At 58.7% G+C, this 54,979-nt stretch carries 58 protein-coding genes (1 of these 58 running past the window's edge); 33 read left to right on the plus strand and 25 right to left on the minus strand.

Annotated elements, in window-relative coordinates; translation table 11 throughout:
* From ACO0LO_RS15840 to cysM, 4 genes are all read left to right on the plus strand, one after another.
* Window positions 1-904 carry the 3' portion of a UDP-glucose dehydrogenase family protein gene (locus ACO0LO_RS15840; protein ID WP_422965211.1) on the plus strand. Its footprint begins 470 nt before the window's first position, so the window shows 904 of its 1,374 coding nt (coding positions 471-1,374); its start codon lies beyond the left edge, outside the window; it ends in the stop codon at window positions 902-904.
* Between the two features lie 44 nt (window positions 905-948).
* Entirely contained in the window at window positions 949-1,881 is a 933-nt protein-coding gene (rfaE1, locus tag ACO0LO_RS15845; protein ID WP_422965212.1) for a D-glycero-beta-D-manno-heptose-7-phosphate kinase, read from the plus strand.
* 285 nt (window positions 1,882-2,166) lie between these two features.
* Window positions 2,167-2,622: a ComEA family DNA-binding protein gene (locus tag ACO0LO_RS15850; RefSeq protein ID WP_422965213.1), complete on the plus strand. Its 456-nt coding sequence runs from the start codon at window positions 2,167-2,169 to the stop codon at window positions 2,620-2,622.
* A 178-nt stretch (window positions 2,623-2,800) separates the two neighbouring features.
* Window positions 2,801-3,703, plus strand: coding sequence for a cysteine synthase CysM (gene cysM / locus ACO0LO_RS15855; RefSeq protein ID WP_422965214.1), 903 nt, complete (start codon window positions 2,801-2,803; stop codon window positions 3,701-3,703).
* 179 nt (window positions 3,704-3,882) lie between these two features.
* Here the strand turns inward: cysM and ACO0LO_RS15860 are convergent, their stop codons facing one another.
* From ACO0LO_RS15860 to ACO0LO_RS15880, 5 genes are all read right to left on the minus strand, one after another.
* The gene (locus ACO0LO_RS15860; RefSeq protein WP_422965215.1) at window positions 3,883-4,200 is read right to left on the minus strand and encodes a hypothetical protein; all 318 of its coding nucleotides are present in this window, start codon (window positions 4,198-4,200) and stop codon (window positions 3,883-3,885) included.
* A gap of 401 nt (window positions 4,201-4,601) precedes the next feature.
* A complete protein-coding gene (gene mltB / locus ACO0LO_RS15865; RefSeq protein WP_422965876.1) occupies window positions 4,602-5,717 on the minus strand; it encodes a lytic murein transglycosylase B in 1,116 nt (371 codons plus the stop codon).
* A gap of 49 nt (window positions 5,718-5,766) precedes the next feature.
* The gene (locus tag ACO0LO_RS15870) at window positions 5,767-7,821 is read right to left on the minus strand and encodes a transglutaminase TgpA family protein (protein WP_422965216.1); all 2,055 of its coding nucleotides are present in this window, start codon (window positions 7,819-7,821) and stop codon (window positions 5,767-5,769) included.
* On the minus strand, window positions 7,818-8,789 hold the full coding sequence (locus ACO0LO_RS15875) for a DUF58 domain-containing protein (RefSeq protein ID WP_422965217.1): 972 nt from the start codon (window positions 8,787-8,789) through the stop codon (window positions 7,818-7,820). The genes ACO0LO_RS15870 and ACO0LO_RS15875 overlap by 4 nt, the downstream gene beginning before the upstream one ends.
* A gap of 17 nt (window positions 8,790-8,806) precedes the next feature.
* Window positions 8,807-9,727, minus strand: coding sequence for an AAA family ATPase (locus ACO0LO_RS15880; protein ID WP_422965218.1), 921 nt, complete (start codon window positions 9,725-9,727; stop codon window positions 8,807-8,809).
* Between the two features lie 202 nt (window positions 9,728-9,929).
* Here ACO0LO_RS15880 and ACO0LO_RS15885 point away from each other — a divergent pair, with 202 nt between their 5' ends.
* The 3 genes from ACO0LO_RS15885 to ACO0LO_RS15895 all read left to right on the plus strand — a co-directional run bounded on the left by ACO0LO_RS15885 (window position 9,930) and on the right by ACO0LO_RS15895 (window position 13,115).
* Window positions 9,930-10,868, plus strand: a complete 939-nt coding sequence (locus ACO0LO_RS15885) for a histone deacetylase family protein (protein ID WP_422965219.1) — start codon at window positions 9,930-9,932, stop codon at window positions 10,866-10,868.
* Between the two features lie 151 nt (window positions 10,869-11,019).
* Window positions 11,020-11,964, plus strand: a complete 945-nt coding sequence (gene ylqF / locus ACO0LO_RS15890; protein ID WP_422965220.1) for a ribosome biogenesis GTPase YlqF — start codon at window positions 11,020-11,022, stop codon at window positions 11,962-11,964.
* A gap of 371 nt (window positions 11,965-12,335) precedes the next feature.
* On the plus strand, window positions 12,336-13,115 hold the full coding sequence (locus ACO0LO_RS15895) for an enoyl-CoA hydratase (protein ID WP_422965221.1): 780 nt from the start codon (window positions 12,336-12,338) through the stop codon (window positions 13,113-13,115).
* A 79-nt stretch (window positions 13,116-13,194) separates the two neighbouring features.
* Here the strand turns inward: ACO0LO_RS15895 and ACO0LO_RS15900 are convergent, their stop codons facing one another.
* On the minus strand, window positions 13,195-13,860 hold the full coding sequence (locus ACO0LO_RS15900) for a GntR family transcriptional regulator (RefSeq protein ID WP_422965222.1): 666 nt from the start codon (window positions 13,858-13,860) through the stop codon (window positions 13,195-13,197).
* A 351-nt stretch (window positions 13,861-14,211) separates the two neighbouring features.
* Between ACO0LO_RS15900 and ACO0LO_RS15905 the strand changes: the two genes are divergently transcribed.
* The 8 genes from ACO0LO_RS15905 to ACO0LO_RS15940 all read left to right on the plus strand — a co-directional run bounded on the left by ACO0LO_RS15905 (window position 14,212) and on the right by ACO0LO_RS15940 (window position 21,938).
* Window positions 14,212-14,991: a PAS domain-containing protein gene (locus tag ACO0LO_RS15905; RefSeq protein ID WP_422965223.1), complete on the plus strand. Its 780-nt coding sequence runs from the start codon at window positions 14,212-14,214 to the stop codon at window positions 14,989-14,991.
* Between the two features lie 186 nt (window positions 14,992-15,177).
* Entirely contained in the window at window positions 15,178-15,966 is a 789-nt protein-coding gene (locus ACO0LO_RS15910; protein WP_422965224.1) for a DUF4184 family protein, read from the plus strand.
* 115 nt (window positions 15,967-16,081) lie between these two features.
* A complete protein-coding gene (locus tag ACO0LO_RS15915; protein WP_422965225.1) occupies window positions 16,082-16,456 on the plus strand; it encodes a VOC family protein in 375 nt (124 codons plus the stop codon).
* A 127-nt stretch (window positions 16,457-16,583) separates the two neighbouring features.
* Entirely contained in the window at window positions 16,584-17,054 is a 471-nt protein-coding gene (locus ACO0LO_RS15920; protein ID WP_422965226.1) for a VOC family protein, read from the plus strand.
* A 61-nt stretch (window positions 17,055-17,115) separates the two neighbouring features.
* Entirely contained in the window at window positions 17,116-17,559 is a 444-nt protein-coding gene (locus ACO0LO_RS15925) for a TIGR02594 family protein (RefSeq protein WP_422965878.1), read from the plus strand.
* Window positions 17,560-17,759: 200 nt separating this feature from the next.
* Entirely contained in the window at window positions 17,760-19,076 is a 1,317-nt protein-coding gene (locus tag ACO0LO_RS15930) for an Nramp family divalent metal transporter (RefSeq protein ID WP_422965227.1), read from the plus strand.
* A 365-nt stretch (window positions 19,077-19,441) separates the two neighbouring features.
* On the plus strand, window positions 19,442-21,004 hold the full coding sequence (locus tag ACO0LO_RS15935; RefSeq protein WP_422965228.1) for a methyl-accepting chemotaxis protein: 1,563 nt from the start codon (window positions 19,442-19,444) through the stop codon (window positions 21,002-21,004).
* A 229-nt stretch (window positions 21,005-21,233) separates the two neighbouring features.
* Window positions 21,234-21,938 carry a hypothetical protein gene (locus ACO0LO_RS15940; RefSeq protein ID WP_422965229.1) on the plus strand — a complete coding sequence of 235 codons (705 nt, stop codon included), beginning with the start codon at window positions 21,234-21,236 and terminating at the stop codon, window positions 21,936-21,938.
* A gap of 20 nt (window positions 21,939-21,958) precedes the next feature.
* Here the strand turns inward: ACO0LO_RS15940 and ACO0LO_RS15945 are convergent, their stop codons facing one another.
* From ACO0LO_RS15945 to ACO0LO_RS15965, 5 genes are all read right to left on the minus strand, one after another.
* Window positions 21,959-22,483, minus strand: coding sequence for a hypothetical protein (locus ACO0LO_RS15945; protein ID WP_422965230.1), 525 nt, complete (start codon window positions 22,481-22,483; stop codon window positions 21,959-21,961).
* 109 nt (window positions 22,484-22,592) lie between these two features.
* Entirely contained in the window at window positions 22,593-23,318 is a 726-nt protein-coding gene (locus ACO0LO_RS15950; RefSeq protein WP_422965231.1) for a haloacid dehalogenase type II, read from the minus strand.
* Between the two features lie 49 nt (window positions 23,319-23,367).
* A complete protein-coding gene (locus tag ACO0LO_RS15955) occupies window positions 23,368-23,967 on the minus strand; it encodes a DUF924 family protein (protein ID WP_422965232.1) in 600 nt (199 codons plus the stop codon).
* 23 nt (window positions 23,968-23,990) lie between these two features.
* Window positions 23,991-24,305 carry a DUF1294 domain-containing protein gene (locus ACO0LO_RS15960; RefSeq protein ID WP_422965233.1) on the minus strand — a complete coding sequence of 105 codons (315 nt, stop codon included), beginning with the start codon at window positions 24,303-24,305 and terminating at the stop codon, window positions 23,991-23,993.
* A gap of 33 nt (window positions 24,306-24,338) precedes the next feature.
* Complete coding sequence (locus ACO0LO_RS15965) at window positions 24,339-24,815, minus strand: YdeI/OmpD-associated family protein (protein WP_422965234.1); 477 nt, start codon at window positions 24,813-24,815, stop codon at window positions 24,339-24,341.
* Window positions 24,816-25,065: 250 nt separating this feature from the next.
* On the opposite strand from ACO0LO_RS15965, the gene ACO0LO_RS15970 reads away from it, so the two are divergent.
* A complete protein-coding gene (locus ACO0LO_RS15970) occupies window positions 25,066-26,922 on the plus strand; it encodes a TonB family protein (protein WP_422965235.1) in 1,857 nt (618 codons plus the stop codon).
* 81 nt (window positions 26,923-27,003) lie between these two features.
* Window positions 27,004-28,137, plus strand: a complete 1,134-nt coding sequence (locus tag ACO0LO_RS15975; protein ID WP_422965236.1) for a DNA alkylation repair protein — start codon at window positions 27,004-27,006, stop codon at window positions 28,135-28,137.
* Between the two features lie 93 nt (window positions 28,138-28,230).
* Here ACO0LO_RS15975 and ACO0LO_RS15980 read toward each other — a convergent pair whose 3' ends face one another.
* The 5 genes from ACO0LO_RS15980 to ACO0LO_RS16000 all read right to left on the minus strand — a co-directional run bounded on the left by ACO0LO_RS15980 (window position 28,231) and on the right by ACO0LO_RS16000 (window position 31,451).
* Window positions 28,231-28,575: a YbjQ family protein gene (locus ACO0LO_RS15980; protein ID WP_422965237.1), complete on the minus strand. Its 345-nt coding sequence runs from the start codon at window positions 28,573-28,575 to the stop codon at window positions 28,231-28,233.
* 28 nt (window positions 28,576-28,603) lie between these two features.
* Window positions 28,604-29,575 carry a hypothetical protein gene (locus ACO0LO_RS15985; protein WP_422965238.1) on the minus strand — a complete coding sequence of 324 codons (972 nt, stop codon included), beginning with the start codon at window positions 29,573-29,575 and terminating at the stop codon, window positions 28,604-28,606.
* 76 nt (window positions 29,576-29,651) lie between these two features.
* Window positions 29,652-30,467, minus strand: coding sequence for an NUDIX domain-containing protein (locus ACO0LO_RS15990; protein WP_422965239.1), 816 nt, complete (start codon window positions 30,465-30,467; stop codon window positions 29,652-29,654).
* 129 nt (window positions 30,468-30,596) lie between these two features.
* Entirely contained in the window at window positions 30,597-30,869 is a 273-nt protein-coding gene (locus ACO0LO_RS15995; protein ID WP_422965240.1) for a hypothetical protein, read from the minus strand.
* Between the two features lie 114 nt (window positions 30,870-30,983).
* Entirely contained in the window at window positions 30,984-31,451 is a 468-nt protein-coding gene (locus ACO0LO_RS16000) for a hypothetical protein (RefSeq protein ID WP_422965241.1), read from the minus strand.
* Between the two features lie 64 nt (window positions 31,452-31,515).
* Between ACO0LO_RS16000 and ACO0LO_RS16005 the strand changes: the two genes are divergently transcribed.
* Window positions 31,516-32,157: a tRNA-uridine aminocarboxypropyltransferase gene (locus ACO0LO_RS16005; protein WP_422965242.1), complete on the plus strand. Its 642-nt coding sequence runs from the start codon at window positions 31,516-31,518 to the stop codon at window positions 32,155-32,157.
* Between the two features lie 123 nt (window positions 32,158-32,280).
* On the opposite strand, the gene groL is transcribed toward ACO0LO_RS16005, so the two are convergent.
* The 4 genes from groL to ACO0LO_RS16025 form a co-directional block, all read right to left on the minus strand.
* Window positions 32,281-33,933: a chaperonin GroEL gene (gene groL, locus ACO0LO_RS16010; RefSeq protein ID WP_422965243.1), complete on the minus strand. Its 1,653-nt coding sequence runs from the start codon at window positions 33,931-33,933 to the stop codon at window positions 32,281-32,283.
* A gap of 75 nt (window positions 33,934-34,008) precedes the next feature.
* Window positions 34,009-34,299, minus strand: a complete 291-nt coding sequence (gene groES, locus ACO0LO_RS16015; RefSeq protein ID WP_188566425.1) for a co-chaperone GroES — start codon at window positions 34,297-34,299, stop codon at window positions 34,009-34,011.
* A 419-nt stretch (window positions 34,300-34,718) separates the two neighbouring features.
* Window positions 34,719-35,105, minus strand: coding sequence for a hypothetical protein (locus tag ACO0LO_RS16020; RefSeq protein WP_422965244.1), 387 nt, complete (start codon window positions 35,103-35,105; stop codon window positions 34,719-34,721).
* A gap of 196 nt (window positions 35,106-35,301) precedes the next feature.
* A complete protein-coding gene (locus tag ACO0LO_RS16025; RefSeq protein WP_422965245.1) occupies window positions 35,302-35,445 on the minus strand; it encodes a hypothetical protein in 144 nt (47 codons plus the stop codon).
* Between the two features lie 15 nt (window positions 35,446-35,460).
* Here ACO0LO_RS16025 and ACO0LO_RS16030 point away from each other — a divergent pair, with 15 nt between their 5' ends.
* From ACO0LO_RS16030 to ACO0LO_RS16055, 6 genes are all read left to right on the plus strand, one after another.
* Window positions 35,461-36,570 (plus strand): sensor histidine kinase, encoded by a 1,110-nt coding sequence (locus ACO0LO_RS16030; protein ID WP_422965246.1) that lies wholly within the window; start codon window positions 35,461-35,463, stop codon window positions 36,568-36,570.
* Window positions 36,571-36,573: 3 nt separating this feature from the next.
* A complete protein-coding gene (locus ACO0LO_RS16035; protein ID WP_422965247.1) occupies window positions 36,574-37,329 on the plus strand; it encodes a LytR/AlgR family response regulator transcription factor in 756 nt (251 codons plus the stop codon).
* An 86-nt stretch (window positions 37,330-37,415) separates the two neighbouring features.
* On the plus strand, window positions 37,416-38,645 hold the full coding sequence (gene ampC / locus ACO0LO_RS16040) for a class C beta-lactamase (RefSeq protein ID WP_422965248.1): 1,230 nt from the start codon (window positions 37,416-37,418) through the stop codon (window positions 38,643-38,645).
* Window positions 38,642-39,613: an acyltransferase family protein gene (locus ACO0LO_RS16045; protein WP_422965249.1), complete on the plus strand. Its 972-nt coding sequence runs from the start codon at window positions 38,642-38,644 to the stop codon at window positions 39,611-39,613. Before ampC ends, ACO0LO_RS16045 begins: the two co-directional genes overlap by 4 nt.
* The gene (locus ACO0LO_RS16050) at window positions 39,610-39,831 is read left to right on the plus strand and encodes a hypothetical protein (RefSeq protein ID WP_422965250.1); all 222 of its coding nucleotides are present in this window, start codon (window positions 39,610-39,612) and stop codon (window positions 39,829-39,831) included. The genes ACO0LO_RS16045 and ACO0LO_RS16050 overlap by 4 nt, the downstream gene beginning before the upstream one ends.
* A gap of 66 nt (window positions 39,832-39,897) precedes the next feature.
* Window positions 39,898-40,860 (plus strand): alpha/beta hydrolase, encoded by a 963-nt coding sequence (locus ACO0LO_RS16055; RefSeq protein ID WP_422965251.1) that lies wholly within the window; start codon window positions 39,898-39,900, stop codon window positions 40,858-40,860.
* A 53-nt stretch (window positions 40,861-40,913) separates the two neighbouring features.
* On the opposite strand, the gene ACO0LO_RS16060 is transcribed toward ACO0LO_RS16055, so the two are convergent.
* The gene (locus tag ACO0LO_RS16060; RefSeq protein ID WP_422965252.1) at window positions 40,914-41,813 is read right to left on the minus strand and encodes a LysR family transcriptional regulator; all 900 of its coding nucleotides are present in this window, start codon (window positions 41,811-41,813) and stop codon (window positions 40,914-40,916) included.
* Between the two features lie 192 nt (window positions 41,814-42,005).
* Here ACO0LO_RS16060 and ACO0LO_RS16065 point away from each other — a divergent pair, with 192 nt between their 5' ends.
* From ACO0LO_RS16065 to ACO0LO_RS16090, 6 genes are all read left to right on the plus strand, one after another.
* On the plus strand, window positions 42,006-43,346 hold the full coding sequence (locus tag ACO0LO_RS16065; protein WP_422965253.1) for a serine hydrolase domain-containing protein: 1,341 nt from the start codon (window positions 42,006-42,008) through the stop codon (window positions 43,344-43,346).
* 74 nt (window positions 43,347-43,420) lie between these two features.
* Window positions 43,421-44,287 carry an NmrA family NAD(P)-binding protein gene (locus tag ACO0LO_RS16070; protein ID WP_422965254.1) on the plus strand — a complete coding sequence of 289 codons (867 nt, stop codon included), beginning with the start codon at window positions 43,421-43,423 and terminating at the stop codon, window positions 44,285-44,287.
* Window positions 44,288-44,408: 121 nt separating this feature from the next.
* Window positions 44,409-44,846, plus strand: a complete 438-nt coding sequence (locus ACO0LO_RS16075; RefSeq protein WP_422965255.1) for a MarR family winged helix-turn-helix transcriptional regulator — start codon at window positions 44,409-44,411, stop codon at window positions 44,844-44,846.
* Between the two features lie 188 nt (window positions 44,847-45,034).
* Window positions 45,035-45,814 (plus strand): alpha/beta fold hydrolase, encoded by a 780-nt coding sequence (locus ACO0LO_RS16080; RefSeq protein ID WP_422965256.1) that lies wholly within the window; start codon window positions 45,035-45,037, stop codon window positions 45,812-45,814.
* A gap of 91 nt (window positions 45,815-45,905) precedes the next feature.
* Window positions 45,906-46,331 carry an organic hydroperoxide resistance protein gene (locus ACO0LO_RS16085; protein WP_422965257.1) on the plus strand — a complete coding sequence of 142 codons (426 nt, stop codon included), beginning with the start codon at window positions 45,906-45,908 and terminating at the stop codon, window positions 46,329-46,331.
* 330 nt (window positions 46,332-46,661) lie between these two features.
* On the plus strand, window positions 46,662-47,771 hold the full coding sequence (locus ACO0LO_RS16090; RefSeq protein ID WP_422965258.1) for an alkene reductase: 1,110 nt from the start codon (window positions 46,662-46,664) through the stop codon (window positions 47,769-47,771).
* A gap of 60 nt (window positions 47,772-47,831) precedes the next feature.
* Here ACO0LO_RS16090 and ACO0LO_RS16095 read toward each other — a convergent pair whose 3' ends face one another.
* A complete protein-coding gene (locus ACO0LO_RS16095; protein ID WP_422965259.1) occupies window positions 47,832-48,467 on the minus strand; it encodes a PEP-CTERM sorting domain-containing protein in 636 nt (211 codons plus the stop codon).
* A gap of 719 nt (window positions 48,468-49,186) precedes the next feature.
* On the opposite strand from ACO0LO_RS16095, the gene fusA reads away from it, so the two are divergent.
* Window positions 49,187-51,298, plus strand: a complete 2,112-nt coding sequence (fusA, locus tag ACO0LO_RS16100) for an elongation factor G (protein WP_422965260.1) — start codon at window positions 49,187-49,189, stop codon at window positions 51,296-51,298.
* Window positions 51,299-51,425: 127 nt separating this feature from the next.
* Entirely contained in the window at window positions 51,426-51,932 is a 507-nt protein-coding gene (locus ACO0LO_RS16105) for a hypothetical protein (protein ID WP_422965261.1), read from the plus strand.
* A gap of 148 nt (window positions 51,933-52,080) precedes the next feature.
* Here the strand turns inward: ACO0LO_RS16105 and ACO0LO_RS16110 are convergent, their stop codons facing one another.
* On the minus strand, window positions 52,081-52,734 hold the full coding sequence (locus ACO0LO_RS16110) for a class I SAM-dependent methyltransferase (protein ID WP_422965880.1): 654 nt from the start codon (window positions 52,732-52,734) through the stop codon (window positions 52,081-52,083).
* Window positions 52,735-52,739: 5 nt separating this feature from the next.
* Window positions 52,740-53,666, minus strand: coding sequence for a LysR family transcriptional regulator ArgP (locus ACO0LO_RS16115; RefSeq protein WP_422965262.1), 927 nt, complete (start codon window positions 53,664-53,666; stop codon window positions 52,740-52,742).
* Window positions 53,667-53,788: 122 nt separating this feature from the next.
* Here ACO0LO_RS16115 and ACO0LO_RS16120 point away from each other — a divergent pair, with 122 nt between their 5' ends.
* Entirely contained in the window at window positions 53,789-54,394 is a 606-nt protein-coding gene (locus ACO0LO_RS16120; RefSeq protein ID WP_422965263.1) for a LysE/ArgO family amino acid transporter, read from the plus strand.
* A gap of 55 nt (window positions 54,395-54,449) precedes the next feature.
* Here ACO0LO_RS16120 and ACO0LO_RS16125 read toward each other — a convergent pair whose 3' ends face one another.
* Window positions 54,450-54,941 carry a DUF4124 domain-containing protein gene (locus ACO0LO_RS16125; RefSeq protein ID WP_422965264.1) on the minus strand — a complete coding sequence of 164 codons (492 nt, stop codon included), beginning with the start codon at window positions 54,939-54,941 and terminating at the stop codon, window positions 54,450-54,452.
* Window positions 54,942-54,979: the final 38 nt, after the last annotated feature.

Here is a 54,979-nt window from a genome sequence, read left to right on the forward strand (position 1 = left end):
AGAAGGTGCCGCGGTAGAAGATTTCATGCGCCCTGACCGTATCGTGATCGGCTGCGACGATAGCGCGGACGGCAGCACCGCCCGTGCGCAGATGAAAGCGCTGTACATGCCTTTCAACCGCAACCATGAGCGTATCCACTGGATGGACGTGCGCTCCGCCGAGTTCACCAAGTACGCAGCGAATGCGATGCTGGCAACCCGTATCTCGTTCATGAACGAACTGGCCAACCTGGCCGACCATGTCGGCGTCGACATCGAAGCGGTGCGCCACGGCATCGGTTCCGATCCGCGCATTGGCCACAGCTTCCTGTACGCAGGCTGCGGCTACGGCGGTTCCTGCTTCCCTAAAGACGTGCAGGCGCTGGAACGCACCGCGCAGGAATACGGCCAGCAGCTGATGATCCTGAACTCGGTCGAAGCCGTCAACGAGAAACAAAAGCAGGTGCTGGGCAACAAGATCTTCAAGCGCTTTGGAAAAGACCTGGCAGGCAAGCATTTTGCGGTCTGGGGCCTGGCATTCAAGCCGAACACCGACGACATGCGTGCTGCGTCGTCCCGCGTGCTGCTGAGCGAACTGCTGCGCGCCGGTGCGACCGTCGCCGTGCATGATCCGGTGGCGATGGAAGAAGCCAAGCGCGTGCTGGAACTGGATTTTGCCGATGCGCCGCAACTGCTGAAAAACATCCGCTACGCCGACAACCCCATGGATGCGCTGGACAAGGCAGATGCACTGGCTATCGTCACCGAATGGAAAGCCTTCCGCAGCCCGAACTTCGACCAGGTCAAATCGCGTCTGAAAAATCCGGTGATCTTCGATGGCCGCAACCTGTTTGAACCATCGGTGATGTCGGGCCTGAATATTGAATACCATGGTATCGGACGTTCGGTATTGACCCGCGCATAGGCAGGTAGTGGCGGAAAATGAAGCAGATAAGGCAGATACAATAGATGGCGGATATTTTTTTAAAGCGGCCTGAACCGCTGCGCATGCTGGTGGCGGGCGACGTGATGCTGGACCGTTACTGGTTCGGTGAAGTCAACCGCATCTCGCCGGAAGCGCCGGTGCCCATCGTGCGCGTGGAACGGCGCGAGGAAAGGCTGGGCGGCGCCGCCAACGTGGCGCGCAATGCAGCAGCGCTGGGCCTGGAAGCAGGTTTGCTTGGCGTGATCGGCGAGGACGAGGCGGGCAGCAGTGTTGAAGACCTGCTTGGCCGCTCAGGCATTGCCAGCTACCTGAGCCGCGACCCCAGTATTTCCACCATCATCAAGTTGCGCGTCATCGGCCGCCAGCAGCAACTGCTGCGCATCGACTTTGAAGAACGGCCGACCGAACACGTGCTGAGGGACAAGCTGACCCGCTTCAATGCACTGCTGTCCGGCTATGACGTGATCGTACTGTCCGATTATGCCAAAGGCAGCCTGGTGAACGTGGCGACAATGATTGCCGCCGCCCGCCAGGCCGGCAAGCTGGTGCTGGTGGATCCGAAGGGAAGCGACTTCAGCCGCTATGCCGGTGCGTCGCTGCTGACGCCGAACAAATCCGAGTTGCGCCAGGTCGTTGGCGACTGGCACAGCGAGGCCGAGCTGACCGAGAAGGCGCAGAACCTGCGCCGTTCGTTGCAGATGGAAGCACTGCTGCTGACCCGCTCTGAAGAAGGGATGACCCTGTATACCGAAGCCGAAGTCAGCAATGTGCCGGCAATGGCCAGGGAAGTGTTCGACGTGTCCGGCGCCGGCGATACCGTCATCGCGACGATGGCTGCCATGCTGGCAGCCGGCATGCCCATGCGCGACGCAGTGATGGTTGCCAACCGCGCCGGCGGCATCGTGGTCGGCAAACTGGGTACCGCAACGGTATCTAGGGAAGAATTGTTCCCCTGAGTTCACACGCGCCGTCAGCGGCGCGTTGTTCTGCCGCGCTTCCATTCCTGTTCTGATCGCCGATTGCAGCCATTCCACGCTGTGATTGGCGCAGGGTGTTTACAAAAAACCGCTTTTTTGTGAACTTGTATGAATTTCCATCTTTGGCCGCTTGGCTTGTCAACCGCAATCTTGTAGAGTCGTTTATGTGGTCAGGACGCTAATGAATCGCGTCTTGCAAGGCCGCATGCGCTGCCGCTGCCAACCATAACATCACCCGCTCAGCCCCTCAATTAGGAGTCTCACATGTTCAAGAAATTACTGTTGGTAGTTGCCACACTGATCGCCACCATGGGTTTTGCATTTGCCCAGGTTGATGTCAACAAAGCAGATCAGGCCGCACTGGATGCGGTAAAAGGCCTGGGCCCTGCCAAATCCAAAGCAATTGTCGATGAGCGCGCCAAAGGCGGCAATTTCAAGGACTGGGCTGATTTTGAAACTCGCGTCAAAGGCATAGGCGACAAGAGCGGCACCAAACTGTCCGCCGCCGGCCTGACAGTCAACGGCCAGGCTAAATCCGGCGCGCCGGCTGCACCAGCCAAAGCCGCCAAGACAGCACCGGCCGCTGCCGCTGCGCCTGCTGCTGCACCTGCCGCCGCTTCGGCATCGGCCGTTGATGCAAAACCGGCCAAGCCAACCAAGGCTTCCAAAAAAGCCGCCAAGGAAGCCGCTGCAGCAGCCGCAGCATCCGCATCCAAATAAGCTGGCGCCAAGCCTGGCTGTTGCCGGGCTCGATGGCAAACAGCCAGGCAAACAAGCAATCCCTCCGCAAGCGGAGGGATTTTTTTATGTGCGGCCGCCGTTGCCGCGGCGAAGGGCCACAAGCGGCATTATCCAACAGCGTTTAGAATGGTGGTTTGAAATATTTCTGCAGATCGCCATGCCATATTTGACCATAGAAGACACGATAGGGAATACGCCGCTGGTCATGCTCCGGCGCCTGCCGGGAGAAGAAATCAGGCGGCGCAATAATGTCATCCTGGGTAAGCTGGAAGGAAATAATCCTGCCGGGTCGGTCAAGGACAGGCCGGCATTGTCGATGATCAAACGCGCGGAAGAGCGAGGCGAGATCAAGCCCGGCGATACGTTGATAGAAGCCACCAGCGGCAATACCGGCATTGCGCTGGCAATGGCGGCGGCGATGCGCGGCTACAAGATGCTGCTGCTGATGCCGGAAAACCTTAGCATAGAGCGGCGTCAGAGCATGGCGGCCTATGGCGCGCAGATCCTGCTGACGCCGAAAACCGGCGGCATGGAATACGCGCGCGACCTGGCTGAGCAGATGCAGAAAGAAGGCAAGGGCACGATACTGGACCAGTTCGCCAACCCGGACAATCCGCTGGCGCATTATGAAACCACGGGACCGGAAATCTGGCGCGACACAGAGGGACGAATCACGCATTTTGTCAGCGCGATGGGCACCACCGGCACCATCATGGGCGTATCCAGCTACCTGAAAGAAAAGAATCCCGATATACAGATCATCGGCGCGCAGCCGGAAGAGGGTTCGCAGATCCCCGGCATCCGCAAATGGCCGGAAGCCTACATGCCGAAGATTTTCGACCGCGCCAGGGTAGACCAGGTGGAATCGGTCAGCCAGTCCGACGCTGAGCACATGGCGAGAAGGCTGGCGGTGGAAGAGGGTATTTTCGGCGGCATATCGGCGGCAGGCGCCTGCGAAGTGGCGTTGCGCATTGCACACACGGTTGAAAACGCTACCATTGTCTTCATCGTGTGCGACCGCGGCGACCGTTATTTGTCCACCGGCGTATTCCCTGCCTGAGGCAGAATCAGGAAGCGCGCCTGCGTTCAGGTGCAGCACCCGATGTATCCGGTCGCCTGTAAAGCAGTCTATATGGCGAGCATAAAAAAATAACGAAGATGTGCTGCGTGCACATTTTCGTTATTCTCGTCTTCCCTACCCCAGTTGCGGCTGCATCTGCTCAGCCGCCTGCAGTGTAATTATTGCGGTGTAGCGGAAGTATCGGTTTCTTTTGGTTTGAACTGTTTGTCGCTGATGCGGAATTTTGCGCGACGGTCACCCATCAGTTCACGCAAATCCTTGATGCTGACGTCAGAAATTTCATGCATGCGTATCAACAGGGATGCGCCTACAGGCAGGCGACGATGCCTGATTTTACTGATGACAGGGGGTGCTACTTCCAATGCCCTGGACAGCGCCGCATCATTTTTTAAATGCAATTGCTTGATCAACGTATCCAACAGGTTGTTGGGATCGTAGTCGATATCATCGGATTCAAGCTGAGTCAGATTTGCCATAATTACCTCGCTATTTATTTAAGCTTATTGACGCGGATTGTTGCTTCAATAAAAAATTAATCAAACGGTAATATTGTATCTTTAAAATGGCGTTTACTTGCCATTCGAATAGCAAAACATTGTTAAATCTATTGACACATTGTATAATTTACATGATAAATGTATCATTAGATAACACTAATGTAGTGTAAAACATACTGATTAGCAATTTTTATTGCAAAAAAGCTTGTTTTTTACAAGATTATTTTCCGTCTGGAAATAATGTCTGTTCGGAAGTTTACATGTCATGTTGCAATTTTCCGTCAGAAATCTTGCCTTCCGCTACATAATATTGAACCTCTGCAGCATTTTTCAATACCGGTGTGCAGAACAAAATGCGTTTGCACTGGTTCCCCGAGGATTTATCTGCTGCTGCGCGCTGCTCCTATGACCCTGCCGAGATCGATGACCGACATCGCATAGAAAAAGCTGCGGTTGTATTGCGTGATGGCATAAAAATTATCTGTCGCAAACCAGTATTCGGTCGCGTCGCTGCCGTTTTGCAGATCCACCACACCGTATTGCAGGTTGCCGGGCGCGTCGCCGGCTGTACTTGCAATTGCTTTCAGCTCATCCAGTGTATAGGCGGCCTTCAGGCCCTGGCTCTGGAAACTGCTGACGGCCGCCTTGGCGGCATCGGCGGTATCGGGAGCATAGGCTTCCGGAATTGTCAGCGTGGCCGGGAATACGGTCGGCAATGATTTTTTCCAGCCGTGCAGCGACAGGTAATTGGCCACGCTGCCGATCGCGTCCACTGCGGAGCCTGACAGATCGATCTTGCCATCGCCATCGAAATCCACCGCAAACTTGCGGATGCTGCCGGGCATGAATTGCGGCAGGCCTACTGCGCCCGCATACGAACCTTTATAGGACAGAGGATCAACATTAGAGTCACGCGCCAGCAGCAGCAGGTTTTCCAGTTCCATCTTGAAAAACTCCATTCTCGCCTCGCGGTTAGGCGTATCCGGATAGGCAAAAGCCAGCGTGGTCAGCGTGTCCATGACGCGGAAGCTGCCGGTCATGCGGCCGAAGATGCTCTCCACGCCGATCAGGCCAACGATGATTTCCGGCGGCACGCCGTATTGGCTTTCGGCACGTGCCAGCGCGTCGGCGTACTGGTCCCAGAAGGCGATGCCGGCATCGATGCGGATGGGTTCGACAAAGCGCGCGCGATACGCCTTCCAGTTCTTGGGGCGGCCTGCCGGCGCCGGCTTGACCAGCTTGATCGCCGATTCTATGTAGCGTGTATTGTCAAACGTGGCGGCCAGTTGCGCGCGGTCGAAGCCATGGGTGGACGCCATCTGGTCGATAAATTCGGACACGTCCTTCCATTGCGCGAAGTGGACGTATTCATTGCTTGCCTGGTCGCTGGCCTGTTCGGTCCTGGCTTTGGTTTTCTTTTTGTTCTTGGCGGCAGCATCGGCTGCGTAGCCATGCGGTGCGGCAAGCGAGGTTGCCAGGGACACGGCGACCAGCATTGCCAGGGGAAGGGATTTGGATATTTTCAAGATAAAAGGCTGGAAAGTGTCAGCGGCATTGCGCCAACAGGGTTTTAAGTCTGGAAACGATAGCGGCTTCGGGCAGGCTATTTTTTCCGTATTTGGCGGCGGTATATAAAGCCAGGAATTTTTGCGCCGGCGCAAAAGCTTCTGCGGGCAAGCCCGCTTGCAGGCGGGCAGCGTATGCAGACGGCCCTTCGTGCGGCGGCCTTGCAAACCCCCTCTTTGCCATTTTCTGGCACAGGGAGAAGTATACCTTATCAAGCGGCGCAAGCCGCGCGCGGTTGAGCATCAGCGGCAGTGCAACGATGCCTATTGCCACGGAGCCAACCACGAACAGTAGCAGAATCAGATTGGGCCAGTCTACATCGGAGAAGCCAAGCGAGCGCAGGAAATCCTTCTGCGTAGTGTCATTGTAGTTCAGCACCCACTGGTTCCAGCTATTGTTGAGCGCGTCCCAGCGCATCCTCAGGCTGGACAGCGTGGAATTATTGCCGACGCTGAACAGGCCGGAAATACCCTGTCTCCGCAGCGGCGCATACAGGCTGACGCGGCTGGGCGCAACAGCGGCGGTAGGGTCTACCCGCAGCCAGCCTCGATCCGGCTGCCACACCTCGGCCCAGGCGTGGGCTTCAGACTGGCGCACCTCCATGAAGCCATCGACGACGTTCAGTGCGCCGCCCTGGTAGCCGGTGACCACGCGTGCCGGGATGCCCGCTGCGCGCATCAGCACAACAAAAGAACTGGCATAGTGCTCGCAAAAGCCCTGGCGCGTGGTGAACAGGAAATCGTCTATGCCGTTTACACCCAGCAAAGGCGGTTCCAGCGTATAAGAAAACTTTTCATTGCGGTACATCTGCAGCACCGCATTGACGATCTGCATGTCGCCGCCCAGGCGCGTGCGCAATTCCTTCGCATAGGCCAGTGTCTTGGGATTGTATCCGGGCGGAAGATCCAGCATCGCTTCCCGCATGCTGTCGCCGATGTCGGGTTGCAGCACGTAGCCGGGGTAAGACGTGACCTGATAGCGCAGCCGCTTGCTGACAGGCCGGCTGGCGCGCAACTCCATGCCCGCATTGCGCGTGCTCGCCAAACCTTCCAGCACGGGCGCACCCTCAGGTATATCCATCGCAAACAGCCAGCGCTGGCCACTCGGTTCCAGGATGATTTCCTGCGTGACCGGCTTGCCGCTGAAACTCGCCTGTGGGTTTGCCTGGCCGCGTGCCTGTGGTGACTGTGGCGACTGCGGGCCGGGAAACTTCTGGCTGCCGTGCGTCCATACCTTGCCGTCAAATTCGTCCAGGATGATGCCGCGCCAGTACATCAGCGAGCGCGGCGGTGCCGTGCCTGTGAATTTGACCCGGAAAGCGATGTCGTCCGATAGCGCCAGGTCGCTGATATTGCCCGGCGCCATGGAGTCGGACAAGCCGCTGCGTCCCGCGTTGGCGTCGCTGGGCAAGCCCCACAGCGGCCCCTGTATGCGCGGCACCAGCAGGAAGGCGACCACCGTCAGCGGCACTGCCAGGCCCATGATCAGCGTGCCCATCTTCAGCCTTTGCCACAGCGGCGGCACCAGGCCGGTGTAGTGAAAGGACAATTGCGCTGTCAGCAGCAGCACGACCGTTGCGACGTTCAGCACCGCGGCGCCCATGGTCTGTGAATAGAAGAAGCTCGTCATCTGCAGGAAAAAGCTCAGGAACAGCACGACGAACAGGTCGCGCTTCGCATGCATTTCCAGCAGCTTGCAGGCCAGCAGCAGCACCAGCATCGCCACGCCCGCATCGCGGCCGAAAAACGTGCGGAAACTGGCGTACACACCCGCCATCATCAGCAGCGACACCGGCACCAGCACCCACGATGGTGGCAGCCGCCTGCCGGTCAGCGTCAGCCAGCCGCGCCAAACCAGCAGCCCCAGGCCGGCGGCACTGGTCCACCAGTCCAGGTGCAGCATATGCGGCAGCAACACCAGCAGGCAGGCTGCCATCAGCAGCAGCGTATCGGCCTTATCGCGCGACAGCGGCTGCTTGCGCCACGTAGAGTGCAGGCCGGCCAGTGCAGGAGATGGTTTGTTGACGGGCTTCATAATTCAAATAGTGCGAGCGCCTGCAGGCATTCCAGCCGGTGCGCCTGGCCGGTGCGGGCCGGATAGCTGGCGCCGTGCAGCCGGAATGCATACGGCAGCGCCGTTGCATCCGCATCCAGCACCCAACGCGTCATGCGCGACAATTTCAGTTCGGTGTCCATGCTGCGCGGCAGGCTGTCGAAATCCAGCGTCAGGTCGCTGGCGGAGCCGCCGGCAAATTCCTTGGTGATCAGCGGGCCGCCGGAATCGCTGCCCAGCCTGGCAATATGCTTCCATGCCAGGTGCTTGATCGCATCGCCGACCTGGTAGGCGCGCACGCCCGAAAAATCTTCATTGCCCGCATGGCCCTGGCCGTCCGACTGGCTGGAACCCGCATACGGCAGCGGCGGCGCATGCAGTTCCGGCTGGGGATACACCAGTGCCTGCGCATCGGGCAGCCAGGTGCTCCAGGCGCGCAGCAGGCCCAACGGAAACCAGGTCTGCAGCCGCACGCGCGGTATCGGCAGCCGGCCGCGCTGCACGGTTGGAGCGCTGAGCTGCACGCTGGTGCGGCTGTCCGGCGCAATGTCCACCGCCTGTTCCTGATGGCCTGCGCCGGCAAAGCCGATGAAGACCGCATAGCGCTGGTGCTTGCGTCGGTTGATCAGGTGCAGCGTGAACTGCGCTTCTTCCCCGGCAAACACCGGCTGCACCGGACCGGCCAGCAGGTGCAGGTATGCCAGGTTGCGGAAGGTGAGGAAGGCATTGACCCATGCACAAGCGCCCAATACGAAGGTCAGCGCAAAACCCAGGCTCAGGCTGTAGTTGGTGGCGGCAATGAACAGCACCAGCAGCAATAGCACGAACACCATGCCGGACTTGGCGGGCAGTGTGAATACGCGGCGCTGTTTGAGGAACACCTCGCCGGATTCCGGCTTGTGCTCCAGGAACACCATCCGGCGGAACTTCTGCTGCAAGGCGGCGAGCATGGGAATCTGCATCGTCTTTATAGCGGCACCTTCAGCATCAGCTGGCCCAGCAGTTCGCTGCTGGGGCTGATCTTGCCGCTGACCGATTTCAAGGGGCGCAGCCGGTGCGCCACCACGGGGATCAGCACGGCCTGCACATCTTCCGGCAACACATGGTCGCGTCCTTCCAGCGCCGCCCAGGCGCGCGCCGCCTGCAGCAGCGCAATGGCGGCGCGCGGGCTCATGCCTTCGGCAAACAGGTCGCCCTGGCGCGTCGCATGCGCCAGCGCCTGCACATAATCCACCAGCGAATTGGCGGTGTGGACCTGCTTCAGCGCCTGCTGCGCTTCCAGCAGTTCGCTGGGCTGCATTGCGGTCGGCAGCGAATTGAGCAGGCTGCGCCGGTCTTCGCCCAGCAGCAGCGCGCGCTCGGCGGCTGCATCCGGATAGCCCAGCGACAGGCACATCAGGAAGCGGTCCAGCTGTGATTCCGGCAGTGCAAAGGTGCCGACCTGGTAGCTAGGGTTCTGTGTGGCGATGACAAAGAAGGGATGCGGCAGCGGCCGCGTCTGTCCTTCGGCGGTGACCTGCCGTTCTTCCATTGCTTCCAGCAATGAGGACTGGGTCTTAGGCGTGGCGCGGTTGATCTCGTCAGCCAGCAGCACCTGCGTGAAGACAGGGCCGGGGTGGAACACGAACTGGTTCTTTTCGCGGTCGAAGATGGAAATGCCGGCGACATCGGCCGGCAGCAGGTCGCTGGTGAATTGCAGCCGGTTGAACTTCAGCCCCAGCGATATCGCCAGCGCATGCGCCAGCGTGGTCTTGCCCACGCCGGGCACATCTTCTATCAGCAGGTGGCCGCCGGCCAGCAGGCAGACCAGCGACTGGCGTATTTGCAGATCCTTGCCGATGATGATGCGGCCTACCTGTTTGGCGACATCGTGCACTTTGGAGAACATGGGTTTGCCTTAGGGACATTAACCCGGTTAGTGTAAACGGATTCACGGTATTTGTTCTTCGCAGCGACGGCGATTTAAGGGCAATTTGCAAAAAAGTCCGATTCGGTTGAAACTAGAGTATCTGCTCCCACCCGGGAGGCAGGCGTTCGTGCAGCACTGAGACAGCGGACCTGACCAAAACCAGCACACTACAATATCGCCCATGACCACCGCGTTTTACACCCACGCCGATTGCAAGCGCCATGAGATGGGGTCCTGGCATCCCGAATGCCCGGAACGTCTGCAGGCGATAGAAGACCAACTGATCGCCAGCCGCATCGACAGCCTGATCGACTATCGTGAGGCGCCGCCGGCCGATGAGTCGGAACTGGCGCGCGTGCATACCGCCGATGCCATTTACCGCATCCGCGAAAACTGCCCCACCGCAGAATCCGAATATACCTATTTTCCGCTGGATGCCGATACCAGCCTCAATGCCTATAGCTGGCGCGCCGCACTGCGCGCCGCCGGCGCCGCTGTCGCCGCCACCGATGCGGTCATCGCCGGGGAACTGGATAATGCATTCTGTTCGGTGCGCCCGCCGGGCCACCATGCAACGCCTTCCGAGGCGATGGGTTTTTGCCTGTTCAATAACGTCGCCATCGCCGCCAAACATGCGATGGACGTGCATGGCCTGAAAAAAGTCGCCATCGTCGATTTCGATGTCCACCACGGCAACGGCACCGAAGCCGCGTTCATCGGCGACCCACGGGTGCTGATGGTGAGCTTTTTCCAGCACCCGTTTTACCCATTCTCCGGCACTGGCCACCCTGCGGCCAACATGGTCAACGTGCCGGTGCCGGCGCATAGCTACGGTGAGACGGTGCGCCAGGTCGTCATCGATCAATGGCTGCCCGCGCTGCATGAGCACCAGCCGGAAATGATCTTCATTTCCGCCGGCTTCGATGCACACCGGGAAGATGACATGGCGCAGATGGGCCTGGTGGAAGCCGACTATGCGTGGATCACGCAAAAAATCATGGAGGTCGCCAAGACCTATGCCAAAGGCCGTATCGTCAGCTGCCTGGAGGGCGGCTACAACCTGTCCGCGCTGGGCCGCAGCGTGGTTGCGCATATCAAGGTATTGGCGGAACTGGAATAGCCGTTTTCGGGATTTTTCGGGTATTTCACGCAAAAACCATGAAAATCATTGTTTTTGCTGCCATTTTTATACCAGTTTACGCAAACAAATCGGCTATCGGCGGCACAAGTCCGTAAAATAGCGCTTTGTTTAGTAAAAAGAAGAACTTAGCATGTCGATACAATGGTTCCCAGGCCACATGAACGCCGCCCGCAAGAAAGCGGCGGAGTCCATGGAAAGCACCGACCTGGTCATAGAAGTGCTGGACGCGCGCATTCCGCAGGCAAGCTGCAATCCCATGGTGGAACAGCTGCGCCTTTTCCGTCAGCGTCCCTGCCTCAAGATCCTGAACAAGAGCGATCTTGCCGACCCTGCCGCCACCAAGGCCTGGATCGATTTCTACAATAGCCAGAAAGGCGTACGCGCCGTTGCGCTGAGCTGCAAGAAGCCGTCCGACGTGGCCCGCATTCCTGCGCTGGCGCTGGAATGCGCACCGCACCGCGGCGTGCCGACCAAGCCGCTGCGCATGATGATCATGGGCATTCCCAACGTCGGCAAATCGACGCTGATGAATGCACTGCTGAAAAAGCGCGTTGCCAATGTCGGCGATGAGCCTGCGGTGACCAAGGTACAGCAGCGCCTGTACCTGGGCAAGAACATGATACTGACCGATACACCCGGCATGCTGTGGCCGAAGATCCAGCATCCTACCGACGGCCTGATGCTGGCGGCTAGCCATGCGGTCGGCGTCAATGCGCTGATTGAGGAGGAGGTGGCGACTTTCCTGGCCGAGCAGCTGCTGGCGATGTATCCGCAATTCCTGACGGCGCGTTACGGCATCAAGACCGAGGGCATTGATGCCGTCAGTGTCGTCGAGGGAGTGGCGCAGAAACGGGCTTATAAGCTGAAGGGCGGCGACTGGGATTTCGAGAAAGCCGCGCATACCCTGCTGCTGGATTACCGCAGCGGGGCGTTGGGGCGGGTCAGTCTGGAGACGCCGCAGAGCAGGGAGATTTTGCTGGCGAATTATGTGCCGCCTGTGTTGTTGGGGCAGGGGAAGACTACGGATGTGTCTGTGGGGGAGCAGGGCGATTTGGATCCGTTGGATCGCCAATAAACCGATTCACGTCACGTCTGACTCAGTTTCTACGGTCAACGAGATGTTTTGATTGCTGGCCGGGGGTAGCCCGGCTGCTACATACCTTTTTTGCTTCGCCAAAAAAGGTATGCCAAAAAAGGCGACCGCAGACTTGCCTTCGGTGACGGAGCAAGCTCCATCACATTTTCTGCACCACAAAAAACGGGAAACAGACGAAACTCGCCTACGGCTCAAACAACGTCTGTTTCTGATCCATTTTCTGCCGCGCAAAAAATGCAGCGTCCCAAGCGGATGAACTTCAAAAGCGACATCAAGAACAACCCCCAACGTCAAAATCAAAGCAACTCAAGTTTAAACGTGGGGAATCTATTTCAAAATACGGAGGCATCATGGAACAGCCCTATGTATTGCGTTCTGACGAAGGCGGCGTTGCGACGCTGACGCTGAATCGTGGGGAGCGGTTTAATCCTCTTTCTGAAGAAATGATGGCGGCCTTGCAGGCTGCGTTTAAAGACATTGCGCAGGATGAGGGGGTGCGTGTTGTGGTGCTGGCGGCGGCGGGCAAGGCGTTTTGTGCGGGGCATGATCTGAAGCAGATGGTGCAGACGCCTGAGGCGGAGTATTACAAGACGCTGTTCCAGCAGTGCAGCAAGCTGATGCTGCAGGTTCAGCAATTGCCGCAGCCGGTGATTGCGCGGGTGCAGGGTGTCGCGACTGCGGCGGGGTGCCAGCTGGTGGCGATGTGTGATCTGGCGGTGGCGGCTGTGGAAGCGCGGTTTGCGGTGTCGGGCGTCAATGTCGGGTTGTTCTGCTCGACGCCGGCGGTGGCCTTGTCCCGCAATGTGCCGCGCAAGCAGGCGATGGAGATGCTGTTGACGGGTGACTTTATTGATGCGCAGACGGCCTTGCAGCGCGGGCTGGTGAACCGGGTCGTGGCGGCCGAGGAGCTGGATGTGGAAGTCGCTCGGCTGGTGGCCAGTATCCTGGCCAAGCCGGCGGTGGCGATTGCGATGGGCAAGCAGCTGTTTTACAAGCAGCTGGAAATGGGCATAACCGCCGGCTACCAGTTGGCTGGGCAGACCATGGCCTGCAATATGATGGAAGAGACGGCGCAGGAAGGTGTACAGGCTTTTGTCGAAAAGCGTGCGCCTGGCTGGAAAAAAATCTGAAGAACTGCGCCGAATTGTAGCCTGGATGCAGCGTAGCGCAATCCGGGCTATTTTTTTCTTGGTTGGCCTGGGCCTTACCTCAACCGTTGATGACTTTGCGGGCAAACATCTCCAGCGAATCCATCAGCGAATCGGACGCCTTTACGGCCTGCTCCTCATTGCCCTTGGCAATCGCCTTGGCCAGCAGCATGTGGCAGCGTGCGCTTTCCTCAATATCGCCTTCATGCTGGTAGGCGTACCAGAAGCGTCGGCATTTGATGATCAGCGGCGTAACGGCTTTTACCGCTGAAGGGTTGCGGCAGGCTTCGTGGATCATGTGGTCCAGCGCCTGGTCTGCATCCATATAGACGCCCAATTCCCTCTGCTTGGCGGCTACCACCATCTTGTCGGCGCTGGCCATGATGTCTTCCCTTTGCTGCGGCGATGCGCGGCGGGCAGCACTGCTGGCGATCAGGTGTTCCAGCACGCGGCGGGTTTCTATCAGCGTCATGTGCTCGGCGGCTTCGATGTCGCTGATGATGAGGCCGCGCCTTGGCAATTGCACGATCAGGCCGTTGGACGACATCCGCATCAGCGCTTCCCGCAGTGGCGTGCGCCCCAGTCCGGTGACATCCACCAGTTCGGATTCCACCACCGGCGAGCCTGGCTTTAATTTAAGGGTGACGATCATGCTCTCGATGGCGTCATAGGCGACGTCGGCGGCACGTAGTTTGGGAAGGGCGGGTTTTGTCGGCGTCTCTAGCATTTTTATCCAGATTCTGTATTTTCTACGGATTTTACCGGTATCTTGGAAAATTTTAACTTGTTATTAGTCAAAACTAAAAATTTAATAAGAAATATGACGTAAAGGGGCGACATATTTCCATCGATTATTCTGCGTTTCAATTCCGCCAGGCGAAACAACAGTGCCTGACCAGCATTGGTCGCGCGACAAGGGGCAATCCGTACAAAAATATCTGCAAGCATGCGAAATGACGATGCCGTGTGATGCTAAAGAGGTTAATGATTGTAAAGATAGTTGCAAATATCTTAATTAATTGATATGGTCAAACAGTGCGATTTTGTCGCTCCGCATTCCGATTCCACAACCAGCCGTATGAATAATATTCCCAGACATCCCTCTCCTGTCGAACGCGACATCTTTGCCAAACGCATTGCCAACGTCTTTTTTTCCGAGTTTTTGTTTGATGCTTTGCCGGACGTCGTTTTTTTCGTCAAGGATATGAATGGGCGCTACGTGGTGCTGAACCAGACGCTGGCCCGGCGCTGCGGCTGTAAGGACAAGAGCGAGCTGATAGGGCGCACCGCTGCAGAAGTATTTCCCGCTGCGCTGGCCAGCACCTATGAAGAACAAGACCAGTTGGTGCTGAGCGGCGAGCAGGAATTTCACAACCAGCTGGAGTTGCACCTGTATCCCGAGCACGATCCCGGCTGGTGCCTGACCAAGAAAGTGGCATTGCGCGATGCCGGCAAGAACATCATCGGTCTGACAGGCATCTCGCGCGACCTCGCCATGCCCGACCAGCGCGACCCGGTCTACCACAAGATATCCGCCGCCGTCCGGCATCTGCACACGCATTATGAGCAGAACATACAGATGGCCGACCTGGAACAGCTGACCGGCTTGCCGGGTACGCAGATAGACAGCCATTTCCATAAAATATTCTCGCTGGCGCCGCGGCAGATGATGACCAAGATAAGGCTGGACGCCGCCTCGGTAATGCTGGCCGACCTGGACAAGAGCATGGCCGACGTGGCTGCCGATTGCGGCTACCAGGACCAGACGATATTTTCACAAGTCTTCAAGGCCACGGTCGGCGTTACGCCGCGCCAGTACCGGGATGTGCTGGCCAGGAACCGTAGCGCAGGCAACTGACGCCTTCTCGCGTGGGCCCGGCCGCGGAGCGCCTGCTTCATGGCGCCGGTGTCATCGCCCGCGCTGTAGGCAGCTTTGTAGCCCGCCTACAGCCGCTTCATAGCACACACCACAGCGGGCTGCACCGCAGGTAAAATACGGCAACGCACCTCTGTCTGCCTTGCCTGCCTTATTGGAATCGCTTCCTTGCCTTTTACTCTATCCCACCCCGCCGCCATTCTTCCGATCCACAAGCTGCTGGGTCGCCGGGTTTCCATCTCAGCGATGGCCATCGGCAGCATGGCTCCGGATTTTGCCTATTTTTTGCCTGGCATTCATGGCCAGATGACGCATAGCCTTATCGGCATCCTGAGCTTTTGCCTGCCCGCCGGCTTGCTGGTGTACCTGATCTTTCATTTATTGATCAAGCGTCCGGCGAGCTTGCTGCTGCCCGGTTTCATTTCCACACGCCTGCGCAGCAATGTGTTCGAATCTTCGGCCTTGCCGCAGGTATCCTCCTGGGTCGTGGCCTGGTCGGTGATGCTGGGGGCTGCCACGCATATTGCCTGGGATTCGCTGACGCACCGCAATTCCGCGGTCGTCAACCACATTGATTTTTTGCGTACAGTGATCTACAGCAGCGACGGCTATGACTGGTACCTGTACAAGCTGCTGCAGCACATCAGTACTGCCCTGGGTCTGCTGGTGCTGGCCTGGTGGGTCAAGTCCTGGCTGGACCAGAAGCCCGCCGCAGCGCCTGTAACGGATACAAATGAGATGGAACTACCGGGAATGCTCAAAGTCTATCTATCTGCCGGCATCATTGCCGCCGGCGCAGTATGCTGTGGCGTTGCCGGCCTGGCGCATCCGCTGGTGCCGCTGGAACGCTGGCTGTTTTACGTGGTGGTGGCCGGCCTCAGCGGCTTTGTCCTGGCTTTGCTATCCTATTGTGCGATATGGACCGTGTTTGCCGGTAGCCGCCGGCGCGATGCCTGAGCGAGAAACGGATTTGCTTGGGTTTGCCTGGGTTTGTCTCAGCTCCCGGGTTGTCGCGAGGGATTTATCCATGAAGCCATTCATGGGTTCTACGAAATTATTCAAGGAGTTGCTGATGCCTACAATTTATGGCCTCAATCATGTGCAGATCGCTATCCCCAAAGGGGGCGAAGACAAGGCTCGCCAGTTTTATAGCGGCCTGTTGGGCCTGAACGAAATCCCCAAGCCGGCCAACCTGCTGGCACGCGGCGGCGCCTGGTTTGAATGCGGCCCTCTGCAATTGCATCTGGGCGTGGAGGCGGAAGATTTTAAGCCGGTCAAGAAGGCTCACCCTGCGCTGATGGTGGATGATCTGGAATATTTCCTGGACCGTCTTCAACAGGCAGGCTACGACACCCGCATGGACGAACCGGCGGAAGGTTATCTGCGCGCCTATACCAGCGACCCTTTCGGCAACAGCATAGAATTGATGTACCTGCGACCCGCCTGAGTCCGGTTTTCCGTTCGCTTGCAACGGCGGGCGGTTCAGGTGGGATAGTCCGCGCAAATGCACTATCATGAAGAGGCGGTACGCTGTACCCGTAATTTCCTGATTGCATATTGTTGAGGAGCATTCCATGGCCGCAGAACAGGCAGCATCGCCAACCCCGTTAATCCGCGAAATGAATGCCTACCTGCGCGTCAAAGGCGCGCCGCGGGCGATTGATTTTTACAGGCAGGCCTTCGGTGCCACAGAGCTGTTTCGCCTGAGCGAGCCGTCCGGCCGCATCGGCCATGCAGAACTCGACATTGGCGGCTACAAGCTGATGCTGTCGGACGAATATCCGGAGCATGATATCCGGGGGCCGGAATCCGCCGGTGTTGCCTGCGCGATGTACCTGCAGGTCAGCAATGCCGACCTGGTCGTTGCGAACGCCATTGCCGCTGGCGCCACGGTCATCACGCCGGTGGAAGACCAGTTCTACGGTGAACGCAGCGGTAAACTGCGCGACCCTTTCAGTCATCACTGGATGATCAGCCAGACCATCAAGCAAGTGTCGCCAGAGGAAATGCAGCAGCGCTTTAACGCGATGTTCACATCCGCATGAACGAAGCTGCCTGTGCACCTGCAGATTTATTTTTTGAGGAACTATGAACGACGCAGCATGGATGCCGGTGGCGCGTAAAGAAATCGGTATCGCCCGTTTCGCGGCAGGGCAGAGCAATCCGCGCATCACCGAATATCACCAGCACACCAATATCCGCGGCTACGATGATAAGGTCGCCTGGTGTTCTTCATTTGCCGACTGGTGTATGCGCCAGGCCGGCATTGCCGGCACCGGTTCTGCGCTGGCACGCTCCTGGCTGGAATGGGGGGCAGCGCTGCAGCAACCCAGGCCCGGCTGTGTCGTCGTCGTGACACGCGATGATCCCGCCAGCTGGAAAGGGCATGTCGGCTTTTATCTGCGCAGCGATGCAGAGTTTATATATCTGCTGGGCGGCAACCAGCTGGACGAAGTCAGGGAGCATTTTTATCCTCTGGATTCGGTGCTTGGCTACCGCTGGCCGGAACCTTCTTCGATGTCGTCTATCAGTAGCCCTGACGGGGCATAGCGTAATCGGGGAAATACACCACCGACTGTGAAAATCAATCCCGGATTGCGCTGCGCTCCACCCAGGCTACTTTTCTCTGTTTTTTTGTGTGGCGCGAACTGCCGCCATCCCATCACGCCGCTATCGTCATCTTCGCCAAAATCAATCGGCATTCATTTGTTTATAGGTAGAATAGAGTCATCCTATCTCGATTGCCCGCCATGTTCGGTTTGCCCACCACTGCCACCGCTCCGTTTTGTCCGTCTGAAGTGGCTGGCACCGTCTTTATTCCTCGCAACGCGCCGTTCTGGAAGAAGGCCTTGCGGTTTGTCGGGCCGGGGCTGCTGATTTCCATCGGCTATATGGACCCGGGCAATTGGGCGACCGCCGTACAGGCAGGGTCGCAATTCGGATACCAGCTGTTGTTTGTCGCGTTGCTGTCCAGCCTGGCGGCGATTGTGCTGCAATGCCTGAGCATGCGCCTGGGCATCGCCACCGGCAAGGACCTCGCGGTGTTGTCGCGCGAAAATTATAGTCCCGGCATCAATAAATTCATGTGGGTGCTGGCCGAACTTTCCATCATTGCCTGTGATCTGGCGGAAGTACTGGGCTGCGCGCTGGCCTTCAAGCTGTTGCTGGGCGTGCCGCTGCCTTACGGCGTGGTGCTGACGGCGCTCGATACCGTACTGGTGCTTGGCTTGCGCGGTAAGGGCTTCCGGCAAGTGGAGGCCATCGTGCTGGGCCTGGTGCTGACGATTGCCGTTTGCCTGTTCACGCAGCTGGCGCTGGTCGGCAATGACTGGCACGCGATTGCCGCCGGCTTTGTGCCTTCGCTGCAGGCCCTGTCCAGCCGCGAACCGCTCTACCTGGCAATAGGCATACTGGGCGCGACCGTCATGCCGCATAACCTGTACCTGCATTCCTCCGTCGTACAGACCCGCGTGGTGGAAAAGAACGACCACGGCAAACGCGAGGCAATCTGGTTCTCGCGGCTGGATACCATCTTTTCCCTGCTGGTCGCGCTGATGATCAACGCCGCCATCCTGATCCTGGCGGCCTCCGCCTTCCACCGCACCGGCAATACCTCGGTGACCGATCTGGACGAAGCCTATCATTTGCTGGACCCCATTACCGGCACGGCCATGGCCGGCATCCTGTTCGGCATAGGCCTGTTTGCGGCGGGACAGAGTTCCACCTTCACCGGCACCATCGCCGGCCAGGTCATCATGGAAGGCTTCCTCAAACTGAAGCTGCCCTGTTACCAGCGCAGGCTGATCACACGCGGCCTGGCGCTGGGCCCGGCGCTGGCCGGCGTGCTGATGCTGGGCGAACATTCGGTAGGCAGGCTGCTGGTGATGAGCCAGGTCGTGCTCAGCCTGCAACTGCCGTTTGCGATGTATCCACTGATCCGCATGACGGGCCGCCGGGACCTGATGGGCAGCTTCGTCAATTCGCCGCTGACGAAAGTCATAGCGTGGATTTTATTCGCCATCATTTCCGCGGCAAACATCTGGCTGGTGCTGCAAGCGTTCGCCTGAACGCGTTCACCAAAAACACTGCCGCAAACGTTGCCACAAGCACTGCCACAGCGGACCTCTTCCGTTTACCTGCACCAACGGCCCGGCTGAACATAGCCGTTCTTCAGCTATTGCGAAGATAGAAATTTACAATCCCCTGAAACGATGCCGTGCCGAAATATTTTTTCGGATTTGTGCTATTTTGTGGCCTGCTTGCTTGCCTCCACAGGAGGCCGCAAGGCGGCAAAGCAATCGGCACTGCGTCCGCTTGCAAAGCCTGCGCACGATCAAAGCACCATTGAAAAACGAATGCCATCGCCATTGCCATTGTCATAAGCGATGGCGACGGGGATGGCGCTCGCATGTTCATCACTTCAAGGATAAAAATGAATTTCAAGAATTTGCGCATCGGGCACAGGCTGGGACTCAGCTTCGGTATCGTGGCGGTATTACTGGCGGTGATCGCCGCGCTGACCTTCCTGCGCATAGAGTCGCTGAACCGCGATATCGACGCCACCAATAACTACCTGTATCCAAAAACCGTGCTGGCCAAAAAGATCAAGGACAAGGTCACCGAAGCCGTCATCAGCATGCGCAACGCCTTGCTGCTGACAGACCAGGCGCAGATCAAGGATGAGCTGGACAGCATAGAAACCGGCGCAAAAATCATCGTCGCCTCGATAGAAAAACTGGAGAAGACCGCAGGCACAGAGGAAGACCGCCAGTTCATCGCCACGTTGACAGGCATACGCAGCAAATTCGTCACGGCCCGCACGCGCTTCGCATCGCTGGTGCTGAACAATGAGATCGACAAGGCGCGCGAGGCGCTGTTTGCCGAAGTGCGCCCTGCACAGATGGCTTACTATGGCATCCTGGACCAGTTGGTCGCGCATGAAGACAGCCTGATGCAGGAGTCCGGCAAGCTGTCCGGCCAGAATGCTTCGTTGACCAAGAAGCTGATCCTCGCGCTGACACTGGTAGCGCTGGCAATTTGCGCCAGCGTTGCGTGGTACACCACCCGTTCCATCACGGTCCCGCTAGCGAATGCCGTTGCAATCGCGCGCAAGGTGGCAGACGGTGACCTCACCAGCATCATCGTGGTCGATACTGCCGATGAAGCCGGCCAGTTGCTGAGTTCGCTGAAAGACATGAACGAAGGTCTGCTGAAAATCGTCAGCCAGGTGCGCGACGGCACCGGCGCCATTGCCGTGGCCTCCACCGAAATCGCCGCCGGCAATGCAGACTTGTCCAGCCGTACCGAACAGCAGGCCGGCTCGCTGCAGCAGACTGCCGCCGCAATGGAGCAGCTGACTTCCACCGTCAAGCAGAATGCTGACAATGCCAACCTCGCCAACAGCACGGCAGCAGATGCCTCCAGAGTGGCAAGCGCCGGCGGTGTTGTGGTCGGCGAGGTCGTCAAGACCATGTCTTCCATCAATGAATCGTCGCGCAAGATTGTCGACATCATCGGCGTCATTGACAGCATTGCCTTCCAGACCAATATCCTGGCGCTCAACGCCGCAGTGGAAGCGGCTCGCGCGGGCGAGCAGGGCAGGGGCTTTGCGGTAGTCGCCACCGAGGTACGTAACCTCGCACAACGCTCCGCCGCCGCGGCAAGGGAAATCAAGACACTGATCGATGATTCAGTGGAAAAGGTAGGTTCCGGTACCAAGCTGGTGGAACAGGCCGGCAGCACAATGAACGACATCGTCAACAGCGTCAGGCACGTGGCAGATATCATCGCCGACATCAGCGGCGCCAGCAAGGAGCAGACCGCAGGCATAGAACAGGTCAACCAGGCGATATCGCAAATGGATGAAGTCACGCAGCAAAACGCGGCACTGGTTGAACAGGCCGCCTCCGCCTCGCAATCGTTGCAGAGCGAGGCGGATAGCCTGGCGCAGGTGGTCAGCGCGTTCAAGCTGAATAATATGCCACGGCGTGCGTGAAGGAGGCGGAGTGACAAGCCGTATGCGGTAACGAACATATTTCGTAGGTTGGGCTGACGCTCCATCAGCCCAATACTCAGCCTCCGCACATCAACTACGCCTGGGTATACGTCGAACGTTGGGCTGATGACCCGTTAGCCCAACCTACGAAACTGAATAATATGCCGAGGGGATAAGGACAGCCCAGGAAGCCTGCGGTATCATCTGCCACCTCATCCATAAAGTTGACATGACATTGACCACGCTCCCTGATCGCGCGACCACGCAGGAAACCTGCCTCTGGCTGGCCGCGCAAACGAATTCGCCCTGGACCCTGGCGCGCCTGCTGGAACAAGGCTTGACGCCCTATGTCTGGCTCGACTTCGTTGACCAGCTGGCCGAGCTGTTTGCAGAGGGCATCACCGGCTATGCGGCACCGGTTGTGTTTATTGACGATATACAAAGGCTGGCCGCCGGTAGCGACGATGTGCTGATCCGGTTTACACATGATTCAGAACGCATCGCGATCCAGTTGAAGGCGCCGGGCCTACGACGGCCGTTGGCGGACCTGCGCTTTTTCCGGCGCGATATTGCCCAACTGGCACAGGACCTGCTGAATCCGGCACCGGTTGACATAGCGCCGCCGCCCAAGGCAAGCCTGAAGGGCCTTACGGCAGAAGAAGTGCTGAACGCTTTTGGCGGGATTGCCAGAATGGACCTGGCGAAGGCGCTGGCCGGTGCAGCCGGCATTTTCGGCGATGATGGCGCCCGGGTCCGTAAGAATTCCCGCGCCGGGAAAAATTCCTATCTGTGGAATCCGGTTACGCTAGCCTTCGGTTTGAATGATGCGCACCGGGTGCCGATGCCGCACCTGAAGAAAGCGTTTGCCACCCAGCCTGTTTTGAAGGAATGGCAAGATGCGTGGCAGGAGTCGCTGAGCTTGCTGGGAGAATGAGATACCAAGCTGCAACCGACTCAATCCACCTTTCCCGTATTCGCAAAATTCTTCAACCGCCCCAGCTGCTCCGCCAGCATGCCGTTGACGGCCGGCGCCATCTTGTCGAAGCCGCCCTGCATATAGCCGCCTACGCTATAGGTCACTTCCATCTTGCTGGCAGGCTTGTCTGCGGTGGCGCCTGGCACGGTGGTGATCTGCCAGGTCATGCTGCCGGCCAGGCCCGAGCCTTGCATCGGCCCCATCGCGCCTGTCATCCGAAGCACCTTGCCGGGCACTACATACACTACAGCCAGGTGCTGCACGCTGCCGCCGTTGGGCAGCTTCTCGCAGAAGCAGCCGCCGGCATGCGCGTCGATGGACATGTTTTTGGCATTGCCGGAAAACGTGTGCTCGGAATTCCACCAGCCGCCGATGTCGCTGACGAGGGTTTTATAGGCCAGGTCCGGCGGCAGGTTGACAGTGATGTCCTGCTTGATCAGGAAGCCGGAAGGGCTGACGTTGACCACCTCGGCGTGGCAGGGGGCTGCCAGGGTAACCAGCATGAGCGCCGCCGGCAGGGCGGAGACCAAGGTCTTTATTGCGGCAGTAGGCATAATGGGCTTTCGATGGGTTTTCGATGGGCTTTCATTCCTGTCGTCTGGCGGGGGCGTGTCAGTCGCAACCCAACTGGCCGGCCAGGTCGGTCAGGCTGCTGGCATGGAAGCTGTTGTGCGGGCTGGGTGAGATGTCCTTGGGGTGGCTGCTGCCATATTCCAGCGGGCGCTCTATATATGCCGTCTTCAGGCCGCAGGCGCGCGCGGAATCCAGGTCGCTCTGGTGCGCGGCCACCAGCATCACCTGGTCCGGCCGAACGTCGAATACCTTGCTGACGCCGAGATAGGTGGCGGGGTCCGGCTTGTAGGCCCTGAATACTTCGGCCGAGAGCACACAATCCCACGGCAGGCCGGCGTTTTTCGCCATATTGGTCAGCAAGCCGATATTGCCGTTGGATAGTGTGCAGATCGTGAAGCGGCTTTTCAGCCTGTGCAGGCCGGGCACCGAGTCCGGCCAGGGCGACAGTCTGTGCCAGACCTTGTTCAGGTGCCGTTTCTGTTCTTCACTCAAATGGGTGATATTGAAATCGATGAGCATCTGGTCCAGTATCAGTCGATGCAGGTCGTCAATCAGCGTCCAGCCGAGTTCACCGGACATTACCCTTTGCATCGCCGGCACGTAGCCGGAGCGCCAGGCGAGGGCGAACTTGTCTGCATCCACCGCCAGGCCCATGGCTTCTACCTCTTTCTTGATGCTGCCGTGCCAGTCGGCCACGGTGCCGAAGATGTCGAAAGCCAGTATCTTGATATCGTCTTTTAAGTGATTAATTGCGTTGTCAGTCACGGAGTCTCCATTTTTTTATATTTTCCCGAGCGGGATATTGGCGCAGAGTCTAAAACGACGATCCCTTTTCTTGCAGGAAGGCTGTTTCTTCCGCCGTCGAGCGGCGGTCCAGGATGCGGTTGCGGTGCGGGAAGCGGCCGAAGCGTTCTATGATCGCATGGTGTCGCCGGGCGAAATCGGCATAGCCGGTAAACGCCTGGCCGTTGCTGCCGGTTCCGAGGGCGGCAAGCTTGTCAAACTGCTGCAAGGACAGCCGCTGGTCTTCCAGCAATTCTGAATGTTCCAGCGGCAGGTAGAAAAATGCACGCTGTATGGGCGTCAGTTCCAGGTCCAGGCCGGCGGCCATTCCTTGCTTGCACCAGCTGCGCGCCAGTTCGTCATACGCAAAGGCCTGCGGCGTGTCACGGTACATATTGCGGGGAAACTGGTCAGTGAGCAGGATCAGCGCCAGCAGGCCTTGCGCCGACCGGGTCCATGGTTCCAGGATGCCGGTGGACGCTTCCTGCGTATAGAAGATGAAGCGCTGGCGTATCAGCGTATCGATCTCCGGCTGCTTTTGCCACCACATCTTGCCCTGCTTCTTGGCAGTGGCTTCGTCATCCGGGTCGGTGCCGAACCAGAATCCCAGTATGCTGTCTATCGTTTCCATGGCTTATCCCTTCAATATTCCTTCTATGTCTTCAGGGCGGATGCCGCGCCGTCTGCAGGGCCCGTCAGCCATATCAGCCCGATCAACGCGGCGAGGTTGACGGCCACCGTGGCCCAGAACACGATCTGGAACGCCGTCTTCCTGTTCTTGTGGCGCAGCATGCTTTGCGCCAGCAGCGCGCCGGGCCAGCCGCCTATCAGGCTGACCAGATGCAGAGAGTTTTCGCTGATGCGCCAGCTACCTTTTTTTGCTGCTGATTTATCCACCGCATATAGTGCCAGGTTCAGGACGCTGGCGAGCGCGTAGGTCAGCAGGATGGATAGTAAAAGCCAGGGCACGTGTCATTTCCTTTTTGCGGTGTGCAAAGCTGACTAGCTTAGCTTTTTATGATGCAGCAGCATGTCGATGGCTTTCAGCAGCCGCTGCTGGCGCGTGGCCTCGCGTTTGGCGTCCTCTATCCAGCGTGCGTATTCCTTGCGGTAAGTGTAAGCCAGTTGCTCAAAATACGCTTCCGCCGCGGGATTGGCGCGCAGCAGCGCCTGCAGGTCTTCGGGCACTTCCACCGTGCGTTCTTCCAGGTCTTTTTGCAATACGATGTCCACTTCGTCACCGGGCTGCTTGCCCAGCTTTTCGCGGATTTCCTTCAGCACCAGCAGCCGGTGGCAATCGCCGCCCATGCGGATCAACGTACCGCGATAGGCGATGCCGTTGATCGTGGCCTTGATCTTGACGCGTTTGCCGCCGAACACCTGCTCCACATCAAAAGGGACGGTCACAAAGGCGCCGCCGCCGTCGTTTTCATTCTGCTCTATGCGCCCCCGGAAGCGCTGTATTTTTTCTGCGGCCATGGTCTGCGGATGTCTCGTGTTTTTTTTAAAGTTCGATGCTTAATTTACCATAACAATGACGGCTGCCCTGCAGCGGATGCCGGCTCCGTGGCTTTGCCGTGTAATGAAGCAACAAAATTGCTGTTTTGCGGCAGTGGCGGCGGCAAGCTGAAGTATCATCCTCCCTTGGCCTATAGGGCAACATTCTTATAGTGCACTTATTTATAACGCACTTATTTATAACCCATTTATCACCTGCACCGCACCAGCCTTGAGCGAAACCGCCATTACTGCCTCTGCCCCTTACCGGCCCGACCGCCTGCGCGCGCGGCTGGGAATAGGCATTGCATTATCGATACTGGTGCATGCGCTTGTCCTGTCGCTGCAGTTCGGCATACCGGGCCTGGCGTTGCCGGGGCTGGAGCTGCCATGGAACAAGCGCAGGGCCCAGGCGCCTGAACTGACAGTGCAGATTGCCGATGCCGTGCCATCCACACCGGCCGAAGCCTTACCGGAGCCGGTTCCGCCGGCAGACTTGCCGCCGCTGATAAAACCGGCCAGCGAGGGCTTTACGCTGGTAGCGCCGCTTGCACCCCCTCTACCGCCTGACCCTGTCTCGGCCCCAGCTTCCCAAGTGCCCAAAGCCCGGCCAGCTTCCGCCAAAAAACCTGGAAAACCAAAGCCGCCTGCCCCGTTGCCCGTTGCCGAAGAGGCCGCCACATCCCCGCCGGATGTGATCACGCGCATGGATAGCAGCGATGACAGTTTCTCGGTGCCTGTGCCGAGCCCCGAAGAACCGGCCAAGCCGGTGGCCACGAATGCAGATAAGGCGGCGCCGGTGCCTGCCGTGGAACCGCAAGCGGCGGAGACGGCTGCATCGCAGCCCATTGAGGACAGCCACTTGCAAAAACAGCTGGCAGAGGCGGAAGCCGCACGGCAGCAGGAGGCCCGGCAGCAAGCCGTGCTGGCGGCCCTGGTAGCGCAAAAACAGGAAGAAGCAAAGCAGGCCCAGCGCACGCAGGAACTGGTGGTGCAGGCAGTCCGCCAGCAAGAGGCGGATGCGCGCAAGCTGGCGCAGGAAAGCCAGACCCGCGAGCGTGAAGCGAGGGACAGGGAGGCACGCAGGTCCGAAGAGCTGGCGCGCCAGCAGGCAGCGGCGCTGGCCTTGCAACAGCAGCAGGCATTGCAGCAGGTAGCGCAGCAACAGGCCCGCCAACAGGCCGAGGCCGATAAAGCACGCGAACTGCTGAAAGCGAAACAGGAACAGCAGGCCAGGGAAGACGCCGTCAAAGCACAGCAGCTGGAAGCTCAACGCAGGGAAGAACAGCAGCTTCGGCAACAACAGCTGGCGCAACAACAGGCACAGCAGGAGCGTGAACAGAAAGAACGGCAGGCGCAAGAACTGCAGGCACGCCAGCAGGCGGAGGAGGCCGCGCGCCAGCTCGCTGCCGCACAGGCGCGCCAGAAACAGCAGGACGACATCGCCGCGCGCCAAAAGGCGGATGAACTGGTACGCCAGCAAGCGGAAGCCTCTGCTGCCCGTCAGCGCGAAAGGGAACTGGCTGCACAGGCCGCAACGGCGGCCGCCACAGGCTCAGGCACCGCTGCCAACGCCGGCAATGCCGAAGGCAAGCCGGCGCAAGGCTTTGTGCTGCCCAAGAGCCTGCTCGGTAGCGACCTCGCCAGCCGCGCGCTGGACCAGGCGAAGAGTCTGGACCTGTCGCGAGGCAACCCGCCGGTGCGCCGTGTGGAAGACGATAACGCAGGACGCCGGCGCAGTATCCTGGGTAATATCACCGAAGACGTGCCGCTCAGGATGTATGTCGACAGCTGGCGCCAGAAGATAGAACGCAACGGCAACCTCAATTATTCGCAGATCGCCAAGGACAAGGCCAGGGGCGATCCCGTGGTCACGGTGGTCATTCGTAGCGACGGCAGCGTGGAAGAGGTGATCATCAACCGTTCCAGCGGCCGCGCCGACATCGACGAGGCCGTGCGCCGTATCGTCAGGGTCAATGCACGTTATGCCGCCTTCCCACCCAATATCGCCGCCAAGTACGACGTGCTGGAGATCCGGCGGGTGTGGAACTTTGACGAGACGTTGAAGATACTGGAAGAAATGCGTTAATACGCTGAAGGTCTTTGCATCTGCAGAGACGAATCAACCCCATTCAAAGCACGAGATAGTAAATTGCCCAAGCAAAAAACCATGCAAAAAGCCAAGCAAAAAGCTGAACAAGACACTGAGCAGCCATCCGAGACAGCGCCCGCGCTGAAGGAAATTTTCAACGCGCAGCGCATCCGCCATATCGCGGAAGAAACACGCCTGGTTTGCCCTTCCTTCGATAGCAAGCGCTTTCTGGCCAGCATGGGCGATCTTGATGCACTGTCGCTGATGGCCCGCTTGCGGCGCGTGGCGGAGAGCCTGCATGTGGCGCTGCCCGGTGATTTCCGGTCCAACGTGAAGGTTCTGCGGGCGCTGGCGCCGCGCCTGAACAGCGGCTTTGTCACCATGGCCTTGCCGGAGTATGTCGCACTGTACGGCGCAGAGGATTTTGAAACCTCGATGGACGCACTGAAATACCTGACCACCTTCGGTTCATCAGAATTCGCAGTGCGCCATTTCCTGCAGCGTGATCTTCCGCGTACGCTCGCGGTGATGCAGACCTGGGCCCATGACGACAACGAACATGTGCGCCGGCTGGCAAGTGAAGGCAGCCGGCCGCGCCTGCCATGGTCGTTCCAGATCAAGCCGCTGATGGCCGATCCAACACCGATTGCGCCCATACTCGATGCGCTCAGGGCGGACCCCAGCCTGTATGTCCGGCGTTCTGTGGCCAACAGCTTGAACGACATCACCAAGGATAATCCATCCTGGGCGCTGGACTGTATCGAGCAGTGGCCGCTCGATGACGCAGCCACCGCGTGGATAGCCAAGCATGCGCTGCGCAGCCTGATCAAAAAGGGCAATGCCCGCGCCCTGGCCGTAATCGGCGCAGGAGCAGAGGCACGCGTGATGCTCAGCGGTCTCGCCGTTTCTCCGGCGGTCATCACGCTGGGACAGACCATCGAACTTTCGTTCGATCTGTCTTCGACCGCAGGCGAAGCGCAACGCCTTGTGATCGACTACGCGATCCACTATGTCAAAAAATCCGGACGTGCCGCCGCCAAGGTGTTCAAGCTAAAGACCCTGGAGCTGGAAGCGGGAGCTGGCGCGCGGGTGCAAAAGAGGCAATCCATCGCAAACTTCACGACCCGCACCCACTATCCAGGTCGCCATGAGGTAGAGATCCTCGTCAACGGCCAGGTGCATGGCAAGACTGCGTTCGAACTGGAGGTGTGAGAGGCATTTTTTGTGATTGGCTCGGCGCTTGCATGCGCAGTATGGCCATCAAACGCCCATCAAGCAGCCAGCAAGCTTCAACCGCCCTGAGCCTTACGAGCGCTGCTGGTCGACCGGTATGGCAGTCACCGCCGTCCCATAACACAGCACCTCCGTCAAACCTGGCATCACTTCAGTGGCGTCGTAGCGCATGGCGATGATGGCGTTGGCGCCCATCTGGCGCGCATGCTTGCACATGTCTGCATAGGTTTCCGCGCGTGCCTGTTCGCACAGCTGGGTGTAGATGGTGATATTGCCGCCGAACAGGGATTGCAGGCCGCCGAAAAAATTGCCGACGATGGAGCGTGAGCGTACCGTGATGCCGCGCACGACGCCGAAGTTTTTGGTGATGGTATGGCCTGGCAGTTCCAGCGCCGTGGTGATCATCGAGTTGTGCATGCGGGCTCCTTTTGCGGTGGGGATCGGCTTATTTGGTTTTTGCGGCGTCCAGTATCTGCTGCATCTTGTCGGTGATGTCGGGCGATGCAATTTTGGTGTCTTTCAGGACCAGCATGGCAAAGTTGTCGGCAACGATTTCTTCCGGGTGGATGATGTAGCCGGTGTTCTTGCCGATCTGCTCAAAAAAGCCGCCAGCATCCTTGACGTCCACCAGCAGTGGGCCGTTGGCGTCCGTACGTGCCTGCGCGGGTTTCGTTGCGTTGCCTTTTTCCACCAGCAGCAGCTTGAAGTTCAGGTAGTCGAAAAATTCGCCGCCCTTGGCCGTATCGTAGCTAGGCTGCGTTGCATACAGGATGGGGATGGCCCAGCTGGACGTGCCGCCGGTCTTGACCTGGATACAGTAGTCGTTGCGCGGTGCGTCCGGGTTGGTCAGCTTGATGGGTTTCAGTGTGGCGGGGAAGGCCAGCTCGCCGCAGGGCTGGAAGCCGATCACGCCGTACAGCTTTTCGCGCAGCGCGGGATTGTGGCGGCTCAGCACATGGAACAGCTCATGGCTGATCAGGCGCGGCAGGCCGGTCTTTTTGTCGTCCGCCAGTTCGGCTTCCGTCAGGATAATGGCATTGCCGCGCGTATAGGCGGCGCCGCCTTCTTCCTTGCCGGTGGTCTTGATCATCAGTACCGTCTTGGGAAAGGGCAGCGACAGGGCATCCAGCCTTGGCTGTATCTTGCTGAATGAGGCCTGTACCAGCCCTTTTTCCCTGTCGCTCCATTCCTGCGCATTGTCGCTGACAAATTTCAGGTAGGTGGACTCGCTGACTTCGCTGGCGGTCTTCAGCCTGGCGGCACGATCAAAGGGGCTTTGACCCTGCACGAAATCGTCACGTGTCGTCAGCACGGTCCTGGCCTGCTGCGCCGTGGCAAAGCTGAAGACAACCGGTTCGGCGTGCGTGCCTGCGGCAAGCGAGGCCAGCAGCAAAGGAAGAAGGCGTTGAATTTTCATGATGGGGTTTCACGGTGTAAAGGATGAGCGAGTGTATCAAATAATCGGCACGCCACAATGCTTGCGTGCACCGGGTTCACAAAGGATGAAGGGTGTCAAACAACTGCGCGGGGCTCAGGGCGCCAAACTGCTGGCCGGCATGGATGCCCGGCGCGCCCAGCGCCAGCCACGCGAGCACCTGCGCCTTGCCACTGGCAACCCATCCTGGCGCGGCCAGCGTTTCGTGCAGGTCATCATATCCCACGCTGACGACCTTGCCTTCCCAGCTGCCGCGCAACTGCTCCAGCTCGGCGGCCGGCACGGCCAGGCCCAGGAAGGTGAACTGGATGAAGCCGGTCGCCAGCTCTTGCGAGCACATCAGCGGCGGCAATGCCCGCGCTTGCAGCGCCAGCCCGGTTTCTTCATGGATTTCGCGCAGGATGGTGTCTTCCAGCCCGCTGTCTCCCGGCTCGCCCGGTGACGGTGGCAGGTAAGCGCCGCCTATGGTGTGCAGGGTATTGGGCGCGGTGGCGCTTTCTGCTGAGCGGCGATGCAGCATGATTTCGCGTTTGTCGGCGCATACCAGCACGGCGCAGGCGCTGACGATGGGCGGCTTGTGCCCCTGCTCGCGCAGCGCGCAGACCGTCGCAAAATCCGCAGTGTAGACATTAAGTGATGGCGGCAATTGCCTGCACTCTGCTGCTGATGCCAGCAGCGCATGCAGCTCATTTGGCCGCTGCAGTTGTTGCAGCCGTTTGCAATGCGCGTCTCTGCCGTATGGCAGTTCCGCTGCCAGAGGCAGGGGGCCGGCGATGTGCAGCGAAGGCAGTTCGCCGGGGAAACCGAAAATTTCCACTTCAGATGCAAAACGGCTGTTCAGCAGGGCCTGGCATCTCGCTTTTTGATTCTGCATTCCGGAGGCTGGTCCATGTTGGTATGGATGAAAGTATAAGCGTCTGCTGTGTATTTTAAGGCGTTGTAAATAAAAAAAGCTCGCCTGTAGCGAGCTTGCCATGCGCCGGGGCCTAGCCCAAAGACGCTCTTAAGCAGTAGTGCTGAGCGTCGTGCCTATCAACTGGCCACTGGCGTTGACAGTGGGCGGCGGCGGAGGTGGAGGCGGCTGGTCCTGGACTTCGCTGGATTGTGACGTGGCCTTGGGCGCAGTTGTCGTCTGGGTTTGCGTGGTCTGGCTGGTCTGCTGCGTGCTGGCATTGCTTGTCGGCGTTGCCTGGCTGTTGTCCACTGGCGGCTGAGGTGGTTGGGGCGGCCGGTAGATATATTGCGGGGAGTTCGGATCGATGGGAGCCGTGGCCATGGAGTTCACCTGTGAGGTTGTGCGTCAATGTAGGGGAGGGATTTTCCAGCTTAGTGCACGGCGGAGGAGAGTTCAAGACGTTCTCTGCCTGCAATAAAGATATATGGATGAAATTTATTTGTCTTTGGGTAATTCCTGCTTTTTGAAGACAAGGTCGAACATGTCGGTATCCAGCTGTTCCAGCTTGCCATCGAGATTCTGGATGTGCGCAGTGTCGTAGTAGCTGCCGACATCTACCACTTTCTCCCTGGAAAAACCTATCAGCATGGTTCTTTTGCCGGCATCTCCCACATGCTCGCTCAGCTTGACAAAATAGCGGTCGCCACGCGCCCTGGCGATGTCATAAATGGCGTGCATGATGAACATCGATGAAGGCACGGAGGCGCCGGATACAAAGCGGATTTCCACCGTGGAGGTTTTGGCATCCCTGGAGACCTCTTCCACCCGCAGGTCCAGCGGTTTGCCCTGCCCACCCGTCTGGTGGATTTCATTCAGGATCAGCGGTGCGGGAGCTGCGCTGGCGTAACTTGCAAACACCGCAAACACTGCACATAGAATCGGGCTAGGTTGAATATATCTCATGCATGCTCTCCAATGAATTTAACTAATCATAGGTCGGTACAGCGGTTTTGGATAAAATCCCTGCATGATCCCGGAATCCGCCACCAAACGTCCCGTCTGCCGCCACTGCCTGCGCCCGCAACGCACTTGCATCTGCCTGTGGGTACGTCCTGCGGGTTCTATTGTGGATGTGCTGGTGCTGCAACACCCGATGGAGGTAGACAATGCCAAAGGCACTGCGCGCCTGCTGCACCTGAGCCTGGCCGGCAGCCGCCTGCTGGTTGGGGAGGTATTTGATGCGGAGGCCTTGCACGCGTTGCTGCATGCAGATGGCAAACAGGCTGTGCTGCTGTATCCGGATACGCCGGAGGAGAAGGCGCTGGGCATGACGCCGGCGCCGCCCTTGCCGCCTGAGGTGTTGCAAGAACCGTCGCGGCTGCGGCTGGTCGTGCTGGATGGCACCTGGCGCAAGAGCCGCAAGATGCTCTACCTGAACCCGCTGCTGCAGCAATTACCGCGCCTGCCCTTGCGCGATCCGCCGGCATCGCAATACCTGATCCGCAAGGCGCATGGCGAGCACCAGCTGTCCACGCTGGAAGCAGTGTGCCATGCGCTGGCGGAACTGGAAGGGGATGGCGGCAAGTATCAGCCGCTGCTGCAAGCCTTCGGCGGCTTTGTTGCGCAGCAGGGTGCTTATGCGAAGGCGCCGCCGGAGTTTGATAACTAAGGGTTTTCATGAGCGGCTAATCCACCGTCCGGCAAGCAAAAAGCCCCGCAGTTTGCACTGCGGGGCTTTTTGTTTTTACTGAGTGAAGCGAGGCTTCAGGCCAGTGCTGTAATCCTTGCGGAATTACATCATGCCGTCCATACCACCCATGCCGCCCATACCACCCATGCCGCCGCCCATACCGCCAGCAGCTTTGTCTTCCGGCAATTCAGCTACCAATGCATCGGTAGTCAGGATCAGGCCGGCAACAGATGCTGCATTTTGCAATGCGGAGCGTGTTACTTTAGCTGGATCCAGAACGCCCAGTTCTACCAGGTCGCCGTAAGTGCCGTTGGCAGCGTTGTAGCCGTAGTTGCCAGTGCCTTGCAACACTTGGTTCACAACGACAGATGGTTCGTCGCCAGCATTGGCAACGATCTGGCGCAGCGGTTCTTCAATAGCGCGCAGAACGATCTTGATACCGGCTTCCTGGTCAGGATTGTCGCCCTTCAGGTCTTTGACGTTAGCGCGTGCACGCAGCAGGGCAACGCCGCCGCCAGGAACAACGCCTTCTTCAACAGCAGCGCGAGTAGCGTGCAGAGCATCTTCCACGCGTGCTTTTTTCTCTTTCATTTCAACTTCAGTTGCAGCGCCAACCTTGATCACAGCAACACCGCCTGCCAGTTTGGCAACGCGTTCTTGCAGTTTTTCACGGTCGTAGTCAGAAGTTGCTTCTTCGATTTGCGCGCGGATTTGTTTAACGCGTGCTTCGATGCTGCCTGCTTCGCCTGCGCCATCGATGACGGTTGTGTTTTCTTTACCGATTTCGATGCGTTTAGCTTGACCCAGGTCTTGCAGAGTTGCTTTTTCCAGTGTCAGGCCGACTTCTTCAGCGATCACTTGGCCGCCGGTCAGGATAGCGATATCTTCCAGCATGGCTTTACGACGGTCGCCGAAGCCTGGAGCTTTGACAGCTGCAGTTTTCAGGATGCCGCGGATGTTGTTGACAACCAGGGTTGCCAGCGCTTCGCCGTCTACATCTTCAGCGATGATCAACAGTGGACGGCCGGATTTTGCAACTTGTTCCAGTACCGGCAGCAGATCACGGATGTTCGAGATTTTTTTGTCGAACAACAGGATGAACGGGTTTTCCAGGATAACGGATTGTTTTTCCGGGTTGTTGATGAAGTATGGTGACAGGTAGCCACGGTCAAACTGCATACCTTCAACGATGTCCAGTTCGTTGTTCAGGGATTTGCCGTCTTCAACAGTGATGACGCCTTCCTTGCCTACTTTGTCCATTGCCTTGGCGATGATGTCGCCGATGTCTGCGTCGGAGTTAGCGGAGATCGAACCAACTTGAGCGATTTCTTTGTTGGTTGTCGTTGGCTTGGCCAGGTTTTTCACTTCAGCGACGATGGCGATAACTGCCTTGTCAATGCCGCGTTTCAGGTCGGTTGGGTTGAAGCCCGCTGCAACGTATTTGAAACCTTCGCGAACAATCGCTTGAGCCAAAACGGTAGCAGTTGTTGTGCCGTCACCAGCGTTGTCGGAAGTGCGGGAAGCTACTTCTTTCACGAGCTGCGCGCCCATGTTTTCCAGCTTGTCTTTCAGTTCGATTTCTTTGGCAACAGAAACACCATCCTTGGTGACTGTCGGCGCGCCGAAAGAACGCTCCAGAACTACGTTACGGCCTTTAGGGCCCAGTGTTACTTTAACTGCGTTGGCGAGGATGTTCACGCCGTTTACGATCTTGGCGCGTGCGTCGTCGCCGAAAATTACTTGCTTAGCTGCCATGTTAAATCTCCAGGATACTTAAATAAGGTCAATGCAAAACTGCCCTCATGCACATCGGCGCACAAGAGCCGCAAATTATTTCTGTACGATTGCGAAAACGTCTTCTTCGCGCATAACCAGGACTTCTTTGCCGTCAACTTTGACAGCCTGGCCGGAATATTTGCCGAACAGGATCAGATCGCCAACTTTGACATCCAGAGGACGTACTTTGCCGTCGTCGAGCTGTTTGCCTGTGCCAACTGCCAAAACGCGACCTTGATCCGGTTTTTCAGCGGCTGCGCCAGGCAGAACGATACCGGATGCAGTTTTTTCTTCTTGTTCCAGACGTTCTACGATCAGGCGATCATGCAGGGGGCGAAGGTTCATACAAGCTCCTTAAATATTAGCTATTGTGTTAACAAAATGAATATATGGCTTTGTGTTGCAGCGGTGTTGCCCGATGTTTCCATCAGCGCCGCAACGTTGCCAAAGACATAGGATTTATTCTCTATTGGCTGTCCTACAGCCGCTTGGCCAAGGAAGAGGCTGTTAGCACTCTCTCCTGACGAGTGCTAATTATAGGGGCGAGGTGGGGGATTTTCAAGGACTGAAAATGAGGTAAATTAATTTTTACTTAATAATCAGAGGTTTAGTGCCGCTTGGACTTGATCTTCCGGCACCTTTGGCACGGACATACTTGCCAATAAGCACACAGAGGTTTGCGTTTTTGCTATGGGCCGGCTCAGGGCTATCAGAGTATTTCCGTCAAAGTTCAGCAAGTATGTCCCTGTCGCTCCGGCTGTCTGTTATGCGTAAGTATTGACGATGGTGCCTGCGGTATCGGTAGTGCCGCCGGTGGCGCCGGCGCCTGGGCTATTGCCGTCTGCACTGGCAGATGGCACGGTTTTACCGGTGCCGCTTAAAATTTGAATTTGTTTGACGGCGCCCTTGATGATGGAAGTTTCCTGTGATTCCCTGGTATCAGGATCCGCGGATTTTTTCTGGTTTTTTTGTTGGGCCATCAGGCGTTGCAAGGTCTCGTTCAAAAGCTCCATCTGTTGCTGCAAGAGCTTGAGCTTTGCCTTTTTCTCCAGCGAATTGTCAGTCGTATCGGTGACGATGTCCCTGATCTGTTTTTCCAATTCGACGATACTCTTCATCGTCTTGGCAATTTCGCCAGAGTAATCGGTCACGGCTTCCCCGGAAATTTGCGCAACACTGATGCCTGCGCGAAGCGAGACGCTGATATCTCCCATTATGCTTGACCCGTTTTAAAATTATTTTATTGTTGAAATAATATTATCGGCCGATCAGTCTTAAACTTTAGTGGTAGCCCGGAGAGTGCGAGCGGGCAAGTGCCAGCCGGCCATCGTGTTGAGGTCACCCAGCTCAAACAAAGTGCTGAAGAAATTCTTCCAGTGCTTTTCCTGGATTATCGATTTCCGACGAAATCGTGCTGATGCCCCACTGATCAAGGATGGCTTCCTGTACGGGGTTGGCCTGATCGACCTTGCAGATCAGGGGGTATTTCATGCTATAGTTTTTTCAATGAAGCAATACCTCTCCTCCCGCTTTGCCGCCCTCGCGCCTGCATTCAAGACCACCATCCTGTCCATATTGTCATGGGCAGCCATCAGCGCACTTGGCGCCTTGCAAACCTATAGCGACAATCTGCGCATCGGCGTGGTCAGCGATTATTTCCTGCTCTTAAGAACCTGGTTCATCGAGTATGCGATGCCGCTGATCGTTCTCAGCGCCGGCCTGAGCATTGCGCTGGAGCGCTGGCCGTCCCTGATCGCCCGCCGGCGCCGTGTGGTGCTGCTGTTTATCGGGCTGGTGGTGATATTCCAGCCGGCAGAGTGGCTGTACATCGCCTGGCTTCGCGGCTACCTCAGTATTGGCAGCATAGGTGACGTCGGGCGTTTGCTGATGAAGATGCTGCTGGTAGGCTGGTTCTCCACCACGGGCACGTTTGCCGCCATCCTGGCGATACAGTATGGGCGCCAGGCCAGGGCGCGTGAACTGGCCTGGCAGCGCAGCCAGAACGATATGCTGAACCTGCGCCTTGCGCTGGAGGAGCAACGCATGCTGGCGCTGCGCGCGCAGCTGGAGCCGCATTTTCTGTTCAATGCGCTGAACGCGATCAGCGCCCTGGTGCGCGATGGCGACAAGCCGCTGGCGCTGGGCGGCATTGGCAGGCTCAGTGATCTTTTACGGTATGCACTCTCTGCCAGCGTACGCAATACCGTTACCGTCGCAGCCGAGCTGCAGTTCGTGCGTGACTATATCGACCTGCAGCGCCTGCGCTATGGCGCACGGCTACACATTACCGTTGAAGGCGAAGATGCGCTGCTGCACGAGGTCGAATGCCCGCCGCTGCTGTTGCAGCCGCTGATCGAAAACGCGCTACGCCACGACCTGGACTGCCACGACGGCTCAAGCGACATCCTTGTCCGTTTTGTCCACCAAGGCGACAGCATGTCGATTTCCGTCTCCAACCCGGTGGGACGGCATTGCGCGCCGAACCCCGGCGCCGGCCTTGGGCTGGCGAACACGCGCGACCGCCTGAGGCTGATGCATCCGGCGGCATCATTGCATGCCGGCATGCAGGGCGACCGCTTCGTTGCCGACGTCCGCCTGCCGTTGACGGAAGAATAAACCATGCCCATACGCTACCTGATTGTCGATGACGAAGCGCTGGGTCGCGCAAACCTGCGCCTCGCCTTGCAGCAGTATTCCGACTGGGTGCTGGAAGCCGAATGCGACAGCACGGCGGCTGCCCGGGCCCTGCTGGCCGGCCGTGACATCGACGTGATTTTTCTTGACATCCAGATGCCGGCCGAATCCGGCCTGGTGCTCGCGCGTGACATGAGCCGCCAGCAGGAGCCGCCGCTCATCGTGTTTGTTACCGCTTACAGCGTGCATGCGGTCGACGCGTTTGACGTGCACGCACTCGACTATCTCCTCAAGCCGCTGGATGATGCCAGGCTGGCGCAGGCAGTGGAGCGCAGCGCGGCGATGCTTCGGCACCGTCAGCGTGGGGCCTATGGCGCCGCCCTGCGCGACTATGTCGATGCCGATAAGGCACAGCGTATTGAGCGCATCAGTGTCCGCTCGGTTGGGCACATCGAGCAGATCCGTATCAGCGACATCCATTGGATAGAATCTGCCGGTAACTACGTTGAACTGCATCTGGCAGCACGCAGCCTGCTGCACAGGATGACATTGAACCAGCTCGAAGCCTTGCTCGCCCCGGAAGAATTCCTGCGTGTGCACCGCAGTACCATCGTGCGGCGCGACCAGATCGCCAGCCTGATCAGCGGCGGTGACGGTACCTGGCGCCTCAAGCTCCGCGGCGGCGGCGAAGTTCCGGTCAGCGAGCGTTATATTGGCGTCCTGAAATCGGCGATGGGATGAAATGCCGGGTTGCTGGGATGGCTGCGCTGTTCAAGCCGGTTTTACCGCCCCTATACTTGCAGTTCTTATATGAACTGGAGTGTATTTTGATCCCGCATTTATTCCCCTTCAAGTGCCTGGCACTGGCATGCATTTCTTTGTGCTTCGCTGCGCCGGCGAGTTTCGCTGCGGCAGATCGTCCTGATCGTCCAGGCCGTCCAGACCGTTCAACTAGTGCGGATATCCGGGCCGCCGTTGACGGCGCGATCCATCCTGTGATGGCGAAGTATGGCGTACCCGGCATGGCGGTCGCCGTGACCATTAATGGCCAGACCTTGTTTTTCAATTATGGCATCGCATCGAAAGAGAGCGGCGCGGCGGTCAACGAGAATACGCTGTTCGAGCTCGGCTCCATCAGCAAGACCCTGACGGCCACGCTTGCCTGCTACGCCCAGGGCATGGGCAAGCTTTCATTCGAAGACCATCCCGGCCGCTACATGCCGCAGCTGAAAGGAAGCGCAATCGATGCGGCAAGCCTGATCGATCTTGGCACCTATGCGGCTGGCGGCCTGCCTTTGCAATTCCCAGAAGAAGTGAAGGACAATGCGCAGATGCTGGCCTATTTTCGCGCATGGAAACCTGAAGGTCCACCCGGTACGCTGCGCCGGTATTCCAACCCCAGCCTGGGCCTGTTCGGGTATGTAACCGGGCTTGCGCTGCACTCAGACTTTGGCGATGCGATGGAGCGGCAGCTGTTACCGGCGCTCGGCATGAAACACAGCCATGTGCAGGTACCGGCCAGTGCCATGGCGCACTATGCCTGGGGTTATGACCAGCAGGACAAACCCGTCCGGGTTCGCCCCGACGTCCTGGATGTGGAAACCTATGGCATCAAATCGACCACCGCGGACATGATCCGCTTTGTACAACAGAACATCCAGCCCGACGGACTCACGGCGCCCTTCGAGCGCGCGATAGCGTGCACGCACGTCGGTTATTCGCAGGTGGGCGACATGGTGCAAGGCCTTGGCTGGGAACAATATCGCGGCAGCGTCAGCCTGCAGCGCCTGCTGGCCGGCAATTCGGACAAGATGATCAACGAGTCAAATCCCGCCTCCAGGCTCACTCCGCCGCAGCCGGCGCCCGGCGGAACGCTGTTTAACAAAACCGGCTCGACCAGGGGATTCGGCGCTTATGTGGTTTTCAAGCCGGAACAAAAAATCGGTATCGTCATATTGGCGAACAAGAGTTACCCGATTTCTGCCCGTGTCACGGCGGCCTACGCTATCCTCCAGCAGCTTGAGCAGGCAGCTCAACCTGTCTCCAACCACCAATGAGCACGATCCCCGCGACGGCTCTCCCTGATTCTCCGGTTGTGGAGACCGAGCAAGTCCAGGCCGGGCTGCGTGCCCGCAACTTCGGCATCGATTGCCTGCGCGGGCTGGCCATCCTGCTGGTGGTCGTGCACCATCTTGCATTGCCTTTCCGCTTACCGTTGGGACCCAGCCTGCTTGGGGCCTGGTGGCCGAAACGCCTGCTGGATGCCGTCAGTTTTAATGGCTACGAAGCGGTGTTTGTCTTTTTCGTTATTTCAGGTTTTCTGATCACCAGCCGCATCATCGAGCGCGATGGCGATCTTGCTCGGGTTGATCTGCGCCACTTTTATCGGGCAAGGGCGAGGCGTATTCTGCCTTTGCTATGCCTGACCCTGGCGGTATTGAGTGTGCTGGCCTGGTGCGGCGTTGAGGGCTTCGCGCCGTATCCTGGCGAGCAAAGCCTTGGCGGGCTGCTGGGTTCGGTGCTGACTCTCAGCTTTAACTGGTATGAAGGCCGCACCGGCTGGGCGCCCGCAGGCTGGGATGTGCTGTGGTCGCTGTCGATTGAAGAAGCGTTTTACCTCGGCTTTCCGCTGCTGTGCCTGTGGTTGCCGCGGCGCGTGCTGGTCGGCCTGCTTGTCGTATGGGCCTTTAGCCTGTTGCCCTTGCGTAACCTGGTGCTGGCCAGCGACGAAGTCTGGTGGGAAAAAGCCTATCTTCCCGGCATGTCGGCTATCGCCTGGGGCGTATTGACAGCCGTGCTGGCGCGGCGCTGGCGTCCGCTCCGGCGGGACGCGCGGGCGCTGCTCGTGTTCGGCGTCTTCTGCCTGTTGCTGGCGCTCGGATGGGGCGACTGGTATATCGCTACCTGCACAAATCCGGCATGTATGGTGTGTGCCTGGGCGCTTCCATGCTGCTGCTGGCCTGGCATGCGCATCCGCCTTCGCCCTGGCGCGGCCTGCGCTGGCTGGCGCGCATGGGCGCCATGAGCTACGAATTGTATCTGTCGCATATGTTTGTGGTGTTGGGCGTAGTGGCGGCCTATCGCGCAGCGCTGGCAGAAAGCCAGACCTGGACCTTCATCGTCTACCTTCCGGCATTGGTGTTGTGCTACGCGCTGGGCAGCTTGCTGCAGCGCTTCTTTGCCGACTTTTACTCCCATTTTTACGCACGCTTGCACGCTTCCGTTTCGCTCAGGCTTCGTTAGCGTTCACTGCCATGCCCGGCTGCTCCTCGTTTACCGCCGGCTTTTCAATTTCATTTACTGGTGCTTATGTTATTTCGATCCACTATCTGCGCAGCGCTGCGCGCGCTGGTCTTATCCACGCTTGCCTTACCCGCTTTCGCCGCTTTCGCCGCTTTCGCCACTTTCACCGCGCCCGCCGCGTCCGCCGCGTCCGCCGCGTCCATCACCCAGCAGGACGGCGCACCCTATACACTCACCGGCACCACGGTCCTTACGGTTCATGCCAAAGAGCTGGAGCGCGATTACCAGGTGTTTGTCAGTCTTCCACCGGGCTATGCGGCGAACGGGCCGTCATTGCCCGTAGTGGTGGTGACAGATGCGGATTATGCATTTCCATTAACGAGGGCGATTGCTGCCCGCATTGGCGGCCATAGCAAAGCGATCGGCCCCTTTATCCTGGTTGGCCTGTCCTACGCGGTCGGCGATACGCCCGAGTACAGCCGGCGCCGCGACTATACGCCGAGCACCGATACCAGCGAAACCTACACCTCCGACATGCCGGGACGCACGCCGCGTTTTGGCGAAGCGGAAGGCTACCGGCGCTTTATCGCCGGCAATGTGCTGCCGCTGATTGCGGAACGCTATCGTGCCGACATGACACGCACGGTGTTTGTCGGCCATTCCTACGGCTCCTTGCTCGGCACGCATATCCTGTTGAGTTCTCCTGCGCTGTTTGGCAAATATGTGCTCAGCAGCCCGTCGCTGTGGTACGACCACCACATCATGTTTGCGCGTGAGAAGGCCTACGCAGCCGGCCACAGGGAGTTGCAGGCCGATGTGTTTTTCTCCGTCGGCGGCCTGGAAGTGGCGCGTGGCGATGACGACACCCACATGGTGCGCGACCTGCGCAATTTCGACACTGCACTCAAGGCGCATCGTTATGCCGGCCTGCGCACGCAGTTGCATGTGTATGAAGGCAAGGATCATCTGGATGTATTTCCCGACATGATCACGAATGCGCTGAAATGGGCGGTGCCCGGGCGTAAATAGCCGATGGCAGGCACCTTCCGAGGGGCCTTGAAGGCGCCGCCGGTTTTGTGTATTTACGTAGCCATTGTGCTGAGAAAATCAATGAAGGCCCTTACCTTTGCCGCCGGCAGGTTGCGGGAAGGGTAGAGCGCGTACAGCGGAAATTTTTCGTCAGGCCAGTCGGGGAACAGGTCCACCAGCAGGCCCTGGTCGAGCAGGTCTTGCACGCCCACTGCTTTCACTTGCGCGATGCCGACGCCGGACAGGCAGGCGTTCAGCAGCGTGCCGACATCGGTCAGCAGCAGGCGGCCGGAGGTTTTTACGGGCACCGTCTTGCGTCCGCGGCGGAACTCCCATTCAAAAGGCTGGCCGCTGACGGAATCACGCACCTGGATACAGGCATGGTTTTCCAGGTCGGCGGGTTTTTCCGGGCGACCGTTCCTTTGCAGGTAGTCGGGCGAGGCGACGGTGACGATGCGGGTCTCCAGCAGCTTGCGCGCAACCAGGGAAGAGGTGGGCGGGATACCGAAGCGCACCGCCACGTCAAAGCCCTCGGCGACAAGGTCGCCCAGCTGTTCACGCGTGATCAGCTCCAGTGACACTTCCGGATGCTGTTCCAGGAAGCGGCGGATATGCGGCGAAAAGATCAGCCTGGAAAAAAAAGCATCAACATTCACCCTGAGCCGCCCCCGCGCCACCACCGATGAGCCGGAGGCGATGGTGACGGCGTCGCTGATGCCCGTCATCAGCGGGCTAATCTCCTCATACAGCCGCCTTCCTTCATCCGTCAGCGTGACCGAGCGGGTAGTCCTGTCCAGCAGGCGCACGCCTATGCGCGACTCCAGTCGGCTGACCGCGCGGCTGACGCCAGAAGGGGAAAGCCCCAGCGCGTCGGCCGCGCGCGCAAAGCTGCCGGCCTCAATAATGGCGGCCAGCACGCTGACGTTGGAAAGTACGCGTCCATCAAATGTCATTCGAATGCCTATTTCTATTCGTGATTTAAGGTCATTAACAATGTGAGTAAATAGCAATAAAGTCAATCTGTCTCCGCTGCTATTATGCATCAACCGTTCGCTGGCGGGTACTTTACCTGAGCTGAAATGGCGAAATTCTCTGTGCAAAAAATGGCTCGTAGCGTACGGCCGATATCGAAAGGAACTCACAATATGACTCTAAACATCAGCCGGCGCCACATGCTGAAAGCCGCCTCCCTGGCCGCCGTTTCTTCCCTTGCCGGCCTGGCCGGCGCGCGTGCCTTTGCTTCGCCGTCGGCATTGCTGGCATCGCCCCTGGCTGGCGGCGCCGCTGCCAATGCGGGGGCAGGAATGGGCAGCCGAAATTTTGCATCCATCAACCAGCTGCTGAACCGTGCCGTCAGCGACGGTGTGTTGGCCGGCGTGGTGGCGATGGGGGCGACGGACAAGGGCATTATCTATGAAGGCGCATTCGGCAAGCGCGATGCGGCCAGGGGGCCGGCGATGTCGCTGGACACAGTGTTCTGGCTGGCGTCAATGACCAAGGCGATTACCGCCACCGCCTGCATGCAGCTGGTGGAGCAGGGCAAGCTGCAGCTCGACCAGCCCATGGGGCAGATACTGCCGGAACTGGCCTCGCCCCAGGTGCTGGAAGGTTTCGACAGTGCCGGCAAGCCCCGGCTGCGCCCGGCAAAGCGTCTCATCACCCTGCGCCACCTGTTGACCCATACATCCGGCTACACCTATAGCGTATGGAGCGACAAGCTGGTCCAGTATGAAAAGGCCACCGGCATGCCGGACATTGCCGAATCGAAAAACGGCGCCTTCAGCGCGCCGCTGGAATTCGATCCCGGCGAGCGCTGGCAATACGGCATCAGTATGGACTGGGTGGGCAAGATCGTGGAAGCCGTCAGCGACCAGTCGCTGGAAGTGTATTTCCGCGAAAACATCTTTACCCCGCTGGGCATGAAGGACACGGGTTTCCTGATCAGCAGCGAGCAGAAGCGCCGGCTGGCCACCACATACAACCGTACGGCCAGCGGTGGCCTGCAAGCCGCGCCGTTCGAGTTCTCGCAGCGGCCCGAGTTTTTCATGGGCGGTGGCGGGCTGTTCAGCACACCGCGCGACTATATGGCGTTTTTGCAGATGCTGCTGCTCGACGGCAGCTTTAACGGCGCGCAGATACTAAAGCCTCAGACCGTTGCGCTGATGCGCCAGAACCAGATCGGCGAACTGCAGGTCGTGCCGCTGAAGTCAGTGCAGCCAGCCTACTCGCAGGATGCAGACCTGTTTCCCGGCATGGTGCAAAAGTGGGGCCTGTCTTTTGACATCAATACGCAGCCGGGGCCGGCAGGCCGCAGCGCCGGCAGCATCTCGTGGGCCGGGCTGCTGAACTGCTATTTCTGGCTGGACCCTGTCAAGCGGGTGACCGGCACCGTGTTCACCCAGGTGCTGCCTTTCTACGATCCCGCCATCGTCAAGCTGTATGCGGGATTTGAACGCGGCCTGTACGACGCACTGGCACATGGCTGAGCCGCTTGCCTGCTGACACTTCGCCCTAAAGCTTGAACGAAACTTCACTGACATTATTTAAAAGGAACATCATTATGTACGCTATTACCGGAATCACAGGCAAGGTAGGCGGCGCTGTCGCACTCACGCTGCTAGCCGCCGGGCTGCCTGTCCGCGCTGTTGTGCGCGACGCCGCCAAGGCCGCTGAATGGAAAACGCTGGGCTGCGAGATTGCCGTGGCGGAGATGGAAGACGCAGCGGCCCTCGCGCAAGCCTTCAAGGGCGCGGAAGCGGTCTTTATCCTGCCGCCGTCCAACTTCGATCCGGAGCCGGGATTTCCCGAGGCAAAAATAGTCATCGACACCGTACGCTACGCGCTGCAGGCCGCGCGTCCGGCAAAGGCCGTCTGCCTGTCCACCATCGGTGCGCAGGCAGTCCAGGTCAACCTGCTGACCCAGCGCACGCTGATGGAGCAGGCGCTCGGCACCCTGGATGTGCCGGTCACTTTTCTGCGTCCCGGCTGGTTCATGGAAAATGCCGCGTGGGATGTGGTCCCGGCCCGCGACAGCGGGGTGATTCCCAGCTTCCTGCAGCCGCTGGACAAGCCGGTTCCCATGGTTGCGACGGCGGACGTAGGCCGCGTCGCCGCGCAATTGCTGCAGCAAAGCTGGAGCGGCCACCGGGTAGTCGAGCTGGAAGGCCCATGCAGGGTAAGCCCGAACGACATCGCCGCCGCATTCTCCCGCATCCTGGGTCACCCTGTGCGCATGGAAATAGTGCCCCGTGCAAGCTGGGAAACCTTGTTCAAGTCGCAGGGAATGCAGGACCCGCTGCCGCGCATCCGCATGCTCGACGGCTTCAACGAAGGATGGATCTCTTTTGAAAACGGCGATGCGGCCACGCTCAAAGGCCAGGTTGCACTGGAAACCGTGTTGCAGAGTCTGGTGGACGGCGCGGCATAGCCTTACCTTCGCCCAGGCCAGGCTTCATCATGCACACCGCTGTCCCTGCGTGCGGGCCGGCGGTTTGCAGCCGAACGGGTTCTGCGCTAGGCTAGTGGCATTCACTTTCACACTGTCTCCCATGGCCTCCGCACACCTTCCTCCTACACTCGCCCAGCACCTGTGCTTCAAGCTGTATTCCACTTCGCTGAAGATGACGCAGCTGTACAAGCCCATGCTGTCCGAGCTGAACCTGACGTATCCGCAGTACCTGGTGATGGTGGTGCTGTGGGAAGAGGAGGGGCTGGGCATAGGCGACATTGCGCGGCGCCTGCAGCAAGATCCCGGTTCCATCACGCCGCTGGCCAAGCGCCTGGAAGCGGAGGGCTACCTGGTCCGCGACCGCGACCCCAAAGACCAGCGCAACCGCGTGCTGACGCTGACACCGGCTGGCAAGGACCTGCGCGTTGCTGGTGTGCGCATCAGTGAACAGATTGCCAGCGCCTGTGCGATTACCTTCAAGGATGCGGGGCAGCTGATGGATGGCATAGATAAGCTGAACGATAATCTCGGCGAATAAACAGTCACATAAAAAAGTTTTAAAAATAACTTGCGCACTAATATTTAGCGTGCTAAAGTACTTTCCATGGTGACGCGCAGTGAAAGCGAAACGCCATACAAATAGTTAGCGCGCTAAATATTAATGCGAAGCTAAGAAATTTAACCCGATGCAATAAACCGTTTATCTACCTTACTGAGGATCTCACCATGAAAACTTCGATCAAATCCGCACTGCTCCTGTCCGCCGTCTTGTCCGGCTCCGCCATGCTGGCGACTGCTCCGGCCCGTGCCGCTGCGCCAGTCGATAGCGACACCACTGTCGTGCTCGTGCACGGCGCTTTCGCCGACGGCTCCAGCTGGGACCAGGTTATTCCACTGTTACAAGCCAAGGGCGTCAAAGTGGTTGCAGTACAGAATCCGCTGTCTTCGCTGGCCGCAGACGTTGCCGAGACACAGCGGGTAGTGGATGCGCAAACCGGTAAGGTTGTGCTGGTCGGACACTCATGGGGCGGCGCCGTCATCACGCAGGCAGGTAGCAGCGACAAGATCAAGGCGCTGGTGTATGTCGCGGCGTTTGCACCTTCCGAAGGCGAATCCCTGGGCTCTGTCGGCAAGGACTATCCTACGCCACCCGGCATCCCTACCTTGAAGCCCGCTGCAGCAGGCGGTTATATAGATTTGCCGTCGGACTCCTACATACAGAACTTTGCGCAAGACGTGCCTGTTGCTCGGGCCAGGGTGCTTGCTACTTTGCAAGGGCTGTTTCCGGCTAAATCTTTCGGCGAGCCTATCACTTACGCCGCATGGAAAAACAAACCCAACTACTACATCGTTGCAAACAACGACCGCATGATAGACCCAGGCCTGGAACGGGCTTTCGCCAAAAAGCTGAATGCCGTCACCACTACGGTGAATTCCAGCCACGTGCCGATGTTGTCGCAGCCTCAGGTGGTGGCCGACGTCATCATGAATGCAGTGCAACGTTAATTGAATTTCCCGGCCTCCGTGGGGAGGCCGGACGCAGCAAATGCCGTACCCCACCCAACACATTGACTCATTATTTTTAAAGGAAACCATCATGTCTATCCCACAAATCCTGTACCGTGCAAACGCCAAAGCTACCGGTGGCCGCGAAGGCCGCGCCATCTCTTCAGACGGCGTGCTGGACGTCAAGCTGACGACCCCTAAAGAACTGGGCGGCGCCGGTGCTGTCGGCACCAACCCGGAGCAACTGTTCGCTGCCGGCTATTCCGCCTGCTTTCTGGGTGCGATGAAATTTGTCGGCGGCCGCGACAAGATCGCCGTTCCAGCCGATGTTACCGTGGACGGCACGGTCGGCATAGGCCCGATACCCACCGGCTTCGGCATCGAAGTCGAATTGAAGATATCGCTGCCCGGCATGGACCGCGCGACAGCAGAAAAGCTGGTCGCCGCAGCGCACATCGTCTGCCCTTACTCGAACGCTACCCGCGGCAATATCGATGTAACGCTGACATTGGTATAAACAGGCCAGCTGGTTCCCAGGCTTTTTTAGACCGCTGAACCTTTAGTCCGTCATCCGGCGGATTGCCGTGCGGGGCGACTGTGACGCAAGTCCGGTCGCCCCGCATGTCCTTGTGAAGCGGAAATCCACGCCACATTGATTGCGGATAAAAATATCCGATATGTTGTGAAGTCCAGACTGTTTTTCTCAAACCGGCCTGGCCCCACAATAGCTTCACAGTACGGCGGCACCGAGGAAACACCGATTCAGGCGCCTCAGTCTTTGTTAAATAAAAGATGTCCGTCCATATTAATTGCTTGAATAGACTTTTACATCTACCCCGAGGAAATCATGTCCAAACTTATGTCCGCCGTCAAATTAGGCCCTTACCAGATATCGCACCGTGTCGTGCTGGCGCCGCTGACCCGCATGCGTGCGGAAGAGGGCGCCATGCCCGGCCCGCTGATGGCCGAATACTATGCGCAACGCACTTCCGCAGGCGGCTTCCTGATAGGCGAAGCCACGATCGCTGCCGCCAACGGCAACGGTTACCTGGGCGCTCCCGGCCTGTATGAGGATAGCCAGATCGCCGGCTGGAAGCTTGTCACGGATGCCGTGCATGCCAAGGGCGGCCGCATCTTCCTGCAGCTATACCACGCAGGCCGCCAGTCGAATGTGGATGTGCAGCCGCAAGGCAGCACACCGGTCGGCCCGTCTGAAATCCTGCACGGCGGTGTTGCCTACACCACGGCAGGCTGGGTGCCGAATACGCCTAACCGCGCATTGACGATGGAAGAGATCGCCGACCTGGTAGAAAGTTTCCGCAGCGCTGCACAGCGCGGCATCGCCGCCGGTTTCGACGGCGTGGAAATCCATGCCGCCAACGGCTACCTGTTTGACCAGTTCCTGCAGGACGGCAGCAACAAGCGCACCGACGTTTATGGTGGTTCGATAGAAAACCGCAGCCGCTTCCTGCTGGAAGTGACCAATGCGCTGATCTCGGTCTGGGGCAGCGACAAGGTCGCCGTGCGCATCGGCCCCAGCGGCTCATGGGGCGACATGAGCGACAGCAATCCGGAAGCGCTGTTCACCTATGTGGCGCAACAACTGGCCAAGCTGAACCTGGCCTACCTGCATCTGATCGAGCCCCGGATTGCCGGCAACATCGAAGACGAAGCGAAGGACCAGAACCCCGTTGCTTCGCAACTGATACGCAAGCACTACAAAGGCACCATCATTGCGGCAGGCGGTTTCACCGGTGATTCGGCAGAAGCGATCATCAATGCAGGCGACGCCGACCTGGTGGCGTTCGGCCGCCACTTCATCGCCAATCCGGACCTGCCGGAACGCCTGCGTCGCAAGCTGCCGCTGAACCCGTACGACCGTCCCAGCTTCTTCGGCGGCAATGAGGCAGGTTATACCGACTACCCGTTTTATAGCGCAGAAGCAGTAGCCGCTTAAGGCGGACGAGGCAGTCACTGCATGCTGGCCTGGGCGCCGGCATGCAGCGGGGCCGCCAGCTCAGGAAGAACGGCGGCGGCTCAATGCCAGGCCGAACAGGCCAATGGCAAAAATCATCAGCGTTGCCGGTTCCGGCACGTCAAAGGTATAGGTCAGGATGGCGCTGCCGTTGAAGTTGGTCAGGTCGGAGGCGCCGCCTGTGCCCGGCAAGCCATCCGAAGCCCTGAACCCATAGCCGATCAGCAATTGCTGGCCGGCGATGCCGGTGATGAAGGCCGACACGTCGGTAAAGTTAAAAATGTGGTCCACGGCAGCTGCTACGCCGGTTGTCTGCCCGGAATCCTGGCCAGCGGGAGTGACAGGCACCCCTGTTTGTGTCGGCAGGGCAAAGTTCAGCGTGCCGCCGCCGTTTTCCGCAAACACAAACAGCCGTGTATTCAAGTCCACCGTGGCAGGGAAAGGGCCCAGATCATGAAAAATGATGGGCTGGTAAGTACCGATGATTTCCACGCTTACACTTTGCAGCGTGCCGTTGGCCGGATCGAACGGCAACGCCTTGATGTCGAAGGGGGTGAAGTCGCCAAGGTCCTGGCTGAGGCCGGGGATATTCTGTACGATGGTTGCTGCGTTGCCGGACGTGCTGAAAGCGAGCATGAGCACTAAGGGTACTGCCAGAACCAGGGATTTCAAACGCATGATGTTCCTCCTGAGGAATGAATGAAGCAGCGGCCGGAAGTGCGAAGAGACGCACCTTCTGAACAACACGCTACTTGTAAAAAGTACAAGCAAATTCCGTGCTACTTTGCAGCATTTCATCCTCGCCAGACGCGAAGTGTTTAAGCGCTGCTACAAACCCATTCCACAAAAAAACATTGCAAATCCTCGCTGTAAAAACGGCCGACAGTATTTCTTGGCAAAGTGCAATCCTTGTTGAATCCAGAGGGAAATGTTTTAAGGTATGTGTGCGTATGTATTAACGCAAAGCAGGGTGGTGGTGAAGCAACTTTTGGCTGATCAGGCACATACGCGGCTATTGCGATGATGGCGGCATAGCGCGCCTCTCTCCGGAGCAACAATCGATACCTGGGCGGCGGCGCTACCGACAGCATCGCTCATAAAAACTCATTTTGTCCGGGTGTGAGAGCGCACGACCTGGCGGTAGCACGCAAACCGGTGTTGGGATATGCTGGAGTGCTATGCCTTCGATTAATAAAATTGATGGCGTTTGACATTTTTGCCCTCTGTTAATTTTTTGTTTCGCCACCAGATGGGGTCGACTGGAGCTTTACGTTTCCGGGCGGATGCCGTTCCGGCGCGCCAGTGCGCCGATGAGGACGCGTTATCCTTTCACGCCCGGGTTGCCAATTAGGACTATCATCACTCACGTTACCAAGTTTTCTTAGAAGGAGATTGCCATGACCCGCAAAACCCGTATCGAGCTCTACCGCAATATCGGTATCAGCGCACACATCGATGCAGGCAAGACCACGACCACCGAGCGCATTCTGTTTTATACAGGAGTGAATCACAAAATCGGTGAGGTGCATAATGGTGCGGCGACCATGGACTGGATGGAGCAGGAGCAGGAACGCGGCATCACGATCACGTCCGCTGCTACCACCGCCTTCTGGAAAGGCATGGCCGGTAACTATCCCGAGCACCGCATCAACATCATCGATACGCCGGGCCACGTCGATTTCACGATCGAGGTGGAACGCTCCATGCGCGTGCTGGACGGCGCCGTGATGGTGTACGACTCCGTCGGCGGCGTGCAGCCGCAGTCGGAAACCGTATGGCGGCAAGCCAACAAATACAAAGTGCCGCGCATGGCCTTCGTCAACAAGATGGATCGTGTCGGCGCCGATTTTTTCCGCGTGCAACGGCAGATCAGCGAGCGCCTGAAGGGCGTCGCCGTGCCCATCCAGATTCCGGTCGGTGCGGAAGACCATTTTGAAGGCGTCATCGATCTCGTCAAGATGAAAGCGATCATCTGGGACGAGGCCAGCCAGGGCGTCAAGTTTGAATACCGCGATATCCCGGAGCACCTGCAGGCCACGGCGCAGGAATGGCATGACAAGATGGTGGAAGCAGCTGCCGAAGCGAGCGAAGAATTGCTGGAAAAATACCTGGCAGGCACGCCGCTGACCGAAACCGAAATCAAGCAGGCGCTGCGCCAGCGCACCATTGCCAACGAGATCGTGCCCATGCTGTGCGGCAGCGCGTTCAAGAACAAGGGTGTGCAGGCGATGCTGGATGCGGTCATCGACTATCTGCCGTCGCCGATGGATGTGCCTGCGATCAAGGGCCATGACGAAGACGATAATGAGATAGAACGCCATCCGGATGATAACGAGCCTTTCTCCGCGCTGGCTTTCAAGATCATGACCGATCCTTTCGTCGGCCAGCTGGTGTTTTTCCGCGCCTATTCCGGCAAGGTCAATTCCGGCGACACGGTGTTCAATCCGGTCAAGACCAAGAAGGAACGCCTGGGCCGCATCCTGCAGATGCATGCGAATGAACGCAAAGAAATCAGCGAGGTATATGCCGGCGACATCGCGGCTGCGGTGGGCCTGAAAGACGTCACCACTGGCGATACGCTGACAGATCCCGACCACGTGATCATCCTGGAGCGCATGATCTTCCCGGAACCCGTGATCTCGCAGGCAGTGGAACCGAAGACCAAGGTAGACCAGGAAAAAATGGGCATCGCACTGAACCGGCTGGCGCAGGAAGATCCGTCTTTCCGTGTGCATACCGATGAAGAATCCGGCCAGACCATCATCTCCGGCATGGGCGAGCTGCATCTGGAAATCCTGGTGGACAGGATGAAGCGCGAATTCGGCGTGGAAGCCAATGTCGGCAGGCCGCAAGTTGCCTACCGCGAAACCATCCGTTCTGTTGCTGATGATGTCGAAGGCAAGTTCGTCAAGCAGTCCGGCGGGCGCGGCCAGTATGGCCATGCGGTGCTGAAGCTGGAACCGCAGCCGCCAGGCAAGGGTTTTGAATTTGTCGATGCCATCAAGGGCGGCGTCATCCCGCGTGAATTCATCCCCGCGGTGGAAAAGGGCATTGTGGAAACGCTGAAGTCCGGTGTGCTGGCGGGTTACCCGGTGGTGGACATCAAGGCTACGCTGATCTTCGGCTCTTACCATGACGTGGATTCGAACGAGAATGCGTTCCGCATGGCCGGCTCCATGGCCTTCAAGGAAGGCATGCGCCGCGCCAACCCGGTCTTGCTGGAGCCGATGATGGCCGTGGAAGTGGAAACGCCGGAAGATTATGCCGGCACCGTGATGGGCGACCTGTCGTCCCGCCGCGGCATGGTGCAGGGCATGGATGAGATCGCCGGTGGTGGCGGCAAGATCATCAAGGCCGAAGTGCCGTTGTCGGAGATGTTTGGTTATTCGACATCGCTGCGTTCCGCGACCCAGGGCCGCGCAACGTATACGATGGAGTTCAAGCACTATGCGGAAGCCCCGCGCAACGTGGCCGAGCAGGTCATGACGCGCAAGGCGGAGGCGCGTTGATGCTTTTTACGCCGGAAAAGCGTGAATGCAGCAAGGTGTTAGTTGAGTAACAAGTTGTAAAACCCGTCATCGGATACCCCCTGAGAGCGTTGTATACTCGCCTGTACAAGCTTAAAGGGAGTATCCGATGAAAAAATTAGTATTAGCAGCAGCTCTGGTCGCAGCCAGCGGTTCCATCTTCGCGGCCGATGTCGGCGTCTCCATCAATTTCGCCCAGCCCGGCGTGTATGGCCGGGTTGATATCGGCGCAGTGCCTGCGCCGCAAGTGGTCTATACCCGCCCGCAAGTGATTTATGCACCGCAGCCAGGTGTGGTGGTTGAGCCTCTGTACCTGTATGTGCCCATAGCGCATCAGCGCAACTGGCGCAGGTATTGCGGCGGCTACCATGCCTGCGGCCAGCCTGTGTATTTTGTGCAGGAGAACTGGTACCGCAATGTCTACGCACCGCGCTACAGGGAATATGTGCGCGGCCCCGGACGCGGCCCAGGCCCGGTGCGGTATGAAGAGCGGCGCGATTATCGCGGCGACCACCGCGGCCCAGGCTGGGATCATGGCCGGGATCACGAGCATGAGCATGAGCACGATAGGGACCATGACCGTGGACATGACGACCATCATGGCCGGGATCACTAACAACGACGGTTGAGCAGCACGCTTGAACTTCGGCGCCTGTATGGGCGTCAGACCCAGGCTGCAAGCAGAAGCGGCGGCATACGAAAGTATGCCGCCGTTTTCTTGTGTGCTTCGATTCATGTGCTTCGATACGCGAGAATAGTGAAACTCAAGCCTGCCACACGCTGGCCAGCCACGGTTGCTGCTCGCGCGGCAGCCCGGCCGGGCGATAGTAGTGTTCCAGTTCGGTAAATCCCGCATCGTTCATAAAGGCCCACCACGCCGCCTTGTCGTGGAAGGCGCTATACCGATGGCGGCTCCAGCCTTCGACGTTATCGCCGCGCGGCAGCGAGCAGAACAGTACGCCGCCGGGTTTGAGCGCAGCATGCAATTGTTTCAGTACACGCGGCAGCTCCCGGCCCGGCACATGCTGCAGCGATGCATTGGCAAAGATGCCGTCAAAGCGGCCGGCAGGCAACTCCAGCTTCAAAAAATCCTGCTGCCAGACTTCGCAGCCCGTATCGGCACGCGCCATCGCCACAAACTGCTCGCTGCCGTCCAGGCCGATGGCGGTGTGGCCCAGGCTTGTCAGCGTCTTCAGGTCGCGCCCCGGCCCGCAGCCGAAATCCAGCAGCATCAGCGGCGGCGCTGCCGCAATGTGGCGCAGCAGCGCGGCGATGTTCTGGCTCACATCATGGTCGCGCGTGCCTTCGCGGAAATCGGCCGCCACCTGGTTGTAGTTATCCAGCGTGGCGGCGGTGATGCCTGCCAGGTCCGGTTCGTTGTTGTCTGCGTCTGTCTTGTCTGTGTTTGTCTGGTTCATGTTGCTCATGTTTTTTCCTCTGTTGCGGCATCCGCCTGTATCAGCATTGTGCGCGCTGCCGCAATCAATGTCTGCGACAGCTTTTGCAGGCGCGGCGACTGCACTTTCCAGCTATGCCAGTATAAGCTGCTGTCCATCGGGCGATCCGGGGCCAGGTCCACCAGCGAGCCGGGCGGCAGGTGTGCCGGCAGCCGGTGCAGCATCAGTTCCGGCACCATGCCCCAGCCCATGCCCAGCGCAATTGCATGCATGAAAGGGTCGGAGGCGGGGATATAGTGACAAGGGTAGCTGTGTTCGACGATGCCGAAGTGCTGCTTCAGGTAGCCTGCCTGCAGCTTGTCCTTGCGGTTGAACACGACGACCGGTGCCTTTTGCGCGGCGGCGCGCTGCATGCCGCGTGCAAACCACTGTTGCCGGTACGCCGGCGAACCCACGCAGCGGTAGCGCATGATGCCCAGATACTCCGCGCTGCAGCCGCGCATCGCATGCAGCTCGGTCGATACGCAGCCCAGCGCCAGCCCGGCTTCCAGCAGCGCATGCGTATGGTCCTGGTCATCCAGGCTGACGTCCAGCAGCACCTGCTCGCTGCGCAGGAATTCCGCTACCGCCGGCAGTAGCCAGCTGGAAAGACTGTCCGCATTGACGGCCACGGCAATACTCAGCAATTCTGCCTGCTCACCGGAAAAATCCGCCTGCAAATCCTGCTCCAGCAACTGCACGCGGCGCAGGTGCTGCAACAGGCGCTGGCCCGCATGCGTGGGCCGGCAAGGTCGGCTGCGCACCAGCAAGGGGCTGCCGAGCTGGATCTCCAGCGCCCGCACCCGCTGCGATACGGCAGACGACGTCAGGCGCAGCAGCGCCGCCGCCTGCTCAAAGCTGCCGCTGTCAATGACGGCCAGCAGTGCTTCGCATTGTCTGGAATCCAGGTTCATGTTAAATAGATACTTATTAAGAAAATTTAATGAATAGCCTGATATTTTAATTTTGCTTCATATTTTACCGCGACTGCCACAAACTGCAGACTGTTGAGAGAAAAAAGAGCAGGGAGAAAAATATGTTGCCGTTTTACTTAAAAGGCCTGGGACTGGGCGCCGGATTGATCATGGCCATAGGCTCGCAAAACGCCCACGTGCTGCGCATGGGTTTGCGCCGTCATCATGTCGGGCTGACCGTGCTGGCCTGTATCGTCTGCGAAGCGCTGCTGATCAGCGCCGGTGTCGCCGGCATGGGGCGCCTGATAGAAGGGCAGCCGCTGTTGCTGCTGCTGGCGCGCTGGGGCGGCGCGGCTTTCCTCACATGGTATGGGCTGCGGGCCTGGCGTTCTGCCCTGTCCGACCATACGCTGAATGCAGACGCCAAACCCACCGTGCTGAGCGCCCGCCAGGCCTTGCTGTCGGTGCTCGCCGTCACCCTGCTGAATCCGCATGTGTATCTGGACACCGTCATGCTGCTGGGCGCTATCGGTGGCCAGCAGCCGGGGCAGGGCAAGTGGTGGTTTGCGCTGGGCGCGGTCAGCACGGCAATTGTGTGGTTTTGCGCGCTGGGCTACGGCGCCCGCCTGCTGTCGCCGCTGTTTGCCAAGCCGCGCGCCTGGCGCATATTGGATGGCGCCGTGGGGGTGATCATGCTGGTTCTGGCGGTGAGCTTGCTGGTGTTGTAGGAAACAATGTCAGCTACTGGGCAGCCTGGGTCTGTCGCTGCAAGCAAGTCAGCGACTATCTCCCTGCCGCTCGGTTAAACGCTTCTTCTCTTTCCCTGGCCCTGCGTTCGCCGATGGCCTGCTGCTGTTCCGCTTTGGTGATGGGTGTATTTTCCTTTTTCATCTGGGCGATGACATTCGGATTGCTGCAGTGGACGCCGTGATTTTTTTCACAGGCGTTGACCAAGCCCTGGTTGGCCTGGCTGGAGTTGTTATTCCTGGTAGCTGCGGGGTTCCAGCGGTTTTGCGCGGCATTGTCATTTGCATTGCGCGCCTGCCGGCGCTGTGCAAATTCCTGGTTTTCCTTTTCCCAGTCCCTGTCTGCCGCTGGCAGGCTGGATGGCTGCGTGTCTATTTTCGTCAACTGCTGCGATTTTTCGGCTTTGGCGCATGGCGTTCCGGTATAGGAGACCGTGCCGCTCTGGTCCGTACACTTGTACACCTGGGCCGATGCGGCGCCGGACAGGCAAAACAGCGGAACAATTAACAGGGATAAGAAGTGGCGCATCGGTGTTCTTGGCGTGGATTTTTCATGCTATTCGGCAA

This window comes from Undibacterium sp. TJN25, from assembly GCF_049339885.1.
In the GTDB taxonomy this organism is placed as follows: Bacteria; Pseudomonadota; Gammaproteobacteria; order Burkholderiales; family Burkholderiaceae_D; genus Undibacterium.

Excerpts from the sequence above, each read along its gene's own strand:
- ACO0LO_RS16075 (WP_422965255.1), top strand. The coding sequence starts at position 44,409 with ATGGCCTCCGCACACCTTCCTCCTACACTCGCCCAGCACCTGTGCTTC.
- ACO0LO_RS16085 (WP_422965257.1), top strand. The coding sequence starts at position 45,906 with ATGTCTATCCCACAAATCCTGTACCGTGCAAACGCCAAAGCTACCGGT.
- ACO0LO_RS15850 (WP_422965213.1), top strand. The coding sequence starts at position 2,167 with ATGTTCAAGAAATTACTGTTGGTAGTTGCCACACTGATCGCCACCATG.
- mltB (WP_422965876.1), bottom strand. The coding sequence starts at position 5,717 with ATGCTGGTCGCCGTGTCCCTGGCAACCTCGCTTGCCGCACCGCATGGC.
- groES (WP_188566425.1), bottom strand. The coding sequence starts at position 34,299 with ATGAACCTTCGCCCCCTGCATGATCGCCTGATCGTAGAACGTCTGGAA.
- ACO0LO_RS16080 (WP_422965256.1), top strand. The coding sequence starts at position 45,035 with ATGAAAACTTCGATCAAATCCGCACTGCTCCTGTCCGCCGTCTTGTCC.
- ACO0LO_RS16035 (WP_422965247.1), top strand. The coding sequence starts at position 36,574 with ATGCCCATACGCTACCTGATTGTCGATGACGAAGCGCTGGGTCGCGCA.
- ACO0LO_RS16005 (WP_422965242.1), top strand. The coding sequence starts at position 31,516 with ATGATCCCGGAATCCGCCACCAAACGTCCCGTCTGCCGCCACTGCCTG.
- ACO0LO_RS15985 (WP_422965238.1), bottom strand. The coding sequence starts at position 29,575 with ATGAAAATTCAACGCCTTCTTCCTTTGCTGCTGGCCTCGCTTGCCGCA.
- rfaE1 (WP_422965212.1), top strand. The coding sequence starts at position 949 with ATGGCGGATATTTTTTTAAAGCGGCCTGAACCGCTGCGCATGCTGGTG.
- ACO0LO_RS16065 (WP_422965253.1), top strand. The coding sequence starts at position 42,006 with ATGACTCTAAACATCAGCCGGCGCCACATGCTGAAAGCCGCCTCCCTG.
- ACO0LO_RS15875 (WP_422965217.1), bottom strand. The coding sequence starts at position 8,789 with ATGCTCGCCGCCTTGCAGCAGAAGTTCCGCCGGATGGTGTTCCTGGAG.
- ACO0LO_RS16115 (WP_422965262.1), bottom strand. The coding sequence starts at position 53,666 with ATGAACCTGGATTCCAGACAATGCGAAGCACTGCTGGCCGTCATTGAC.
- ACO0LO_RS16095 (WP_422965259.1), bottom strand. The coding sequence starts at position 48,467 with ATGCGTTTGAAATCCCTGGTTCTGGCAGTACCCTTAGTGCTCATGCTC.
- ACO0LO_RS15880 (WP_422965218.1), bottom strand. The coding sequence starts at position 9,727 with ATGTTCTCCAAAGTGCACGATGTCGCCAAACAGGTAGGCCGCATCATC.
- ACO0LO_RS16120 (WP_422965263.1), top strand. The coding sequence starts at position 53,789 with ATGTTGCCGTTTTACTTAAAAGGCCTGGGACTGGGCGCCGGATTGATC.
- ACO0LO_RS15935 (WP_422965228.1), top strand. The coding sequence starts at position 19,442 with ATGAATTTCAAGAATTTGCGCATCGGGCACAGGCTGGGACTCAGCTTC.
- ACO0LO_RS15995 (WP_422965240.1), bottom strand. The coding sequence starts at position 30,869 with ATGGCCACGGCTCCCATCGATCCGAACTCCCCGCAATATATCTACCGG.
- ACO0LO_RS15895 (WP_422965221.1), top strand. The coding sequence starts at position 12,336 with ATGGAACAGCCCTATGTATTGCGTTCTGACGAAGGCGGCGTTGCGACG.
- ACO0LO_RS16090 (WP_422965258.1), top strand. The coding sequence starts at position 46,662 with ATGTCCAAACTTATGTCCGCCGTCAAATTAGGCCCTTACCAGATATCG.
- ACO0LO_RS16070 (WP_422965254.1), top strand. The coding sequence starts at position 43,421 with ATGTACGCTATTACCGGAATCACAGGCAAGGTAGGCGGCGCTGTCGCA.
- ACO0LO_RS15870 (WP_422965216.1), bottom strand. The coding sequence starts at position 7,821 with ATGAAGCCCGTCAACAAACCATCTCCTGCACTGGCCGGCCTGCACTCT.
- ACO0LO_RS15990 (WP_422965239.1), bottom strand. The coding sequence starts at position 30,467 with ATGCAGAATCAAAAAGCGAGATGCCAGGCCCTGCTGAACAGCCGTTTT.
- ACO0LO_RS15980 (WP_422965237.1), bottom strand. The coding sequence starts at position 28,575 with ATGCACAACTCGATGATCACCACGGCGCTGGAACTGCCAGGCCATACC.
- ACO0LO_RS15915 (WP_422965225.1), top strand. The coding sequence starts at position 16,082 with ATGCCTACAATTTATGGCCTCAATCATGTGCAGATCGCTATCCCCAAA.
- ylqF (WP_422965220.1), top strand. The coding sequence starts at position 11,020 with ATGTCGATACAATGGTTCCCAGGCCACATGAACGCCGCCCGCAAGAAA.
- groL (WP_422965243.1), bottom strand. The coding sequence starts at position 33,933 with ATGGCAGCTAAGCAAGTAATTTTCGGCGACGACGCACGCGCCAAGATC.
- ACO0LO_RS16000 (WP_422965241.1), bottom strand. The coding sequence starts at position 31,451 with ATGAGATATATTCAACCTAGCCCGATTCTATGTGCAGTGTTTGCGGTG.
- ACO0LO_RS16125 (WP_422965264.1), bottom strand. The coding sequence starts at position 54,941 with ATGCGCCACTTCTTATCCCTGTTAATTGTTCCGCTGTTTTGCCTGTCC.
- ACO0LO_RS16025 (WP_422965245.1), bottom strand. The coding sequence starts at position 35,445 with ATGAAATACCCCCTGATCTGCAAGGTCGATCAGGCCAACCCCGTACAG.
- ACO0LO_RS16050 (WP_422965250.1), top strand. The coding sequence starts at position 39,610 with ATGAGCTACGAATTGTATCTGTCGCATATGTTTGTGGTGTTGGGCGTA.
- ACO0LO_RS15930 (WP_422965227.1), top strand. The coding sequence starts at position 17,760 with ATGTTCGGTTTGCCCACCACTGCCACCGCTCCGTTTTGTCCGTCTGAA.
- ACO0LO_RS16060 (WP_422965252.1), bottom strand. The coding sequence starts at position 41,813 with ATGACATTTGATGGACGCGTACTTTCCAACGTCAGCGTGCTGGCCGCC.
- ACO0LO_RS15885 (WP_422965219.1), top strand. The coding sequence starts at position 9,930 with ATGACCACCGCGTTTTACACCCACGCCGATTGCAAGCGCCATGAGATG.
- ACO0LO_RS16110 (WP_422965880.1), bottom strand. The coding sequence starts at position 52,734 with ATGAACCAGACAAACACAGACAAGACAGACGCAGACAACAACGAACCG.
- ACO0LO_RS15965 (WP_422965234.1), bottom strand. The coding sequence starts at position 24,815 with ATGGCCGCAGAAAAAATACAGCGCTTCCGGGGGCGCATAGAGCAGAAT.
- ACO0LO_RS15905 (WP_422965223.1), top strand. The coding sequence starts at position 14,212 with ATGAATAATATTCCCAGACATCCCTCTCCTGTCGAACGCGACATCTTT.
- ACO0LO_RS15955 (WP_422965232.1), bottom strand. The coding sequence starts at position 23,967 with ATGGAAACGATAGACAGCATACTGGGATTCTGGTTCGGCACCGACCCG.
- ACO0LO_RS15975 (WP_422965236.1), top strand. The coding sequence starts at position 27,004 with ATGCAAAAAGCCAAGCAAAAAGCTGAACAAGACACTGAGCAGCCATCC.
- fusA (WP_422965260.1), top strand. The coding sequence starts at position 49,187 with ATGACCCGCAAAACCCGTATCGAGCTCTACCGCAATATCGGTATCAGC.
- ACO0LO_RS16045 (WP_422965249.1), top strand. The coding sequence starts at position 38,642 with ATGAGCACGATCCCCGCGACGGCTCTCCCTGATTCTCCGGTTGTGGAG.
- ACO0LO_RS15900 (WP_422965222.1), bottom strand. The coding sequence starts at position 13,860 with ATGCTAGAGACGCCGACAAAACCCGCCCTTCCCAAACTACGTGCCGCC.
- ACO0LO_RS15920 (WP_422965226.1), top strand. The coding sequence starts at position 16,584 with ATGGCCGCAGAACAGGCAGCATCGCCAACCCCGTTAATCCGCGAAATG.
- ACO0LO_RS15860 (WP_422965215.1), bottom strand. The coding sequence starts at position 4,200 with ATGGCAAATCTGACTCAGCTTGAATCCGATGATATCGACTACGATCCC.
- ACO0LO_RS16105 (WP_422965261.1), top strand. The coding sequence starts at position 51,426 with ATGAAAAAATTAGTATTAGCAGCAGCTCTGGTCGCAGCCAGCGGTTCC.
- ACO0LO_RS15940 (WP_422965229.1), top strand. The coding sequence starts at position 21,234 with ATGACATTGACCACGCTCCCTGATCGCGCGACCACGCAGGAAACCTGC.
- cysM (WP_422965214.1), top strand. The coding sequence starts at position 2,801 with ATGCCATATTTGACCATAGAAGACACGATAGGGAATACGCCGCTGGTC.
- ACO0LO_RS16030 (WP_422965246.1), top strand. The coding sequence starts at position 35,461 with ATGAAGCAATACCTCTCCTCCCGCTTTGCCGCCCTCGCGCCTGCATTC.
- ACO0LO_RS16055 (WP_422965251.1), top strand. The coding sequence starts at position 39,898 with ATGTTATTTCGATCCACTATCTGCGCAGCGCTGCGCGCGCTGGTCTTA.
- ACO0LO_RS15925 (WP_422965878.1), top strand. The coding sequence starts at position 17,116 with ATGCCGGTGGCGCGTAAAGAAATCGGTATCGCCCGTTTCGCGGCAGGG.
- ACO0LO_RS15945 (WP_422965230.1), bottom strand. The coding sequence starts at position 22,483 with ATGCTGGTTACCCTGGCAGCCCCCTGCCACGCCGAGGTGGTCAACGTC.